A 57671-nucleotide genomic window follows, 5' to 3' on the forward strand; every position below is an offset into this window, starting at 1 on the left:
GTCCCCTTCAGGCAAGACCGATGGGGGACAAGTTGACGATAATCATATTTGAAAATGCCCGCGTGCTGAACGAGACGGCGGACGGTTATCGCGAGGATTGCCATGTGGTCGTCGAAAACGGCCGGATCGCGGCGGTCGATACCGGTCCGGCGCGCGCCGCCAATGCCGAGATCGTCGACGTGCGCGGCGGCGCCCTGATCCCGGGCCTGATCGACGTTCATATCCATGCCAGGCTTTCCAGCGCCAACGCGGCCCAGCTTCTCGATCATCCCTCCACCTATTCCTCGGCCCATGCCGCGCGGATGCTGCGGCACGCGCTCGATTGCGGATTTACCAGCCTGCGCGATGTCGGCGGCGGCGACCATGGCCTAGCGCAGGCGATCGAAGATGGTCTGATCCCCGGACCGCGCTTCTTCTATGCCGGCCGCACCCTTTCGATGACCGGCGGGCATGGCGACATGCGCCCCGCCCATGAGGATGTCGAGCCGTGCGGATGCAGCCGAATGAACATGATCGCGCATATCGTCGACGGCGCCGACGACGTGCGCCGCGCCGCGCGCGAGGAATTGCGCATGGGCGCGCACTGTATCAAGATCATGTTGTCGGGCGGTGTGCTTTCGCCCACCGATCCCATCTGGATGCAGCAGTTCACCGATGACGAAGTACAGGCCGCGGTCGAGGAGGCGGCACGATGGCGCCGCTATGTCGCGGCGCATGCCCACACGGCCGAGGCGGTGATGCGCGCCGCGCAACTGGGCGTGCGGACGGTCGAGCATGCGACGCTGATTTCATCCGAAGCCGCCGACGCGCTGCGCGATGCCGGCGGCTTTGCCGTGCCCACGCTGTCGGTCGTGATGGCGCTCAGCAAACGCGGCGATGCGCTCGGCCTGCCCGCGGCGGCGGCGGCGAAGGCAAAGGAGATCGCCCACCTCGCGATGCAGGGGTTCGAGACGGCGTGGCGCGCGGGCGTCCCCCTGGGTTTCGGCACCGATTTGCCCGGCGATGTGTTCGACATGCAGGCGCGCGAGTTTCTCTATCGACGCGAGATCCAACCCGCCGCCGCGATCTTGCGATCTGCAACCGTCACGGGCGCCGACATATTGGGGCGGCCCGACCTTGGCCGCATCGTCCCCGGAGCCACCGCCGACTTGCTCGTCGTCGACGGCGACCCGCTCGAAGATATTGCGCTGCTCGCCGAAGACGGCCGGCGCCTGCGCGCGATTATGAAGGCGGGACAGTTTCACAAGCGCGAGCCCCGGTCGGCATGACGGCGCACCTAGCGCCCGCCGCTTCGCCGACGTCCTTCGCTTCGACGCCGCCCGCCTCGACATGGGCCGCGATCTATCTGGGCGTCGCGGCGGCAACGCTGCCGGCGGTCCTGCCCGTCATGGTCGGCGTGTTCGCCGATCGTTTTGGCTATGGCGTCGCGGGGGCGGGAACGATTGCCGCGCTGAACATGGGCGGCATCCTCATCGGCAGCCTGCTATGTCCTCTGATTACCGCACGTTTCGGCTGGGCCGCGGTCATTCGCGCCGCGCTTGCGGTGATGATCGCCGGTAATTTGCTGACCATGCTCGACGGCCATTATGGCTATGTCGCCGCGACGCGCTTCCTCTCCGGGCTGGGTGAAGGCATCGTCGGCGGAATCTGTTATGCGGCGATGGGCCGGTCGGCACGTCCCGAGCGCAGCATCAGTATTTATTTCGCGGGCCAGTCGGTGGTCGGAATGGTCGGCATGGGCAGCTTTGGCTGGATCGCAGCCAGCCTGGGATGGCCATGGCTTTTCCTGATCCTGTCCGCGATAGCCCTTCCCGGCCTCTGGCTTGCCCCCGTCATCGGCAGAGCGCAGCCTGCGCCGGCGGGGCCGCGCTTGGGCCGCCTGTCCGCCAACCCGCTCGTCATCGGCGCGCTGGCGTGCATCCTCCTCTATTTCATCGGCATGGCCTCGCTATGGCCGTTTCTCGAGCGCATCGGCGTTGGCAAGGGCCTCTCGCCCGGAACGGTCGCCTTCGCGCTTTCGGTTTCAGCCTTCGGCGGCCTCGCGGGTTCACTTGTCGCGAGCGTGGTGGCGGGTCGCCTGCCGCGGACCATCGGCCTGTTGTCCGGGCTCTGCCTTCTCGTCGCCGGCGTGGGGGGGCTCGCCTTCCTGCCCGGTACGATGCCCTTCATCCTTTCGGTGAGCCTGTTCGCCTTTGCCTGGCCGTTTCAATATGCCTTTCAGTTCGGCCTGCTGGCATCGGTCGACCGCGGCGGACGGCTGATCGCGCTGACGCCGGCGGTGACCGGCGGCGGCCTCGCGCTCGGGCCAGCGATCGGCGGCCTGCTGCTCCAGAATCTGTCGCTGGGCGCCGTCAGCGCCTTTTGCCTGCTGTGCGTGGTCTTCGCCGTCGCCGGAACGATCAGCCTGCGCCTACCCTCGGCGGATTGAAACATTCACTTCCATCACATTTCGAGATGCTAACACAGAAATACTCTGCTGGCGGGCTGCATCATGCATGCGATTATCTCATGGAGCGGATTTCTTCCGACCGCCTTTGTCAGGAGCCTTCATGTCGATCGTCAACGCCACGCTATATCCCCTGTCCGATCCCGATCGCAGAGCCGCGATTGTTGGCAGGGCCGCCAGCCAGCTTGGAGAGGACGGCGCGGCCGCCTTTCCCGATTTCATCGCGCCCGACGCGCTGGCCGAAATGGTGGCCGAGGCTGCGGCGAAATTCCCGCTCGCCTATCGCCGCGATCAGCAGCTCGGCTTCAACCCGCAAGGGCCGATCGCGGCCATCGCCGACGAGGAGCTCCGCAGCCGCACCTCGCCCTATTCGATGTGGATATTGGGCTCCGACCTTCTCGATTCCACCGGCGCGCTGCGCCGTTTCTATGAATCGGAGGAGCTAATGTCGCTCGTCCGCGACGCGCTGGACATCGATAGCCTCCACACGATCGCCGATCCGCTGATCAACATCAATCTCACCTATATGGGCGTGGGCGATCAGCAGGGTTGGCATTTCGACGACAATGACTTCGTCGTCTCGCTGTTGCTCCAAGAGGCCGAGACCGGCGGCGCGTTCGAATATGCACCCGGCGTCGACGATGCGCCGCCCGAGGATATCCACGCCATTCTCGACGGCGCGTCGCCCCGAACCCGCCTCCAGAAGGTCGGGGCCGGCACCCTGCTTCTCTTCCGCGGACGCCGGGCGCTGCACCGGGTGACCGAGGTGGCCGGGGGCACGCAGCGGATCATCGCGCTGCTCAGCTACCACCGCGAACCCGGCTTCATTTACGCCGACTCGGTCAAGCAGAACGGGCTCGGCCGCACCGAAATACTCACGGCGCCGTAAAAGCGGCAGATCGACACCAGAACAAAAAATTCGAGAGGGATTGATATGTTGAAGCGGACCATGATGATTTCCTTGCTTTCGGGCTGCGTCTTCGCCCCGCAGGCCCATGCGCAGAGCGAGGCCAGCACCGAAAACGCATCGGGCGGTGATATCGTCGTCACCGCACAGCGGCGGGAAAGCCGGCTGCAGGACGTGCCGCAGGCGGTGACCGCCTTTGGCAGCGAAGCGCTGCAACGCTTGGCGATCCGCGATACCGAAAGCCTCGTCCGCAACACGCCCAGCCTGACCTTCACGCCGGTCGGTCCCGGCGAATCCAACGTCGGGCTTCGCGGGCTCACGACCGACCTCGGGCTCGCGCCGTCGGTCGCGGTCTATATCAACGACACGCCGTTCGATTTTCGGACCGATGCCTATAGCGGCACGCCCAACATCGATCTGTTCGACATGCAGCGCGTCGAGGTGCTGCGCGGGCCGCAGGGTACGCTATTCGGATCGAGTTCGACCGGCGGCACCATCCGCTATATCACCAACCAGCCCGACAGCTCGGGGTTCGACGCGCATGGCGAAGCCTTCGTCAATAGCGTCAAGGGCGGCGGCGAAGGCTATGGCGCGAAAGCCGCCATCAACCTGCCGATCTCGCCCAACGCCGCGCTGCGCCTGACCGGCACCTATGAGAAGATCGCAGGCTATATCGAGCGCTACGACGCCACGCTCGCCGGGCTGACGTCGCCGCAATCGGACGATGATATCGCCGAAAAAAACGCCAATGACGCGACGATCTTCAGCCTGCGCGGCGCGCTCCGGCTCGAGGCGGGCGATGACTTCACCATCACGCCGAGCCTGTTCTTCCAGCGCATCGATGCCGACAATCCAATCGCGACGCAGAGTAATCTTCCCGGGTTCGGCCGGGCGAGCGCGATCGGGCCCGAGCCGTCGCGCACCGACCTGCTGGTCGCGAACCTGACGCTCGAAAAGAGCTTCGGCAATGTCGAACTCGTCTCGTCGAGCTCCTATCTCCACAAGAAGTCCGATGCGACGCTCGACTATACCGCGCTTGGCTATAATATTCTCGGCGCGTTCGCGCCCTTCGCCAGCCTGACCCCGGCCAAGGCCGACACCTATGTCCAGGAATTGCGGCTAACCTCGTCGAACGACGGCCCGTTCAACTGGATCGCGGGTGTCTATTTCAGCCATACCGACCAGCAATTGGGGCAGATTTTCGTTGGCCAGGCGTTTACCGACCTGCTCGATGCCACCTTTGGCCCCGCACCGGGACCGGTCGGTCCAGTCTCCTATGACTATATCCAGAAGACGTCGGACCAACAGTTCGCCGGATTTGCCGAAGTCAATTTCGACGTCAGCGAAACCGTCGAGCTGATTGCGGGGCTGCGTGTCTACAAGCTCAAGAATACGCTCGAGGCCAGCTGCACCGAAGTCGTTCCCGGCATCCTGTGCGGCGCGGATACGCCGCGGGTTACCGCGAAAAAGACGAGCGCCAGCCCGCGCGTCACGGTCAATTTCCGCCCCAATAGCAACACCACCCTTTATGCGACCGTCTCGCGCGGCTTCCGCGCGGGCGGGGCCAATGCGGCGGTTCCCCCTGCCCTCGGCTGCTCGCTCGCGGAATCGGTCGGCGCGATCTTCAGCCCCGATTCGGTGTGGAATTATGAAGTCGGCGCAAAAGTCGAAACATCGGACCGGGTGCTGACCGTCAACGGCGCCGCCTATCGCATCGAACAAAAGGGCGTCCAGCTCGCCATCCCCGACCCCTGCGGGTCCACTTTCTTCGCCAACGCGGGCGACGCGCGCATCGACGGCGCCGAGCTGGAGGTCAGCCTGCGTCCGGCGCGCCATGTGACGGTCAGCGGGCAATTGAGCTATGCCGACGCCCGCTTTACCGATGTCCCTGACATATTCGGTGCCGCCGCCGGCTATGCCGAGGGCGATCGCACGCCCGAAACGCCGCGCTGGAAATTCGCGCTGTCGTCGGAACTACGCTATCCGATGAGCGACGCGTGGGAGCTCTATGCGCGCGGAAGCTGGCAGCATGTCGGCAGGACGCCCTTTGCCATCGATGGCGTAGTCAGTTCGGGGCGCTTCCGGCCAGCCTATGATATGGCAAACTTCGACATCGGGGGCGAGAGCGGTAAAGTCGATGTCAGCCTGTTCGTCCGCAACGCGTTCAACAAGCGGGGCATCCTCGCGGTCGGATCGGGCGCGGTAAGCACGATCGTAGGGGCGTATGAGAATGTCACCTACGCGGCGCCGCGCACCATCGGGCTCAGCGTGCGGGTCAAGGGCTGACCGGCCAATTTTGCTAGGAGGCCAAGCATGACCAGCAGCAATTATTTCCCGCGGGAAGAGTATGAAGCGCGCTGGAAACGCGTATGGGACGCCATGCGGGCCAAGGGCTATGACCATCTTCTCGTCTGGTCGCGCGGAGCGGGCTCTTACGACCGGCTCGGCAACGGTCTCTGGCTCACCAATTTCGCCAATAACGGCACGGGCCAGGATTGGGCGGACGACGTCCAGATGGGCGCCTGGACCTTTTCGGCGGTGCTGTTCCGCGACGGCCGCGCGCCCGAACTGCACAGCGCGCAGCCGCCGCAAGAAACCGAATATGCCAAGGTCGTTTGCGGCGAGTTGATCATCCACGAGCCCAGCCTGATCACGGGGCTTCCCGAATATTTCCGCAAGCACGGCATCGAGGGACGCGTTGCCGTGGTCGGCGACGACGTGCTGCCGGGGCTGTACGACCGGCGCCTGCGCAGCCTGACTCCGCAGATCGAATGGGTGACCGACGAATGGTTCTTGCTCGAGCCCCAGCGGGTGAAGTCAAAGCGCGAGCAGGAGGCATTTCGGACCGCAGGCGAAATCACCACCCATGCGCTCGCGGCCGGGATGGATGCGATGATCGCCGGCGAGACATCAGCCGAGGCCGCAGCGCGCACGGCTATGGAAATCATGCGGCGCGGCGGTGGCTTCTCGCGCATCGACATGCATCACGGCGCGCATGCCGAACGCTTCCTCCTCGGCGACATGCTGTACGGCTATGACACCAGCGCGCCGAAAAAGGGCGACATGGTACGCGGATGGATTCAGGGGCCGATCTTCCAGGGCTATTGGCTCGACCCTGGCCGTACCGCCGTTTGCGGAAGCCGCCCGACGAAAGAGCAGCGGCATATATTGGAGGGCGCCACCGAGGTGTGCAAGGCGATCATCGGGGCGATCCGCCCCGGCGTCACCCCCCGACAGCTAGGAATAATCGGCGAAAAAACGGCCCAGCGCTATGCCGGGGACGGGATCGACCTGAATCTGGGGATTTTCGGCCACCAGATGGGCACCTTCTACGGACCGCACATCATTCCGGCAGGCGATCCCGGCGAGTTGGAGGACGTCAAGGAAAAGCAAGGCACATCGGCGAATGAAATCATGTTCAAGGAATATGAAAAAATCGACGAACCCTATGAACCCGGGATGCTGATCGCCGTCGAAGCCTTTATGAAACAGGACGGCGTGGGCATGAGCGGTCTCGAGGATCATGTTCTGGTCACCAAGGACGGCTACGAACAGATAACGAATACACCCTTCTACATTTGAACCTGGCGTCGACCGGAAAATGCAGATCTTTCTTTCGGGAACCGAGGAATGCAGACGAACCGACGACAATTCATCTCGCGATCTGCGATCGGCGGACTCGGCCTTATTGCCGCGCCCTTGCTGCCATTGAGGTCGACGCACGCGCGCGAGCCACTTATAGAGCCGATCGTACGACCAATTGTCGCTTCGATGTCGCGCTATTATCGCCTTTCACCGGGCGATGGGGCGACGCGCGACGGCCATATCTGGATCCAGGTCGATCTGGGCTCCGCCAGACCGATCGACGCGATCCGATTGCGCCCGGCAGAAGCCGGCATGGCGTCTGGGCTCCGATCGCCGGTCCGTTTCTGCATCGACTGTTCGGACGATCCAGCTTTCGAACAAAGGACTCCGCTCGTCATTTGGCATGCGGAGCATGCTGGCGACCCGACGAATTTTCTCGCCCGCTTCCCGCAGGAAGCCGTAAATGCCCGCTACGTCCGGCTAGCCGCGAGCGCCGAAGCTCCCATGAGGAGCCCGATGTTGCTGCCCGGGCTTGCCTCGATAGAAATCCTGTCTGGCGGTACGACGATGGCAGCAATGGTTCGAAGCGGGAAAGTGAACCGCCGCCGCGGGATGCCTGCGGTCTGTTCAGTTTAGCGGCGGCGCCTGCCAGGACTCATGAAGAAGGCTGCAACGAGAGTAGACACGCGACTGCGAATGGCCGTTTGCCGTCAGACCGCTTGCGACGAGATGCTCCGAAAAACAGACGCGGGTGAGCTAGCGTAACGCAGCAGTTGGTCGCTAGCGATCGCGCCAATATCCTCACCTCCGAACCTGGTTTGCCAGCATGCGCGGGTGTTGCAGTGTCTTCCACGACGGGCCCGCGTTTCAGCAAAGCGACGCTGCGCGGGACCGGAAGCGGTCGATCAGAAGCGGACCGTTGCCGACGCACCGATCGTGCGGGGATCGCCGCGCAGCTTGCGGATCGCGGTGCTGCCCGCGAATATGCCGTTGTTGAGACCGAGCGCCCCGCCCAGCGTCTGATTGAAGCTGCCGGGCGAATAAACCTCGTTCGTCAGGTTGCTGCCGAACACCGAGACCGACCAGCGATCATCGCGCCCGTTGATCGTGAAACGCGCGCCCAGCAGGACATAGCCGTCCTCGATCGTCTGCGGATTGTTGTCGGTAACCGCGCTGCCCCGATAGTCCGACGTCAGCGAAGCATTGGTGTTGAAATCCCAGGTCATGCCGGTGCGACCGACATCGCCGTTGACGCTGACACCGAAAGCCCCGGTCCATGCGGGGGTGAAGTTGGCGCGCGTGCCGGTCAGATCCTGCACGGTTCCGGGCGGCAGCCCCGGCAAACCCGTGCCGCCGGGAAAGCTGGTGAACTCGCTGTCGAGATAGGCGAGCGAGGCATTGACCGAGAAGTTGCGGGTCGGCCGGATCACCGTATCGAACTCGAAACCCTGATGGCGCAGCGACCCGGCATTTTGCACGACGAAGCTGGTGCCGTCATAGCTGCGGTCCTGATAGCCGTCGATGTCCATCCGGTAGAGCGAGAGGTTTGCGGTGAGCGCCCGGTCGAGCCAGCTCGATTTAACCCCCAGCTCATAATTTTTGACCGTTTCCGCGCCGAACAGACGCTTGGTCGAAAGCACCGAACCGTCGGGCGCGAAGCTCGTCAGCGACGGCGTACCGCCGCCGCTGTTATAGCCGCCCGATTTGTAACCGGTCGAATAGCTGCCGAACAGCATCACATCCTCGCTCGGTTTGTAGTTCAGGCCAATGCGATAGGTGAAGCGATCATCCTTGATATCCGGCAGTTCCAGCACTTCGGCGGCGCGCAGAGCGAGCGCGAATGGCGTGTTGACGATTTGATCATAGCGGCCCTTCTTCCTGTCGCTGGTCCAGCGCCCGCCGAGGACAAGGGTCAGCGCGTCGGCGAGCTTGAAGTTGAACTGGCCATAGGCCGCGAAGCTGCGCGAGTTCTGGAACACGTCCTGTTCGGTTGCGCGCAACCCGCCGGTGGCGCTCAGATAGCTATTGCACACGGTGCGCGAGGCACCCGCCGGGACCAGCGCATTGCAATATTGCGACGCCAGGTTGAGGTCTTCGCCGATCCGATAATCTTCATTATAATAATAGAGTCCGGCCACCATATCGAGCCGGCCGCCAAGCCATTCGTCGGATGGCGAGATATATTGCAGCTCGTGATTCTCGCTTTGGGACCGGAAAGCGCTGGCCCGTGATCCGATCGGCAGCGGCAGGAAGGCGATATCGCCGTCCATCTGGCGGCTCTTCCAGTCGCGATAGCTGTTGATGAGCCGCACCGTCCCGCCGGCTGCGTCCATCGACAACTGGCTCGAAAAGCCGAACTGACGATCCTTCAGGCCGCCGGTGGCACGATGGTTCATGACCCGGTCGGACATGTTGGTGTCGGGCAATTGTCCACCGAGGCGCACCTGCAGCGCAGCAAGTTGAGCCGGCGAGACCGAGGCCGGATCGAAATCGAAATTGACGATGCCGTCGCCCTTGATCTTCGTGTAGTCGGCACGCACGATCCACTCGATCGCGCCAATGTCGGCCTTCATGCTGGTGCGAAAGGAATAGTCATCCTGCGCCCCATAGGTTTTTCCGTCGAACCGGTTCTTCCACATGCCGTCGAACCACTGGCCCTGCCCCGCCACCCGGAAGGCGAGATTTTCGCCGACGGGGACGTTGATATAGCCATCCAGCTTGTAACGGTCATAGCTTCCAACCTCGCCGGTGATCCGCGCGGAGAAGCTGTTTTTGGGGGCGGCCGTGTGCAGCGCAAGCGCGCCGACGCTGGCGTTGCGCCCGAACAGCGTGCCCTGCGGCCCGCGCAACACTTCGACGCCTTCGATATCCATGAAGCTGCTGACAATCGCGCCCGCGCGCGGCACATAGATCCCGTCGAGGAACATCGCGACGCTCGGTTCCGTGGCAGTGTTGCCAAAGGCCCCGATGCCGCGAATGCTGACGCGGAGCGCCGATGACACCGCGCCTTTCGTCGTCGAGAAGCTCGTGGCAACCTGCCCCAGATCCTGAATCGACATCACATTCGCCGACTGCAGGCTTTCTCCGCTGAAGGCGGCGATGGAAACCGGGACATCCTGCACATTTTCGGCGCGCTTCTGTGCCGTCACGACGATATCGCCGGCACCTGCGGCGGTTTCGTCCGGTGCCGTCGCGGCGTCCTGCGCCTGCGCCGGAGCGGCGATCGCGGCCAGCAGGATCAGCGTGGCCATTGCGGTCATGCCGTTGTTGAAGATATTCCTCATATGTCCTGAACCCTCTCTCTTTATCTAAATGAACCGGACGCGCGCCTGGCTCGCGCCGCCGTGGGGCGGCGCGTGTGGGCTAAGTTCGCGATCAAAAATGAGCCCCGGAGCCGCGCTTCGTCCGCTGACGGCGGGCGTGCCCCCGGGGCGAAATGTCCGGGGCTATTTCCCCTTGCCGGTTGCGGCCGGAAGCGGCGCCACGTCAACGGTTACGGAGCGGATGGCGCCCGTGAAGCGCGTGTCGGCGGTGCCATAATCCTCGGTGACCGGCGTCCCAAGGTCGGCCCCCACATCGGCGCGCGGATCGCCGGCAAAAATCATCGCCTGCGTCTTGTCGATGCGCCCGCTGGCGACCGCCTTTCCATTCAGCAGCAGTTGCCCCGTTCCACCCGCGCCCATTCGGCCGCCGTCATAAGCAAATTCGAAACGGAGCGTAGCCCGGCCGCTCGCCACGGGCGTGTCGGCGGCGACGGTGTAGCGTTGCAATCCCAGATAATTATAGGTGAAGGCGGGGCGTCCGTCCTTGAGGTAGAAGCTCCACCCGCCGAAACGTCCCCCCTGCGCCAGAAGCACCCCGTTGGCGCCGGCCGCCGGAATGTCGACATCGGCCGTCACGCTGAACGAGCGATTTTTCATGTTGATGAAGACATTTTCGTCGATGCCCGTCATGCCGGGATAAAGGGTCAGCGACGACCGGCCCGCCATCACGTCGGGGCGGCCGACCAATGCCGCGTTGAAACGTTCGATACGGCGGTCATCGATCGGCAGCACATGATTGGCGACCGCCTCGGTCTGGAATATGTCCTGAAGCTCCTTCAGCTTGGCGGGGTTTTGCGCCGCAAGATCATGGACCAGGCTGAAGTCCTTGCGCACATTATAGAGCGCCCATTTGTCTTCGGTCAGCGACGCGCGGGGCGCCGGGTCCCATGGTGCCATATGGATGGTGCCGGCGAACCAGCCGTCGTGATAGATGGCGCGATTGCCGAACATCTCGAAATACTGGGTCTTGTGACGCTCGGGCGCCTTCGCATCCGAAAAGCTGTACCCCATGCCGACACCGTCGAGCGGCATCTGTGCCGTTCCATTGACGCTGTCGGGAACGGGCAGCGTCGCCGCTTCCAATATCGTCGGCACCAGGTCGGTGACATGATGGAATTGCGACCGGACTTCGCCGGTCATTTTGATGTGCGACGGCCATGACACGACGAGGCCGTTGCGTGTCCCGCCGAAATCGGACGCGACCTGTTTCGTCCAGGTAAAGGGCGTGTCCCCCGCGACCGCCCAGCCCGCGGCATAATGATTGTTGCTCATCGGACCGCCGAGCGCGTCAATATTCTTGATCTGCAGATTGATGTCCTCGGGCACGCCGTTGAAATAGGTCGCTTCGTTGAACAGCCCGTTCATGCCGCCTTCGGCGCTGGCGCCATTGTCGCCGACGACATAGAGGATCAGCGTATTGTCGAGCTGGCCTATATCCTCGACCGCTTGCAGCAAGCGCCCGATTTCATGATCGGCCATTTCGCCAAAGCCGGCGAACACCTCCATCTGCCGCGCGAACAAGGTCTGCTCTGCCTGCGACAGGGTTTTCCAGTCCTTGATCGCTGCGGGCTTGGGGGCGAGTACGGTATTCGCGGGCACGACGCCCAGTCGCTTTTGCCGCGCCAGCGTTTCCTCGCGAAGGACGTCCCAGCCCTTGTCGAATTTCCCCTTATATTTGGAGATCCATTCCTTCGACACATGATGCGGCGCGTGCGTCGCACCCGGGGCGAAGTAGAGGAAGAAGGGCTTGTCCGGCGTGAAGGATTTGACGGTCCGCGTCCAATTGATGGCCTGATCGGCCATGTCGGTCATGAAATGATAGCCGGGCTTTTCGGGAAGCTCGATATGGGTCATGCCATCATAGACTTTGGGCGCCCATTGATTGGTTTCGCCGCCCATAAAGCCATAGAATTTGTCAAAGCCGGAGCGGGTCGGCCAGCGGTCGGTCGGCCCGGACTCGCTGACTTCGAAGGCCGGCGTTTCGTGCCATTTGCCAAAGGCGGCGGTCGCATAGCCGTTCAGCCGCAAGACTTCAGCGATATTCGCCGCGCTCGCGGGGCGAACGCTTGTGTTGCCCGGAAAGGAGGTGGCGGTTTCCATGATCGAGCCGGCGTTGACGCGATGATGATTCCGCCCGGTGAGCAGCGCCGCGCGCGTTGGCGAGCAGAGCGCGGTGGTGTGGAAATTATTGTAACGCAGTCCGTGTCCGGCCAAGCGGTCGAGCGTCGCCATCCGGATCGGCCCGCCAAAAGCGCTCGACTGACCAAATCCCATGTCGTCGAGCAGGATGATGATGATATTGGGCGCGCCCTTCGGCGCTTTCACATCAAAGCGTGGCGGCGGCACGGCATCGCGGATGTCGAGAACGCGGATCGGCGGTTGAATCGGCTCCGGTATCGGAAGGGTCGTGCGATCGGTCAACGGGACAGTCGCGGATTGGCCCGATGCCGCACCGGTTATCGACAGGCTGATGATTGCGACCGCAGCGAGCGGCACGCTTTTCCAGATGAGCGTCATATCCAGGCCCTCTCAATAAAACCGGTATTGCGCGTGTCGGCGCCGCGCGGGGCATCGACCGGGCACGGAGGTTCGAAAATCAAGATCTAACGGGAAGCGGGGCATGGCCCGTTCCTCTCCATCACGTCATTATTTGGATGGAGCCTAGGTGGAAGGGCTTGCAAAGTCTTTGCATTATCCGAACTTATCTTTGCATATTACGAATCGCATGCGCCTTGCGAAACATCAGCGGTGATTGCCCGTGCCACCGGCTGAATGCGCGCGTAAATGTCGTCTGATCGGCGTAGCCCAGCACCGCGGCGATATCGAAGATCGGCATGGCGGTGCTCGCCAGATAGGCGGCGGCCAGGCGCGAGCGCTCTTCATTGACGATGGTACGAAACTCGCACCCGCGGCGCGCCAGTTCGAGCTGCAGGATACGCGGGTGACGGTCGATATGCGCCGCCACCGTGGCGAGCGAACATAGTCCCAGCGGCAGCAACTCGACCACCAGCCGCCGCACCACAACGACCAGATCATCATGCCCTTTCGCTATCACTGATCGCAGGTAATTTGCGGCCAGACGATGCACTTGGGGATCGGGCGCAGAGAGGGGCTGAGACAGCATCTCCGCATCGAAAACATGCGCGCTGAAGGGCTGATGGTAGATGACGGGAGCGGCGAAATGATGCTCGGCTTTCTGCGTACCTTTGGGGGGAGGATCCGAAGCGATCCATATTTCCTTCGGACGATATGCCGAGCCGATCATGGCCTTGAACAGCGTCACACCCATCGCAACGCTGGCTTCGTTGACCTGGCGCAGAAAGGCGTGGCGGCGGTCATTGATCAGGAAAGACAGCGCGGCGTTGTCGCCCTCACAGGTCAGGCTGATCTGGGCACCGGGGCATTGGATGACCAGCAGGCGGGCGCCCGCCTCGAGCGCCTCTCCGACGGTGTTCGCCGAGCGCATCATGATCGCAATCGCCCCCAGAACATCGGCAGGTTGCGTCGCGACAAGCTCGAGCCCGAAATGGGGCGCGTCGAAGATATCCGCACAATATTCGAGCGCCTGGGCAACCGACCGATAGGTTACATATTGCTCGGGATCGTCCAGCCGGTCGATCGGGACGCCATAGGTCGACAGGATATGCGCGGGATTTCCGCCATATCGCGCGATCAGCCGGCGCAAACCGAACAACCCGCCGACGCGGACGAAATCGCCGGTGGGGACGATACCCGCGGTGGATTTCTTCTTGCTAGCAGCCATCGCCGGACGCCCAAGGCTTGCCAATGATCATTGGCCCGACACGCATCGCCGTCGCGCAACGCGTGAGCGCCCGTTCAAAACCACCCGGCATGTCTATCGGAATCTCCGCCTCGCCCGAAATCGTCCGCCTCTCTTGCCGCAACACCTCGTGCAGAGTCCACAAGCCGACGAGGAAATCGCCGATCTTGATCTTTACGAGACCGCAGCCGCGAAGTTTGCTGTCGAGCGGAGTGAACCCGGCCGCTTCGTCGGGCGGGAGTTTGCGGAGCGCGTCAAGATACCGACGTCTCCGCCGCGAGCCTGTCGCGGAACCTGGCGAGCTTTTCCACCGCTTCGCCCAGGATGGCGGGGTCCTTGGCGAAGCAAAGGCGCAGAATGTGCCTTGGCCCCTCACCTTCGAACAGCGCCGAAACGGGGATGGAAGCGACCCCGGCCTCCCGCACCGCGCGCTCGCTGAACTCACGGTCGTCGAGCGAGATTCCCGATGCCGCAAGATCGATGCAAAGGAACCAGGTCGCGGCACTCGGCAGAACGCAAAACCCGGCGCGCTCCAAGTCTGTCGCGAGCCGCGCCCGGGATGCGGCCCACGCATCGCGCCAGGAAGCAAACCAGCTATCGGGCCGGGCCAGCCCCTCGGCGACCGCCCATTGCAGCGCAGGCGGCGTGGTGAAGGTCAAAAACTGATGGGCCCGGCCGATCGCGACCGCCATTTCGGGCGTCGCACACAACCAGCCGACCTTCCACCCGGTCAATCCGAAAATCTTGCCCGCCGACCCGATCTTTACGGTCCGATGCTCCATGCCGGGGAAGGACATCAGCGAGCGGTGGGGAACACCGTCGAAGCGCACATCCTCCCAGACCTCATCGCATATGGTGATGAGGTCATGCCGAATGCATGCTGCGGCGATCATCGCGCGTTCGGCCTCGCTTGCGACCTTGCCCGCCGGGTTGAGCGGATCGTTGAACATCAGCGCGCGCGTCCGCGGCGTGATCGCCCTCGCGAGCGCCGCAGCATTGTAGTTCCAGGCGGGTGGAGCGAGGTGAACCGAGACCGGAACCCCGCCAGCGCGTCGCACCATCGGGGCATAGGCATCATAGGCCGGCTGGAAGAGAATGACTTCGTCGCCCGGCCTGACAAGCGCCAGCAGCGCTGCGGCGAGCGCTTCGGTCGCGCCCGACGTCACGATCACCTGATCGCGAGAGAGCGAAAGATTCTGCCGGCGCCGGTAGAAGTCGCAGACTGCATCGCGCAGTTCAGAAAGGCCGAACGCCGGAGGATATTGGTTCGATCGTTCGACCAGAGCGCGGGCCGCCGCGTCGATCATTTCGGGACGCGCCGGCTCGTCGGGAAAGCCCTGCCCCAGATTGATCGCGCCATGTTCGGTCGCCAGCCGGGACATATGCTCAAAGATGGTGGGCTCCATCGCGTCGTAAAGGGGATGTATCCGGCTCATGTCGCTGCCCTATCCTATCCCTGCGCGCCCGCCAACGCCCGCCCCCGAACGCCCCTCCCTAAAAGCCCGGAAAAGCTGGTACGGGATCGAACATCAACGCCAGCAATCCATACCCGCTCGCGGCGAGAAGGATAGCGCCGGCGGCCGTCACGATCAGTTCCGCGCGCAGTCGGCGGACCAGCCAGGCCCCGATCGGGGCACCGATGACGCCGCCGATCAGCAAGCCCACCGCGACCGCGCCGAAGGTCCGCCAACCCATCGCCCCGATGAAGCCTGCGGCGATGGTGACCGTCACGAAAAACTCGGCGGCATTGACCGTCCCGATAACCCGCCGCGGTTCGCCGCCCTGAGCCAGAAGATTGGCTGTAACGACAGGGCCCCACCCGCCGCCGCCCGATCCGTCGAGAATGCCGCCGACCAGACCGAGGGTGCCAACGAATTTGAGGTCGCGATAGGCCTGCGGCCGCCGCGCGCCACGCCAGAGAAGATAGATGCCCACCGCACCGAGATAGGTCAGCACTACGGGTCGGGCGACATCATCGGTCAGATTGGCGAGGATGAACACGCCGATCACACCCCCAGCGATGCCGGGAATGACAAGGCGGCGAAACAAGCGCCAATCGACATTTCGCTGCAGCGCATGGCTGATCCCCGATACACCGCTGGTAAAGCTCTCCGCCGCATGGATGGCGGCCGAGGCCGATGCGGGCGGCAGTCCGAGCATGAGAAGCAGCGCCGTTCCGACGACGCCAAAGGCCATGCCCAGTGCACTATCGATCAACTGGGCCGTGAAGCCGATGAGGATGAAGGGAAACAAGGTCCAGAGCGATAGTTCGGCCCATGGAATCATCACGCCATCCCTGACGGCCGGACACGGCCCTTCTTCTTTCGGTGCGTCAAAAGGAAAGCAGCCGGGAAACACAGCGCAATCAGCGACAAGGTGCCGGCGAACAAAGGCGTTCCACCAGCCAGCCACGGCAGGATGGCGGCCCAGATCGAAACCGCCAGCAGGGTCAGCAAAGCCTGTTCCTGTTCGATATCGGCGTCCGCCGTCAACGGCATCCCGCGTGCGTCGGCGCGCAGATGTTCCAGATGGCTCGCAACGACGCTATGCTTCTCGACACGATCAGAGGGAGCGAGCGAGGTGAACAGCGACGCCATGCCCGCGCCGACCAGTCGCACACCAACCGCCCGCGCAAACAGGCGCCGTTCGCCCAGCCGGTCGCTGATCGCGCGCAGGCGAAGACGCCCGCCGAAAACCAGATCGATCAGCGCGTCGCCCGTGACGGCCCTGATCGGTCGCTCCCGGGTTTCGTGGCTCGCTTCGATCCAGCCGAAGATCGCATTTGGCACATCGATGCCGCAGGCGCGCTCCAGCCCCTGAAATCCGGGGGCAGAGTTGGCTTCGCAAATCCTGTATCCCTCCTCGTCAAACAGGATGTCAATTCCGGCGATTTCGAGCCCCAGCGCGTCGGCGGCCCGGGCGGCCAGTTCGGCCATTTCTCCGGTCGGCGTATAGGGAACACCTACGCCGCCCAGCGACACATTGGATTTGAAATGACCCGGCGGCGCCCGCCGTTCCATGGCCGCGACCACGCGGCCGCCGATCACGAGCACGCGGACATCCCGTCCGTGGCTGGAGCGCACATAATGCTGGAACAGGAAATCGGCCTTCGCCTCGGCGCTCTCCAGCAGGCCCGCCAGATCCTCGAACTGGTTCCGGTCCTCGCACTTCAGCACCCCGGTGCCGCGCGTCCCGCGGAGCGTTTTCACGATCACTGGAAAGCCAAGCTCTTCCTCGATGATATCGGCATCAATCGGAAACTTTCCCAGCATCGTTGCCGGAATGGGCAGACCGGCGCGGGTCAGACGCTGCATCGTGTGAAGTTTATCGGCGACGAGATCGATCGTCTCGGGACCATTGACCAGACGCACGCCGCGCCGCTCGAAATGGCGGAGAACCGCGAGAGTGAAATAGTCCGTTTCCGCGCCGGTCCGGCACAAAATAAAGTCGGGACGATCCAGCGAATGGCCTTCATAATGAACCGCCCACTCTTCGAGCGGCGCCGCGACGATATCGAAATTATGCGGCTTGAGGATGAGAAGTTCCAGACCACGTTCGGCCGCACATTCCTGAAAACGCAGGATTTCCGGCACTTCGGGCAACGCCGGATCGAGGTCTCGATGGAAAAAGATCCAGCCGCGCAAAACTAATCTCCGTCAACAGGGGCCATATGCCATCAGGGAACGAGCGGGTCGAGATATCGTTCAACGCAAACGGGCGGCGGCTGGAGCCATCAAAGACCGATGCTCCGATCCCAGGACGATCGACCCGACCGCATATCTACCCTACCCGAACGCCCCGCTCCATGCCAACGCAGCAAATCACCCGGATCGTTCGGCGGTGGAATGAATTGTTGCGAGTGCGAGGTACTTTTTTCGCTCCTGGCATAGAAGAGGCACGGCGATGGATCGATTCCGCCAGTTTTTCCTCGCACCGCTTGTCGCGCTCGTGGGGCGGCCTCATCATGGCGATCATTGGTCTGGTCCTGCGACTCTACGGTCAGACCGCCTGGCGGACACCCTCCATCGCCTCGGCTACGGCCGCGAGCTCTATTCCCGGGCGTCTGCTGTCGCGATCCCGATCTTCGCGCGAAAGATTTTCGATCACGCGGATCAGCAGCCTGCGCAGTGTTTCGACTTCCTCATCCGAAAAATTGCAGGTTGCTTGCACTTGCACTTCCGCCGCAGCGGGAAGCAGAATGCTCTCCAAGGATCTGGCGTAGGGTGTAAGGAACACCAGTATCTCCCGGCGATCGCAACAATTCACCCGCCGATCGACCAACGCGGCCCGCTCCATTCCACGAAGCGTTACGACTGTTGTGGCATCGCGCATCGCCAGTCGCCGGCTCAATTCCCGCTGACTGATACCATCTTCGCGCCAAAGCTGCCGGAGGAAGGCCCATTGCCCGGCAGATACGCCGTGATCACGGGTGCGCTGTTCACGCAGCACTGAAAACGACCGGAAGACCAGCCGGGCGAGATAGCCAAGACTATCTTCGAACGCCCAATAGCGGACCCCATTCACCGTTTCATTTCCTTGAGCCTCGTCACTTTCCGCTTGGCAATTCCTTCCGCCACAGAGGCCCTAGCGCCGCGCGACCTCCACCACCGACTGGACGAGTTCGGCGAGAAGCCGCGCAAGAAAAGGGTCTGCGAGGTCGCCCGCCGCGTCAAATGCGCGATGAGCATGCGGAACGCTGAGTTGCTCGGGAACGACCAGCGCCTGCACCGTGGTCAATATGTGGCGGAGCTGGGAAAGCCCCCGCAAACCGCCAAAAGGACTGGACGACGCCGACACGAGGCCAAAGGCTTTCCGACGAAAAGCATGATAGGCTTGAGGCGCTTCGCCTTCGCTCGGGCAGGATATCCAGTCGATCGCATTTTTCAGCATCGCAGTGACCGATCCATTATGTTCGGGGCTGGCCAAAATCACCGCATCGTGGCGCGCAAATATCGCCTTGAGCGCCAGAGCCTCCGGCACGTCGCCAATCGACGAAGTGTCGGCCCCGAATAGCGGAAGCCGATAGTCCGAAAACGAAAGGCGCGTCGCTCCCAGACCATGACCCCGGACGGCACGCATCGCGCACCCGATAAGCTTTTCATTCAGCGAACCGCTGCGAGTGCCCCCGGCGAGCAGCAGCACCTCTGCCTGTGCCATGGCATCCTCCCTGGCGTCAGAAATCGAGCGACAGCTGCAGCGTTACCGTCCGCGGAGCCCCCACCAGCGCCATATGGCTGTTGCCGCCGAAGGTCGGCGTGTTGAACGCCTGGCTGATCGTCACCTTGTCGGTGAGGTTGCGGCCGACGACCGCGACTTCCCATTTGCCGTCCTCGCGCCCGAGCGCCAGCCGCGCGTCGAACTTGGTGAAGGCGGGCTGAGAATTGAGCGGGTTCATGTCGGGTTGGAAAAACGACCGCGACTGAGTGTTGGCCGACGCGCGCCCGACGATCTGGAGGCCATCCGAAACCGGATATTTCGCCTCGATGAAGCCGCTGGCCGTCCACTCCGGCGCGCGGACCAGCCTTGTTCCGGCGAGGTTGTTGGTCGCCGGTGTGCAAGTGACCGGCGCGTCATACAGGCAGGCACCGCCCGGATAGTCCTTATAATGGGCGTCGAGATAGCCCAGTGTCCCGCCGATCGTCCAATGGTCGCCCAGCCCGATGCTGGTGTCGACCTCTACCCCCTGCGAGATCGCCGAGGCGGCGTTGCCGGTGATGAAAGCGGTGCCATTATATTCGGACACCTGGAGGTCGGAAAAGCGCGTCCGGAACAGCGCGACATTCAACTGCCCCTTGCCCTCCATAAAGCGGAATTTTCCACCGATTTCCAGCGATCGCGCGCGTTCGGAATCATATTGGAAGGTCGCCGATCCATTGCGGATATTGAACAGCAGCAGCGCATCGTTCGACACGAAGCCTCCGCCCTTGGTTCCCGTCGCGTAGCTCAGATAGACATAGGCCGACGGGGAAAATTCGTAGCGCGCGCGCAGCGAATAATCCCACAAATTCTCGGTCCGCGTTTCGGTGAGATCATAGGGCAGATAGGTTGGCGGAAAGACCCCGACATTGAACGAACGCGCACGACCGGTGCGCTTTTCCTTCGAATAACGCAGACTGCCGCTGAGCATGATCCGGTCACTGACCGGCACCTCGAGCGACACGAAGGGCGACCAGGATTCGCCCTTCTGGTCGAATTGCCGCGTCGACAGTCCGTTGAGCGGCAACGGCACCCCGGCGCTCGCTGCGCCGAACAGCGATGCCTGCTGAATGTGCAAGTCGGTCTTGATATAGGTCAGCCCGCCGATGAAGGCGCCGCCATCGCCGATTTCGCGCTGGGCGCGCACTTCCTGAAAGATCGAATCCGACTTTTCAGTGATATCCGATTCGAGGAAGGTCAGCGGACCATCATAATCGGCGGTCACCCCGGCATCGAGTTTTCCATAGGCGCTGACCGATGTGAAGATCCAGTCGCCGACATCGAGGTTCATCGTCAGCTGCGCCGACGTCGTTTCGGTGTCGTCATATTCGGGATTGATCGTCTTCGCGGCGCGGCGGAACGATGGATATTCAGGCACTTCGAAACCCGAGTTGCGCACGGCGTTGCACAGCGCGCACGCCGGACCGCCGATATTGTTGAACACGGTCGCCCCACCGTCCATGCGGTTCGTCGCATGCTCAACCTTTAACAGCGCCTCGAAATCGTCGCTCGGTTCCCACAAAATCTGGCCGCGAATGCCGGTGAAGCGCGATCCGTTTTCCCTGCGGCCGGTGATCGTGTTGCGCATCGTTTCGCCGATTTCACCGATACGGCCGGTGAGGCGAACGCTGAGCGTGTCGGAGACCGGTCCCGAGACCGCACCCTCGAGATTCCAGCCGCCCTGTTCGACCTCGCCTCCGGCGCGCACAAAGCCTTCGAAGTCACGGGTCGGGCGACGGCTGACGACACTGATCGCGCCGGCGTTGGTATTCTTGCCGAACAGCGCACCCTGCGGGCCACGGACGACCTCGACGCGCTCGACGTCAAGCAGCGGATTCTGAAAGGATCGCGCGCGGCTGAGATAGACACCGTCCACGAACAGCCCGACCGACTGTTCAAAGGAAAGATTGCCCGTTCCCGCCCCCAGTCCGCGCATCGTGATCGCGAAATTGCCGTTGGTGCGATCGATCTGCAGATTGGGGACGGTGTCCTGCACATCGTCGAACAGCAGGATTCCCGATTTCTCGATCTGCTCGCCGCTGACCACCGCGACCGAAATTGGCACTTCCTGCAGCGTCTGTTCGCGGCGCGTTGCGGTCACGATGATCGTCTGGCCATCGTCGTCCGCCTTCGCACCGTCGGACGTGGCGTCCTGAGCAAAGGCGGGCGTCCCCAGGACCAGCGCGAGCGCGGTCCCCCAAAAAACTCTTCCGGTTTTCATAATACCTCTCCCAAGGTGTACGGATCAGGTCAGGCGCAATGTGCTGTATTGTGAGGCCGGACCCGGATATTCGGCGCCCTCGTCGGCACCAATTTCCGATGCAATCAGCGCGTTGGTCTGTTCATTCAGACGCTGGATGACCGCTTTGTGGGCGTCCGGTTTCCACGCGAGATTGTCGAGCTCGTCGGGGTCGGACACCGTGTCGTAAAGTTCGAGATCATTGTAGGTGACAAGGTCGTTCCAGCGCGTCGGGACATGATGCTGCGCGGGCGCGAAATAGCGTGCAAACTTGTAGCGCCCGTCATGGACCCCGCGATGCAGGCGGCGCAGCATCAGGTCGTTTTCGGGCAGCGGCCTGATTTCGGCGACCCCGGCCGGAACGTCGGGCGCGTTCCAGCCGTAGCGCACGGCATAGTTGAAAAAGACCCCCGCCTTGTCCCGGCCCGTTCGCACCTTCGGAGAGGCGAGCGCGGGGGACAAATCATGCCCGACCAGCCTGGGGTGGCGTTCGCGGCGTTCGGCGTCGCTGATCCCGGCCAGCGACAGCATGGTCGGGACCAGATCGACTGCGCTGCCCAGCGCCTGGGTGGAGGCTCCGCCGCGAAGGTCGGGATGGACGACGACCAGCGGCACACCGACATCCTCCTTGTAAATGGTGCCGCCTTTCTGCCGCATCCGGTGCGCCCCGGCGCGTTCGCCATGATCCGACGTGAACAGAATGATCGTGTTGTCGAGCTGCCCCGATGCAATCAGCCCGTCGATCACCGTCTTCATGTGGCGGTCGACGTCGCGGATGCAGTTGAAATAATAGTTCTGGTTGCGCAGCCACACCGCCTCATCCTCGTGGCGCATCCGGCCGTAGAAGGCCGCCGAACTGGCGGTGATCGCCTCATGCGCGCGCGGTTTGCGCGACAGATCGTCAAGGTAGTAGCTTTTGGGCAGCGGAAAGCCCCAGTCACGATCGTAGACCGGATCGCCCGGCGCCGCGAGCAGCGGCGCGATGAGATTGGGCCGCGCACGGGTCGTCTCCCCCTCCCCCGACGGATCGAAAAACATGATATCGTGCGGATTGACGAAGTTCACCGCCATAAACCACGGTGCGTCGTCGTCGTCCGTCGCAAAAGCCCGAAGCTGGCTGACGGCTTCGGCGGCCGTCACGCCATCATTCTTGAAACCCTCCCAGCTCAGCCCCTCGCGCTCACCATCGAAATTATAGCCTGAGAAACCATATGGCTCGAGTATGTCCGCCGTGTTGGGGAAAATTCCAGCCGCGACGCCGCGGAAATTCCGCCCTTCGTTGATGTTCGAAAGATGCCATTTTCCCTTGTAGGTCGTGCGATATCCGGCGCTACGCAGCATCGTCCCGATCGTCGGGATTTGCGGACTGAGCTGTGGGTGCGGCGGCGAATTGGGGTTGGCATAGACGCCGGTGTGCTGGGTATGGAGGCCGGTATAGATATTCGACCGCGATGGCCCGCACGGCGTCGTATTCACATGATAGCGGTCGAACGACATCCCCTTTTCGCGCAGCCAGTCATGCGCGGGGAGCGGGAGTCCCGCCGGAATGTCGGCGAACGCCCGTTGCTGATCGTTGACGATGAGAAGAATATTGGGGCGCTTGCCGCGTGGCTTGGCCACTCCCGGCGCGACGGGTGCCGCCTTTGCCCGGGTGCCGTTCGCCGCCACTATCGCCGCCGCCCCTGCCACAAGCAGAGTCCGCCGATCAATTCCCGTACCGTCACGCATCCCGAACCTCCCAAAAGCCGGTTGTGTCGTCTTTATAGTTAGTATCCTAAGATCATGCCGGAGTCGGGAATTTTGTCAAGTTAATTGCCAAAATATTTGCAACGCCCCGGACCGGACCGGCCCGTCAGAAGACCGGAGTGTTGGGCTCCAGCCCGATCAGCGCACGTCCATGGAGTTCGGTCGCGGCATCGAAATCATAGACGACGTGGCTCGCCATCACGTTGATGTCGCGCAGCGCGCGCTGCAACGGACTCGTCGTCATATGCGCGCTCGAGCCCGCGCCTTCGACGACCAGCCGGATAGCCTTGCGGCACATGTCCATAGCCAGCGCGACCTGCGCGCGCAGCGCAATCCGGTCCTCATTGCGGACCAGCCCTTCCTGCGACGCAAGCGCCACATTGCGGCGCCCGACCTCGCGCAGGATCATTTCCGCAGTCTCGGTCATCGCCGCTGCCTCGCCCAATCGCATATGAGCGGCAGGCTTTTCGATCTGTTTGGTCGTGGTGCCGAGCAGGGTGCGCACCCCGATCCGTTCCTTGAAATGATCGATGGCCGAGCGCGCGACGCCAACCGCCGCGATCGCTGCGGTGATCGCCAGAAACGGCGTCATCGGCATCCGGTAGATCGGGTTGTGGGCGTGAATCTTCGCGCCTGGCGCACAACCATTGCGCATTTCGCCCATGTCCATCACGCGATGTTCGGGGACGAAGATATCGCGGCAGCGAATATCGTTGCTGCCGGTGCCAGCCATTCCCGCGACATCCCAGGTATCGAGCACCTCGACATCGGCCGCCGGCAGGCCGAGGAACAGCTGGCGCGGCGGGCTTTCGCCCGGGACCATGCCGACGAGCAGCACCCAGTCGGCGTGCATGACGCCGGTGCCCCATTTCCAGACCCCCGACAGGCGATAGCCGCCCTCGACAGGCTCGGCGACGCCGGGAGGATTGGTGGCTCCCGGCGCGATGATATAGGGGAAGTCCCCGCCAAAGGTTTCGTCCTGGAACTTCTCGGGAAATTGAGCGAGCATCCAGTTATGCTCGACGCAAAAGGCGGTGACCCAGCCCGTCGATCCGCACCCCTCTGCGATCGGCAGCATCGCATCGATAAAGCTGTCGATATCGAACTCCAGCCCGCCATAACGCTTTGGCACGAAATGATAGAAGCAGCCCGTCTTGCGGATCGCGTTCCATACCGCATCGACCGGCCGGCGTAGCTCTTCGCATTCGAGCGCGTGCGCCGCGACCAGCGGCTTGAGCGCCATGGTCCGGCGCACCAATTCTTCGGGCGTCAGCGCGTCGAGCTCGGCACGGGACAGCCAATCGCCCCCCGCAGGGATGCGCCGATCGGCGAAAAGCTCTGTCTCGACCTGCTGTGCTTGTACGGCGATATTCATATCATCCTCTCTCCCAGGCGATGTATCGATCACATCGTCAAACTAGGATGAGGGATATTTTTGTCAAGAAACTTTACCAATTTGTCGACGCGTTACGACTTTGGCTGATCCGCCTCCAAAGCTTTCAATACGCTATCCGGCACTTTTGGCGGCTCACCCCAGTCCTTCATCATCGCGTCGCGCAGGCCGTGATAGGTCGGCAGTCCGAGCCGCTCGACCAGTGTGACCTCCAGATAGTGGAGAATCGCCGAAGCAGCCCGGCGGGTTTCGGTCGCCTGTTCGGGAAAGCGGACAATCCGGGCACGGCGATCGTCGGGATCGGGAACGACTTCCACGAGTCCCCGCGTTTCGAGTTCGGCGATCATCAGGCTGATCGCCTGGCGCGTGACGCCAAGGTTGCGCGCGATGCGGGTGGCGCGGCTTTCACCCGCCGAAATATTGGCGATCAGCATCGATTGCGCGCGCGTGACATTGGAAATTCCAGCTTCCTTGAGCGCAGCCTGCAGCGCCTCATCGAACCAATAGACGGCGCTGAGCAGGTTCATCATCAGGAAGGGGCTGGGCATTCATTGTCCTTCTACTCGCGCTAAACCGATCAGCATCGCGGATACTGGAGCCCGGCTCCAAGTTAAATAAGAAGTATCAGCGGGATAGATTGACAGCGTGGATTGTCGATGGATTCCGGGCTTGGCCGAAAATCACCGAGGATCAATGCGCCAACTGATACACCCGCTCGCTTCATGCGCGAGCCTGCCTGGCTTTGCCAAGCGATTTGACAGGTCGGCGTTGCATCGAGACCAGAGAAACCCGGCCACCGTCGGGAGCAAGGTGCAAGCCTGCAGACCGCGCACAACGGGAGAAAAGATGATCGTGGAAACAATCATTGCCATCGGCAAAGAGCTATTGCGAGTTATTCGCATACGCACTAAGGATGCCGCGCCCCGGTTTATCGGGACGGAATCGGAGCCATTGCGTGTCGGCGGTTGCAGTAAAAATCGACATCGGTACGCTCTATCTGTCCCACGGCGACTGGCTGCGCGAATGGCTGCGGCGAAAGACGCAGTGCACACATCGCGCGGCGGATCTGGCTCAGGACACCTTCTGCCGCCTGATCGAGGCCGATGACGCAGGCCCCGTCCGCGATGCCCGCAGCTATCTTTCGACCGTCGCCCGGCGCATATTGATCGACGATATACGCCGCCGCGAAGTCGAGCGCGCGTTCCTCGCTGCCTGCGAGGCGCACGGGCAGCATGTCGACAATCTCACCCCCGAGCGGATAGCCGAAGCGGTCGAGCTTCTTCGCGCCGTCCTCCACTTGCTCGAGACGCTGCCACACCGGGTGCGTCAGGCCTTCATCATGATCCGACTCGACGGGCTTCGCTACGCCGCCGCCGCCGAACGGCTGGGTGTGTCCGAGCGCATGGCCAAGCGATATGTCGCGCAAGCCTATGCGCATTGTTACGCGCTCGCCTATAGCGATTAAGTGACCGCCGAACGCCCCACTCCCGACATGATCGAGCAGGCGGCCTTCTGGTCGGCTCAATTTGCCACCGGCGAAGCCACGCCGGACGACCATCTGGCCTGTGAGGCCTGGTGCCGCGAGAATCCGCTGCACCGTCTGGCTATGGACCGGATGCGCGGGCTCGATGCCCGGTTCGACCACACCGATCATGCGAGCCGGGAAGCGGTGGACGCGCTGTTAAAAATCGGCCCTACGCGTGCGCGCCGGTGGGGACGCGCCGCGATGGGCCTGCTCCTGTTGGTCGGTGGCGGCTGGTTGACGGCGCAGTCGCTGACTATCCAGGCGTGGTTCCCCGATTATGAAACGGGTCGCGGCGCACAACGCCATGTCGCGCTCATCGACGGAAGCGCGCTCGACCTCGATACCGATGCCGCCCTCGATTTCGACCGTTCGGCCGGCTCCCGAACCGTAACCCTGTTCCATGGACGGATATTCGCGCGCGTCGTGAAAGACCCTGCCCGCCCCTTCGTGGTGAAAACGTCCGACGGCAAGGTGACGGCCCTCGGCACGGCGTTCATTGTCGAGCGGAACGCCAGCGAAACCTTGGTCACCGTTATTGAATCACATGTGCGCGCCTGTGCCGACGCGCGCGACTGTGCCGAGCTTGCGCCGGGCGATCGCGCCCGGATGAGCGGCGGAGAACTGCAAAAGCTGGGCAGCGTCGATCCGGAGACGGCGGCGCTGTGGGCCGAAGGCTGGCTTGCGGCCGACAATCGTCCGGTGACCGAAATATTGCGGGAACTCAATCGCTATCGCGCGCAGCCCGCGCGCTTCGACAGCGGCGATCTTGACGGCGTGCGGGTGTCCGGAAGCTTCCCGCTCGGCAATCCCGACCGCGCGCTTCAAGCCATCGCCGAGGCCACCGGCTTGCGCATCGAGCGGAGCCCCGAGGGCGCTGTCGAGGTTCGCCGCCCGAAATAATTCGCCCCGCCAGTTCCCGATTTCCAATCTCGCCCGTCCCCCTTGTGAAGCGATGACTTGAAAGGGATTTGAGATGACGGGGTTGAAATCGGCAGCGGCGATTATGCTGGCCGGGGCGGCATCATGGGCGGCGCCCGCTATGGCGCAACCCGCGCATCAGGCGAAGGCTGTCGATATTCCGGCGGGTCCGCTCGGCAATGCCGTTGCTCAACTCGGCCGCAAGATGGGCGTGATAATCGCTTTCGACCCCGCACTGACCCAAGGCCTGCAAACGCGGGGATTGCAGGGAAACCACACGCCGGCGACGGCGCTCGACCGCCTGCTCGCCGGCAGCGGCCTTCGAGCGCGCTCCGACGGCCGGGGCGGTTTCACCATCATACGCGCCTCCACGCCGCGTGCCAGAAAATCGCCGACACGCAGTCCGGCCCCCGCGCCCGCCATCCGCACGCGCGAAGCAGCACCGGTTGACGACGCCCAGGCGGCCGAATCCGAAGAGATTGTGGTCACCGGCTTTACCGCGAAAGAAGCGCAAAGCGGTCTGTTCGGTACGCAAGCCGTCCTCGACACACCCTTTTCCATCACATCCTACACCGATGATTTGTTCCGGGCGCAACAGGCGCGCACCGTCACCGACGTGATCGCGAATGACCCGTCGGTGCGCAGCAACCTGTCGGCGAGCAGCGAAAGCGAACAATATGTCCTGCGCGGCTTTCCGCTCTTCGCGTCCGAAGTCGCCGTCGAGGGTCTGTTCGGCATGCTGCCGATCCGCCGCATTCCGATTGAACCTTTCGCCAAGGTTGAAATTTTCCGGGGCCCCAACGCGCTGGTGAACGGCGTGGCGCCTTTCGGAAACATAGGCGGGATGATCAACCTCATTCCGAAGCGCGCAGAAGACCGGCGTACGCTCAGCGCCACCGCCTCCTATCTCTCGGCCGGGCAGTTCGGGGGGCATGTCGACGTCGGCGGACGCATTGGCGTGGATCGCGCGCTGGGCATCCGCCTGAACGCGGCGGGGTACAAGGGCGATCTCGACATGGATTTCACGAACCGGCGCGCCGGGATCGCGAGCCTCGCGCTCGATTACAAAACCGGAAATCTCCAGCTGACCGCCGATCTTCTGTATACGGCGGAACGTCTGATGGGACAGGATTATCATCTGACCGCGGCAGGCGGTTTCCAGATTCCCGACGCGCCCGATTCAAAGCTCAATTTTGGCCAGCCGTGGACGCGGACGACGAACGAAAGCAAACGGTTCATCCTTGGCGCGAAGTACGAGATCGTTCCCGGGACGACGGTCATGGCGAAATATGGCTATCTCGATTTCGACGAGCAATATCGCTATGTGCAGGGTCAGTTGACGGGGGCGAACGGCAATCTCACGGTGCGGTTCAGCCCTTTTGCCAGCCGGTCGATCGACCAGACAGGCGAGATCGCGCTGCGCTCGAACTTCGATACCGGCCCGGTTCGTCATCGCCTCGTCGCCTCGGCGACGCGGCTCTTTATCGAGAGCTTCGGCAATCCCGCCTTCCCCGCCACGGCGACCTTCACCAACAATATCTATGATCCGGTCCATGTCGCCCGCCCCGACAGCATGTTCAACGCGGCAGCCGCGGCGCGCTTCGACGATATGCGCCATACCTCGGACCGCAAGCTGTCGAGCATCGCGATCGCCGACACGCTATCGGCATTTGATGAGCGCGTTTTACTCACGGTAGGGCTGCGCCGCCAGAATGCCAAACTTACCAGCTTCGACCGCGTCACCGGCGCGGTGACGAGCACCTATAACAAGTCGAAGACGACCGCTGCCGTTGGTCTGGTGGTCAAGCCGCAGGACAATTTGTCGCTGTACGGCAGCTTCGCGCAAGGGCTGACACCCGGCCTGTTCGCGCCGGCCGGGTCTGCCAATACCGGATCGGTGTTTGCCCCGTCGGTCAGCACGCAGTATGAGATCGGTTCGAAGATCGACGTGGGGCCGTTTGATGCGAGCATCGCCCTGTTCCGCATCAACCAGCCTTTCGGCTATGTCCAACCCGCGACCAACCTGTTCGTTATCGATGGCGACGTCGTGAACCGCGGTGTCGAAATCAACCTGTCGGGCAAGCCGGTGCAGGGGCTGACGTTGCTCGGCGGCCTCCTCTACTCGGCTGCCGAACAACAAGGCACCGCGGGCGGATTGACCGACGGCGAACGGCCGATCGGTGTCCCGAAATGGCAGTTCAACATGTTCGCCGAATATGAACCCGCTTTCCTTCCCGGCTTTGCCGTCAACGGGCGCGTCATCCATACCGGTCGCCAATATTATGATGCGGCCAACCTGCGCCCCATCGATAGCTGGCGGCGTTTCGATCTGGGCGCGCGCTATGCCTTCGACGCCGGCAGCGGCCGCTACACGATCCGTGGCAGCGTCGAGAATGTCGGCGACAGCGCCTTCTGGCAGTCGGCGTCGCGCGGCTTCCTGACCCGTGGTTCGCCGCGGACCTTCCGCCTGTCGCTGGAAGCCGCGTTCTGATCGGCCGCGCCGGCCCCATGGGTCGGCGCGGCTCGTCCGTCACGTCATGACCCGCACGATCCTCTTTCAACTCCACTGGTTTCTCGGCATCACCGCCGGCCTTGTGCTGGCGGTGATGGGGGTGAGCGGCGCGCTCATCTCGTTCGAAGACGAACTACTGGCGGCAATCAATCCCGGCGTTGTCACGATCGAGCCGGCGGCCACTCCGCCGCTTTCGGCGCCGGAACTCGCGAAGCGCGCCGAAGCCCATCATCCCGGCATGCGCATGACGCGGATCATTGTGCACGACGACCCGTCCCGGTCGGCGTGGGTCAGCTTCAAAAAAGACGGGTCCAAGGAGCGCACGACCAATTATATCAACCCGGCAAGCGGGCGGCTGCTCGGACCCGGACGCGGACAGGAATTCTTTGACTTCACCATCCGCTTTCACCGCTGGCTCGCACTGCCCGACGGCGGCAACGGCCCTGGTCGGCAGATTACCGGCATCGCGGCGCTCGCGCTGATCTTCTTCGCCCTGTCCGGGCTTTATCTGCGCTGGCCGAGACGGCCGCTCGACTGGCGCGTCTGGCTGACGCTCGACTGGCGAAAGACCGGGCGCAATTTTCACCGGGCTCTGCATGCCACGATCGGCGGCTGGGTCGCGATCTTCTACCTGATCAGCGCGGGGACCGGGCTCTGCTGGTCCTACGCTTGGTATCGCGACGGGGTGAACCACCTCCTGTCGGCCGAAGCCGTCGACACCGGAATGAAAGGCGCGAGCAAAGCCAGCGGCGACCCGGCCGACTTCGCAGTCGCATGGACGGCATTCGTCGGTGCTACCGGGGGCCGGCCCTACGAGACAATCACCGTGACGCTGCGCGACAATGGCGAGGTGCAGATTCGCGCCAAACTGCCCGGAGCGCGGCACGACCGGGTGTCCGACGAACTGACGATCGACGGGACGAGCGGCGCGATTGTGTCGAAACTTGCCTATGCCGACCGGGCGCTCGGCGAAGATCTCGTTATCAGCCTCTTTGAAATCCATCGCGGGGCCTATTTCGGCATGGCGGGACGGATCGGAATCACTGCCGCCGCGCTTACTATGCCCCTGTTCACGGTGACCGGCTGGCTACTCTATCTTTCGCGCCGCCGCCGCAAGCACGCGCTCAAGGCCGTCCCGCAACCGGCCGCAGCTTCCGCTATCGCAACCGATCAAGCCAGCATGCTCATCGTCTTCGCGAGCCAAACGGGCACCGCCGAGCGGATCGCACGGTTGACCGCCGACGCTTTCCCCTCGGCCGCGACATTGCCGGTCGCACAGCTAGACGACGCAGCGCTCGCACGTGCCGACAAACTGCTGCTGATTGCGAGCAGCTATGGCGAGGGGGAACCACCCGACGCGGCGCGCGGCTTTGCGCGCCGGATGATGGCGCGCCCCCGCGATCTCGCCCATATCCGCTATGCGGTCCTCGCGCTGGGCGATAGCGAATATGACGACTTCTGCGCCTTCGGCCATCGCTTGGATCATTGGCTGCACGAAAGCGGCGCGGTGCGGATGTTCGACCTGATCGAGATGGATAGCGACGACGCGGGCGCGCAGCGGTCGTGGCAGCAGCAGCTGGCGGCGCTCGGCGCTCGCACCGACCAACCCGACTGGGCGCGCGTCCCGATGGCGGACTGGCGCCTCGTTGAACGCCGCCTCCTCAACCCGGGAAGCGCAGGAGAATCCGCCTATCATATTGCGCTCGAGCCCCTGCCCGGGGCGAGGGCAGACTGGCTCCCCGGCGACATCCTTGAGGTCGAGCCACGGCATGACCCGCGCCGCATCGACGCCTTTCTTGCGGCGTCAGGCAACACGGCCACCCCGGCGCTGCGGGATCTGCTGGCCCGATCCATTCTCCCCCGCGCCGACGCACCGTTGTTCGACGCGCGGGAACTCAAGCCGCTCGCCCACCGCGAATATTCCATCGCCTCCATCGCCGGGTCGGGGCAGATCGAACTTATTGTGCGCCAAAGGCAGGCCGGGGACGGCCTGCCCGGCCTCGGATCGGGATGGCTGACCGAGATCGCAAGCCCCGGCGCGATCATCAAGGCGCGGATCCGTTCCAATCCGGCCTTCTATCCCCCGTCCGATCCTTTCCGGCCGCTGATCCTGATCGGCAACGGCACCGGCCTTGCCGGACTGCTGGCGCATCTTCGCCATCGGGCCGTTAGCGGCGGGGGCCCGGCATGGCTCTTCTGGGGCGAAAGACATCCCGACTTCGACGATTTTTGTGGCGAAGAATTGCGGGGCCTGCAGCGGCTGGGCCACTTGGACCGGTTGACCTGTGCATGGTCCCGGCTCGCCGAAAGGCGATATGTCCAGGACGAGGTTGCACGCGCCGCTACCGATGTTCGCGCGCTGATCGATGACGGCGCAGCCATCTTCGTTTGCGGAAGCCTGCAAGGCATGGCGCCCGCGGTGGATGCCAGCCTGCGAGAAATAATGGGTGATGCAGCGGTCGAACAGCTGAGCGAAGAGAGACGATACAGCCGCGATATCTACTGACGAGATCAAAACCCGGGGGGAACGACGGCTCGGTCCCACGATCCGGCAGTTTCTCGCGCAATATTTCTCGTCTTTGGTTGCCCCCCAATCAAGGAGTCGCGGCAAATATTATGCGCTACCTGGATGGCGCGGAACCGGGTCGGGTTCATGTCGCAAGCAGCGACCGCATCCATTCACCGAAGCTCGCGCTGGCGCTATGATCCGACAGGAGCAACCAATAGGAGCGTCCGCGACGGACCGAAATGCGCGATACTTCGACCAGCTCGGCATCACCGAGATGCCTGGCGCAAACGAGGCGGGGTAACAGCCCGACGCCCTGCCCCGTCTCCACTGCGTTCAGGATCGCCGATGTCTCGCGGAACTGCACCGGATGATTGGCCAGTGGCCATGTCACACCTGCGGCCCGATGCCAGATGGACCAGGCTGTGCCCAGCAGCGGCACGGCCAAGTCCCGCTGCATTTCCAGACTGCCATTGATTTTCGCCGCCACGTCCGGGCGCGCGACAGCCACCAACTCTTCCTCGCCGAACCATTTCGCGCCATCGGGCGCGCGCTCTTCACTGGCAATCACCAGCGCAACGTCGCACGCGTCTGCGCCGTCGAAGTCGCGTCCCAGCCCGATAACCGACGTGGTAATCTGGGGATACCGGTCATGAAACGCCTCGAGATGTGGCATCAGCCAATAGTGAAGCAGGGAGCGTACGATTCCGACCACTAGCGGACGTTGCGGCGACGACAATTCGGTCCCCGCATCGCGAATCATCGACAATGCGCGCGCCACTGCACCCGCATAGGTTCGTGCCTCTTCCGTGGCGCGCAGGCCCGTCGGCGTCCGACGAAACAGCGTGACGCCAGCCCGTGCTTCGTATTGCCGGACGGCTTGGCTGATCGCTGACTGCGTCAGGTTCAATTCGCGCGCAGCAGCCGTGAAACTTTCGAGGCGCACCGCGGCCTCAACCGCGCGGAGCGCCGCCATAGGCGGATAAACAGCGTTCAAGTGCATCGCATATTAGTAATGCTTATGGAGGGTGAGAGAAAGCCGCGTTTTTCTTCGCCTCCGAAGATTGCCAAAACCCGCATCATGAACGGCACGGCGTTATCGCTTCTCTCATTTGCAGCACTCTGGCTGATGCAGGTCACGATTCCAGGTCCCAATTTCGCGCGCATCAGCGAAGCGACCTTCACCCATTCCCGCGCGCTGGGAATGAAGACGGCGACCGGAACGGCTGCCGCGAACGCTTCATGGTGCCTGATCGCCCTGGCTGGTGCGGCCGCCATCGCGCATGATCCGCTTTTCGGCCCGCTGCTGCGGATGGCCGGAGCGCTCTATTTTGCCGTCTACGGCTGCCAGCTTCTCTATCGATCCTTCCAGCCGCGTTCGGGCGCGCACTCATCGGTCAACAGCGTGACGGCCTTTCGGTCGGGTTATCTCACCGGGATCGTCAGCCCGCAGGCCGGCTTGTTCTTCGCGAGCGCGCTGACGAACATTCTGCCTCCCGTCCGCGACTGGACCATTGCGGTCGTCATTGTCGCGATTGCCGCCGGGACGACGTTGGCCTGGTACGCGATCGTAACGCTGTTGCTGGCAACGCCCCCGGCGCGGACATGGTACGAGCGGCGGCGGCCGGTCATCGAACGAGCACTGGGGTTAATCCTGCTCATCGCCGCGATCCGGTTGATGGTGGCAGCGACTGCCACAGGCCCGATCGCCAATCCTTGATCGCTTCGACGGGCGTCATTGGGGTGCCAGGCTGGGAAAACGGATAATGAGGTTCATCGCTCCTTCTTCGTCGCCCGCGCCGCCCGGACACCATCGAAGAACGGCTTCTCATTGACCTTCACCGCGAGCCCCTTCTTCGACAGGAAAAAGGCGGCGCGCGGCATGGTGATGTTGCCTTCACTTGTGGTCAGCACCGCCCCCTGCGGTGCCAACGTCTTGACCTTGCCAAGCACCGCCGTGCCATCGGCGCTGTACACCTCAGCCCCGGGCTTCAACGCTCCGTCGACCGCCGCGGCGTCAGCCTCGGCTTCCTTCAGTACCGCAAGAATTTTCTCTTTCGGAGCCTTCAGGGCTGGCCCTTTCCTGGTTTTCAGAAATGCATTCTTCGGTACCACCAACCCGTTGCCGTCGATCGCCACAGCGACCTTGTCGCCCATGACCTTGACAATCTGGCCGATCTCTTCGCCTTCCTGATCATAGACTTTGGTGCCAAGGGTCAACGACGCGGGAGGCGCCACCTCCTGCGCCTGCGTGGCAGGAACAACGGACAGCACCCCACCGGCAAGACATAGCGCAGCGAGCAGGCCGGAAAGCTTGGACATGAAAAGCTCCTGTCGAACAGCAATACCTGCCCGTGCAGCATCGCACGGCGTCGCTCCAAATGCCGTGTAGCCCGGCCGTGCACCGGACACGGCGAGCCGACCAAACGGCTTCAGGCAATCAAAACAAGGCCCCCAACCGCAGCAGCGCGATACGCCCGATCGATCGACGATGCACAGCGGCTGTGCTTTGGATAATCCTAGCCGCCTCGCGTCAGCTAGCACATGGCGTCGTGCCGTATCGACTTGGTCTGACCCAGCAAGGTCGCGCGGCCAATCTCTTCGGGCGAAATGCCCAAATGGCCCGCTGTTTCGGTGAGCACCGGTACTTGGCCTAGCGTGCTGATCGGCAAGGATGCAGCTATTCAGGCTTTCTGGTTGCAGGCAACGCCGGCGGAAGGCCGCGAAGTAATCCTGGTTTTCCGTGACGCCAGCACGATAGCGAGGCCACCGATCGCCATCACCGCGCCCGCAATCGATACCGCGGGATAGCCAAGGCCCAGCCCGATCACACCGCCGCCGGCCGCCGCGCCGATCGCATTGCCAAGGTTGAAGGCACCGATATTGACCGCCGACGCCAGATTGGGGGCATCGGATGCGGCCTCCATCACGCGCATCTGCAGCGGCGGGACGATGGCAAAGGTCGCAACGCCCCATGCAAAGATGGTGACCGCCGCGGCGATCGGCGAGAACATCGTCACTGCGAACAGAACAAGCAAGACAGCCAACCCGGCGAGCGAAACGATCAATGTACGATCGATCGAGCGGTCGGCAAAGACCCCGCCGAGCCAGTTGCCGACCGTGAGTCCGAGGCCATAGATTACCAGCATCGCTGTGATGTAAAGCGTCCCCGCCCCCGTCATTTCGGTCAGGATCGGCGCGATATAAGTGAAAACAGTGAACATCGCCGCGGATCCAATGGCGGTCAATGCAAGCGCGATCAGCACCTCGCGGCGCTTGAGCACCTTAAGCTCGGCAAGCATATTGCCGCCCTCGGCGCGCGGGATGTCGGGCAGCGCGAAACGAAGCGCCACCATCGTGATCAGACCCCAGATGGCGATCGCGCCGAAAGCCGTGCGCCAGCCGAATGTCTCGCCGATCCACGGCGCGAGAGGCACACCGATGACATTGGCGAGGGTCAGCCCCATGAACATCGCCGCGACCGCGCTTGCGCGCTTTTCGGGTGCGACAAGGCTCGCCGCGACGACCGACCCGACGCCAAAGAAGGCGCCATGGTTGAGCGAAGTGACCACTCGCGCGATCATCAGCGTCGCATAGTCGCTCGCGATCGCCGACAGGAAGTTGCCGAGCGTGAAGATCGCCATCAGCGCGATCAGCAATGTCCGCCGCTTCAGTCGCGCCGTGGTCAATGTCATCAGCGGTGCACCGACCAGTACGCCAAGCGCGTAGGCCGAAACGAGCAGTCCGGCGGCCGGGATAGAGACCCCCAGGCCCTCCGCCATATTGGGGAGCAGGCCCATCGGGGCGAATTCGGTGATGCCGATGCCAAAGGCGCCAGTGGCCAGCGCCAGCAGTGGAAAATTGATCTTCATATGCCTGATTCCTGCGAGGTGGCCGACCGCAAATACCGATTCAACCCTCATTTCACGTCCGGTGCACAGATGGCCTTCGTCGATCAATTGGTTTAGAGGGCAATTCGGTCAAACATTTGTGAGCTGAACGCAAAGATGAGTCGCGACCGCATCAACCGCGCCGCCGATATGGAGATATTCGCTACTGCGATCGAACGCGGCAGCTTTTCCGCGGCTGCGCGCATACTCGGGCTGTCGCCATCGGCCGTCAGCCGCGCCATATCGGGAATCGAGACCCGGTTTGGCGTTCGCCTGATCGTCCGTACGACGCGCGCGCTGGCGATGACCCCCGAGGGCGAGGCTTATTATCACGCGGCGCGGCGCATCCTCTCCGACCTCACCGAGGTCGAGCAGGCAATCGGCGAACAGGCCGCACCGCGCGGTCGGCTGCGGGTCAGCACCACCCTCTCCTACGGCCGGCTCCATGTCGTACCCTTGCTCGGCGAATTTCTGGACCTTTACCCGGGCATCATCGTCGATATCAGCCTGACAGATACGGTGATCGACCTGATCGAGGAGCGCGCCGACATCGCAATCCGCATAGGCCCGCTGCCCGACAGCCCGCTGATCGCGCGGCGACTGGGCGAAAGTGACCGGGTGGTTGTGGCATCCCCGGCCTATCTCGCACGCTACGGCGAACCGATAGTGCCCGAGGATCTTTCCACTCACCGCTGCCTCGGCTTCAACTTTCGCCGCCAGCAGCCTTGGTGGCCGTTCCGCCGCGAAGGACGCGATATCAGCCTGCCGATCAGCCCCGCGATAGAAGCCAATAATGGCGACACCGTCACCCAGCTCGCGTTGGGCGGCGTGGGCATCGCGCGTGTCGGGCGTTTCAACGTTGCCGACATGATCGCCGACGGGCGGCTCGTCGAACTGCTCACCGACTATAATCCGGGCGATGTCGAGCCTTTCCACGTACTTTTCCTCGGCGGTTCGACGCTGCCGGCACGGGTGCGGGTGTTCATCGACTTCCTCGCTGAACGGCTTGGCGGCGCGAAACATAGCGGGCAGGCGGAGGGCCAAGGTAATTCTCGGCCCTCCGCCTGCCCGTGATGGATTCTCGGGAAACCAGTCCGCCGTAAAGGGACGCGGACAGTCACTTGCCATTCCGGCCTTCGCGCCTAGCTCAACCAGACCTTTCCTCTCGGGGTATCGAGCACCAGGTTGATGCTCGCCTTGTTGCTCCGCAACACGGGTGTTTCCACACCGAGCCCACGATAGATGTCGGCGAGTTCAGCCACACGCGGATGCGCCACGGTGAAAGAGTCGATCGTCACGCCTTTTGGAGAGCTTTCAGACGGATGGGGCGTCGAACCCAGCCAGTCGATGAAGAAGGGCAGCGCGTCGTCGAACGGGGTGCCCGCGACGTTCAGCAACTCCCAGTTTACCGCGCCGCCATCGGGACGGACGCGGCCCATCGCGCGGGGACCGGTAAAGCTATAGTGCTGTGCGGTGATCGCCGGCTTCAACTTTGCAAAGCGGTCCTTCACCTGGAGCGCGTAGCTGACGATCCGCGGCTGTCCGTCCTCGATGAGCTTGCCCCAGCGTCCGCCGCCACCCGCGCGCGCCGGTGAAAATATCTCGAGATACGAACCGCCGCCAAGGCTGATCAGCGCGTTGTGGCTCTGTTCGCGCCCCGGCGCCTTGCCACCCGACACAGGCTCCACCCCGGTGAGGTCGGCGATCGTTCGAATGCCTTCGTCGAGGTCGGGCACCGCCCATACGATATGATCGAGCTGGAGGCCCGATGAAGAGCCTGCGGGCTTCGCCTTAGCCCGCGCCGCCCAGGCGGAAGCACCGCTGCCGAGCAGGCCGGCGCCGAGGCCCAGCCCTACGAAACGCGACACGTCACGGCGTGAATAATCACTCATCATCAATCTCCTTGTTTGTCGGTGTAATCGAGCGCCGGTTTGCGATCCCCCGCCAGCGACACGTAAGTGAAGCCCGCGCCGCGGCGGGCGTCGAACTCGGCCTTCGCCGCCGTGATCGCCTCGGGGCTCAGGAACAATTCGGCGGCGGTGAGCGCGAGCGTCTTCGCCGCGACCAGCGCGCCCTTCTCGCCGATCGGCGTGCCGCTGGTTGCCGCTGCCTGCCAACTGTGCGGCGACGTGCCGCGCACGAAAGTCGCGGTGGACAGCGATGCCGTCGGAGTTACCCAGCTCACATCGCCGACATCGGATGAGGCCGATCCCTTGCGCTCGGGGCCGAGGGGCTCGATCTGCGACGGGTCGCTCTCCTTGATCCCGCGATCGGGATAGGTCGCCAGAACGGCCTTCGCAAAGGCCGCATCATCTGGCGTATAGCTATAGCCGCCGACGCGCGTCAGATTGCGGTGAACGATGCGGTTCAGCGTGAGGTTCGGCAGCGTATCATAGGCGCCCGAGATCAGTTCGACCTCAACCTTGGTGCCCGTGGCGAGCGCCGCCCCCTCACCCGCCGCGACGACGCGTTGCCAGATGTCCTTCACCACCACGGCATCATGGTGCCGCACAAAGTAGAAACTCTCCGCCTTCGCCGGCACGATGTTCGGCTGTCCGCCGCCGTTGGTGATGACATATTGGATGCGCGCATCCTGCGGCACATGTTCGCGCAGGAAGTTCGCGGCGACGTTCATCACCTCCACCCCGTCAAGCGCCGAGCGACCCCGCTCGGGCGCCGCCGCGGCATGCGACGCAACGCCTTGGAAGCGGAACTTGCCCGAGATCATCGCCAGCGACCGCCCCGGCGTGGCGCCATTGCGGTCGCCCGGATGCCAACTCAGCGTCAGGTCGACATCCTTGAAGAAGCCGTCACGAACGAAATAGACCTTCGAAAAACCGCCTTCCTCGGCGGGAGTTCCGTACAACCGGACGGTTCCGGGCACGCCGTTCTTTTGCAGCCATTCTCTGAGCGCGATCGCGGCGGTCACCGAAGCCGCCCCCAGCAGATTATGACCGCAGGCATGGCCTGCGATCTGGCCGGCGATCGGGCTGACGTGCGGCACCGCCGCCTGCGCAAGTCCGGGTAGCGCATCATATTCGGCGAGGAGCGCGATGACCGGGCCGCCCGACCCCGCCTCGGCGATGAAGGCGGTCGGCATGCCACCCGCGCCCGGGGTGATCCTGAACCCCGCCGCCTTGAGTTCCTGCTGCAGGCGCGCGCTGCTCTTGACCTCCTTGAAGCCGATCTCGGACAGCGACCAGATATCGCGCGACAATTTATTGAGGCGCGGTTCTAGCGCCGCGGCGATGGGCAGGATTGTTGCGGCGCGCTGTTCGGCCTGTTCGTTTGTGGAGACCTGCGGCACGGTCGACGGCGTGGTTCCCTGAGCAAGGGCGGGGCTCGAAAGCCCCGCCAGCAACAACGCCCCGGATAGTCTGGATGTAAATTTCATCTTCGCCTCCCTCAGATACCGAGCTTCAGGTTGAGACCGACGGTCCGCGGCGTAATCGTCGTGATCTGCTCGATCGTGCCGCCCAGCACATTGCCCGCCGTCGTCCGGCCTTTGACGTCGAAGAGGTTGGTCACGAAAAGATACGCCCCCCAGACATCGTTGCCGATCCCGGCGCGCGCGCCGACGGTCGTGTAATCGCCGAGGCGGCGATACGCCGACGAAGTCGGACGGAAGTCGGCATAGGAGCGGCCGACATAGCTGAGGTCGCCGCGAACCAGTGCCTTCAGCCCGCCGACATCCCATTCATATTGCCCCGCAACCGAATAGCTGATGTTCGGAATCTGCGGCACGCGGTCGCCCTTGCGGCCGCTCGCGATGACAAGATCGTTGATCTGGTCGGTTGTCAGCTTGGCGGAGAGGAGGTTCACGTTCGCCGAGAACTGGACCCCGCGCGCAGGCAACGCGACAGCCTCGGCCTCGATACCCTTCACTCGCGCGTCGCCGGCATTGGTGAGGAAGGAGAAGGTACCGCTGGTACCGCTGACCTGAAGATTTTTCCAGTCGGTGACATAGCCGGTCAGGTTGAAGAGGAACTGACCGTTCAACAGCGTCGACTTGGCGCCAGCCTCATAGGTCCACAGCTTGTCGGACTCATAAGGCGTGAAGGAGCTCGGCAGGCCGAGCACCTGGTTCGCACCGCCGGGACGAAAACCCGACGCGGCCTGCGCATAGACGAGCAGCTTCGGCGAGACCTGATAGGCGACGTTCGCCTTGTAGAGCAGCCCATTTTCTTGTGTTTCGCGAACCGTCCACGGCTGGACCGCGAAATTGATGAGGTCGAAACCCTTCTGCGTGTCGCCGGCTACGATCCGCTTGTAGTCATAATAGCGGATGCCGCCGGTGACGGTCAGGCCATCGACCGGGCGCAGCGAAACCTCGCCGAAGCCCGCAACCTGTTGCAGGCGATCGCGAACCTGCCGCGTGTAAACGAGCGGTTCGTCCTCGCGCAGATTGCCCGACGCATCGACAAGCACGCCGTTCGAACCAACCCACGAACTGCGCCGCGACCAATAGGCGCCGACCGTCCAGCTCAGGAACCCCGCACCCTTCGACTGCAAACGCACTTCGCCCGTCGCATTCGTCATCGTCTGCGGCGAGACATAGGCGACCGGACTCACCGTGCCGACATAGGCGTTGAAGTCGGCCATGCCCTGCGGCGTCGCGCAAACTGCCGCGGTGAAATGGCGCCGGCAGAAGGTTTGGTTGTTGGGCGCCCCGCGCAGCAGATAATAGGGGTCGCGGATGAACAGGCTGTCGCGGTCCTGATAGGCACCGGTCACAACCAGATTGGCGAAACCAAGATCGGCGTTGGCGGTGCCGGTATAGAGCCGGTTCTCGTCATAGAAATCGAGGTTGACGCGGTTGGCGCCGACGAACTCGCCGAGCCCCGGCGCCCAGACCGGGTTCGCACCGCTCGCGTCATAATAGTGAAAACCGAGATCGAGGGTCAGCCAGTCGGTCGGCTTCGCGCGCAAAAGCAAACGAACGCCTTCGGTCTGCTCGCGGTTGACCTTTTCCTGCCCAAGCGCCGGATTGTCGATCCAGCCCGCATTTTCGCGACGAAAATAGACGGCACGCACCGCCAGCCGGTCGTCGATGACCGGCACATTGACCATCGCATTCACCTGATAATTTTCACCCGCATGGCTGGTCGTCGAGCCGACAAGATCGACCCCCGCCGCAAATTCATTACCGGGCTTACGGTAGATGGTGCGGATCGTGCCGCCCATCGAACTCGCGCCATAAAGCGTGCCCTGCGGACCGCGCAGCACCTCGATGCGTTCGACGTCGAACAATTGCAGGTCGCCCTGATTGCCCCCGGAATCGCTTGTAGTGCCGGGCGCGCCGGCGAGCGGCGCTTCGTCATAATAGATGGCGACCTGTGGCTCGCCCGACGAACGAATCCCGCGGAGCGAAATGCGGCGCTGGCCCGGACCCGCGTCGGTCACGACCAGACCCGGCGCAATCTTCGTCAGATCGTTGAGACCATAGATGGAGGCATTTTCGAGCGTCGTGCCGGTCACCGCCTGGATGCTCGCGGCGGTTTCCTGAAGCCGGGTTTCGCGCTTCTGCGCGGTGACGACGATATCGGTGTAGCCGCTTGTTTCTGCGGATGAACTCTCGTCCTCGATCTCCGCCGCCCACGCCGGTGACGCGGCGAGGACTGCAAGCGCGGAAACGGCGAGGCTGAGCCTCCCCGAGTATTTGGTGATGGTCATTCAACTTTCCTGTCGATTTTATTGGGGCCCCGCGCACAGGCGCGGGCTAGCTGGCTTGGACGCGCAAGATCGGCGCGCGAGCGCGCACAGGCCGACGCCCTGTCGAAGCGACCGGACGCAAGCCTGCGCGCGCGGGACCACGCGAGCGGATAGAAATTGGCGTTGTTGATATGGAGAACCGGCGGCTTGTCCGCCGCTCCGACGTCGCCGCCCGGCTACTCCCGGCGTTTACGCATATGCATCGCTATACCCCTTGTTGTGGAGGGGGAACGCAATGCCTGACGATGTCGCCCCAGCATCACGCGCTTTAGCCGTTGGTAACGCGGAGCAAGCTGCTTCCCGATCAAAAACCGCGGGTCGAGGGGAGAGCCGTCACCCGTCTCGACCAGCTCCGAGTGACAAACTCAACTTAATAGATTGATAATTGATTCGTCAAGCGATCTGACCCACCCGATAGCGAAATCGAACTACTATGAGGTATCAAGCCGGTGGGGAAGCGGCCACTCCGCTTTTGAGCGCACCCCACGGAGCGGACGATCAATGTAGACGCCTTCATCATTTTCCATCATCCTGAGCCCCGGCCGCATCTTTTTGCCACATGCCCAAAAATATGAAGGCAGAGGGTGTCGAGGCGGGGCGTGCCGCCATTGTTCAAATTGGAGGACGCAGATGAAAATCCTGATGAAGTTCGCGATGTCGCTTGGCCTTAGCCTGCCGCTGATAGTCATTCCGGCCCAAGGTATCGCGGCGCTCCAGCAGGGTGCGAAGGCGCCCGACTTCACCCTGAACGCCGCGCAAGGCGGCAAGCCCTTCAGCCTGTCCCTAAAGCAGACGCTGAGGAATGGGCCGGTCGTGCTCTATTTCTTCCCCGCCGCCTTTACGCCCGGCTGTACAATGGAAGCCCATCTTTTCGCCGAAGCGTCCAGCAGCTTCAACCGGCTGGGCGCGCGGGTCGTCGGTGTGACCGCCGGCAACATCGATCGCGTCGCAGAATTTTCGAAGTCGGAATGCCGCGACAAATTTGCGGTTGCGGCGGATCCGGGGGCGAGGATCGCAGCGAAATATGACACCGCGATACAAGGTCCGAACCAGACGATGATCTCGAACCGGACTTCGTTCGTCATCGCGCCGAACGGGACCATCCTGCTAAGCTACACCGATCGCAATCCGCAGGCGCATATCGAAAAGACGATGGCAGCGGTTCGCGCATGGAAAGCCAGGCAGCGCTAATCCGGGCCAATCGAACGATTGTTTTCGGGGCAACCCCATCGTCGGCGGCACACATCGTCAGTGCCGCAGATATTGGCTCGGCGGCACGCCAAAGGCCCGGCGGAACATTGCTGCAAAACCGCTCGGGCTGTCATAACCGACTTCATAAGTCACCTGAGTGATCGACGCGCCCGCGGCGAGTAGCGACAACGCCTCCATCAACCGCACCTGCTGTCGCCAGACGGCCAGCCCCATCCCCGTTTCCTGCTTGAAGCTGCGGGTAAAGGTTCGCCGCCCCATCGCCGCCACTCCCGCCCAATCGTCGATGTCGCGCGGATCGGCAGGATTGGCCAGAATCGCGTTGCACACGCGCAGCAGGCGCGGATCACCCGGCATCGACACCCGATAGGGAGCGTTGGGCATCAGTTCGATTTCGTCGAGCAACAGCCCGATGATCCGCCCCTCACGCCCCGCAACATCATAGAGCGGCGGAAAGTCTACGGCTTCGAGGATCAGCGCTTTGAGCAGGTTCGATACCTCGAACACCCGGCACGGCCTCTGCCCTTCGCCGGAACCGCCGGGCAAATAGAGGGTCCGCAGCGACACTGCCCCGCGACACGCGACCTCATGCTTCATCCCGGCGGGCAGCCAGACCGCACGCTGAGGCGGAATAACAAAGCTCACCTCCGGCGTTCGCACCGACATCACCCCCGCCGAAGCATAGAGAATTTGTACATGTTCATGGCTGTGCATGGGATCGACGAAACCCGCAGAATATTCGTCCCGCAAAGCAATAACGGGTCGATCATTCGAAATAACGTCGCGGCTGTGCTTCATGGCCCATTCTCCACAGGTTTCTGCATATCCAAGCTTACAGGCCGCAATCCATGATGACCAGCCGTGACACAGCCTCTGGCCTGGTGCGCGAGATGATTGGCCCAAACAGGCGATAGATTGGCGCGGACAAAAGCTATCAGGATGAAGACTACCCGTGATCAAAAGGAAATTTCATATGTCGAACGGCTCGAATGCGTTGCAGAATGATATGGCCGACCCCGATATTCGGCGCTTTATCAATGCGATCAACGCATCCTATGTCGCCCTGGCCGGGGCAGCAGGACCCGGCATGGAAGGCCGCCGTGCGGTCGCCGAACGGGTCCGCAAGCCATGGCGCGTGGGTGGCCCGATCATGGCTGAAACGGTCGATACGGATATAGACGGCATTCGCCTGCGCCTTCACCGACCGGTCGCTGACGCGCTCTTGCCGGTGATGCTCTACATCCATGGCGGCGGCTGGATGCTGTTCAGCATCGACACCCACGACCGGCTAATGCGCGAATATGCCGCGCGCGCCGGAATCGCGGTGATAGGCATCGACTACAGCCTGGCACCCGAGCATAAATTCCCCGTGGCGCTGGAGGAATGTTCGGCGGCGCTCGACTGGATCGTGGCCAATGCCAACGCGCTGGGCCTCGACGCCAGCCATATCTTGATCGGAGGCGATTCGGCGGGGGCCAATTTGTCAGTCGCGACCTGCCTCCTGCGGCGCGAGCAGCGCAAATCGCTACCGCAGGCGATGCTGCTCAACTATGGTGCCTTCGCACCCGAACGCACACCCAGCTACGACCGTTTCGGCAATGGTGACTATTCACTCGACGCCGATGAGATGGACAGCTTTTGGAAGGAGTATGTCTGCGACGCGGGCGATCTGACCAATCCACTGGTGGCGCCGCTGCACGCTGACCTCAGCAGCCTCCCGCCAACCTTTCTCGCTATCGCCGAATGCGACATTCTCGCTGACTGCAACCACGCCCTTGCGGTTCGCCTCACCGAAGCAGGCGTTGCGACGCGCGCGGTCACCTATCACGGCGCAGCGCACAGTTTCCTCGAAGCCATGTCGATCGCGCCGCTCGCGTCCGAAGCACTGGACGATCAGGCGGCATGGATCGGACAGGTAACCGGGAAAACGTCAGAGATAGCGCGACATCGCGACCAATAGCGGCGAGGTCGCTGCTGCACCGTGCCATGTTGCCCGAATGCGACAGCTTCCAACCCGCACGACGCGGTCGCAACAGACAAGATGTGTAACCTGACGCGCAGACGATCAATCGTCGGGAGGGATCAATTATGATGGAAAAAACCACACGCCCCTGGATGATGCGCAAACCCATCGACGCCGTGCGCGGCGATCTGGCAGCCAGCGGCATGCGCCGTACGCTGGGTCCCGTTCAGCTGATCATGATCGGCATCGGCTGCATCATCGGCGCGGGGGTTTATGTGATGACCGGCGCGGCGGCGGCGCATTATGCTGGGCCCGCGGTGATCCTTTCCTTCGCCATCGCCGCCCTCGCCTGCGGCTTCATCTGTCTTTGCTATGCCGAGCTGGCCTCGGCGCTTCCCGCCTCGGGCGCCTCTTACGCCTATGCCTATACTGCGCTGGGCGAGGTTTTTGCCTGGGGACTGGGCTGGATGCTCATGTTCGAATTCGGCCTCGCCGGGTCGGCGCTGGCAGTCGGGTTTTCAGGCTATCTCACCAGTCTGCTCGGCGATTTCGGACTTCACATCCCCTCAGCCCTTTCCACCTCGTGGATCCGCGCCGAAGTCGGACCGGATGGCATGCGCTTCGTCGCCGACGGCGGTATCAATCTGGTCGCGGTCGCCGCGCTTGCCGGCGTCACCATGATCCTGACGCGCGGCATCAGCCAGTCTGCAGCGGTCAATGCGACCCTTGTCATCATCAAAGTAGGTGTGCTCGTCGGCTTTGTCATCGTCGGGTTCGATCATATCGACACCGCCAACTGGGCGCCGTTCATCCCGCAGAATGAGGGCGGTTTCCGCTTCGGCACCGAGGGCATTTTCCGTGCCGCGTCGATCCTCTTCTTCGCCTATCTTGGGTTCGAGGCGGTTGCCACCGCCGCCGCCGAAGCAAAAAAGCCCCAGCGCGACGTGCCGCTCGGCATTCTGGGCGCGCTGGTGGCGAGCACCATCCTGTATGGCGCGGTCGCGATGGTGATGACCGGACTGGTGCCGTTCCGCGCGCTCGATGTGCCCGATCCGATCGCGGTCGCGGTCAGCGCGGTCGGCATGCCGGTGCTGGCGATCATTATCAAAGTGGGCGCTCTGACAGGCCTGGCGTCGGTATTGCTGATGAACACCTATGCCCAGTCACGCGTGTGTCACGCGATCTCCACCGACGGGCTGCTCCCCGCGCGCTTCGCAAAGCTCCATCCGCGCTATAGCACCCCGGTCACCGCGACGATGACGGTTGCGCTGATTTCCGCGATCGCCGCGGCGCTGCTGCCGATCTCGATGCTCGCCGACCTCGTCAGCCTCGGCACAGTCGGCGTGTTTACGGTGGTCGCGGTCGCGGTGATGTGGCTGCGCACGACCCATCCCGAAATCGAACGCCCGTTCAAGGTCCCGCTCGGCGGCATCCGGGTGCGCGGCATGTGGATCGGCACCGTGCCGGTACTCGCCCTCCTGTCCTGCCTGTTGATGGCGGGGCCGGTGCTGATCGATATCGTCGTCAAGGCGATCACGGGCGAATGGATCCCCGCCGCTATCCTTGTTGTCTATATCGGCAGCGGCGCGGCCATCTATCTCCTCTACGGCCTGCGTAACGCGCGGATTCGGGCCGTACCGGCGTAATCAAGAAGCAAGGCCGGTGCCGCACAGCGCCGGCCTTGTCTGGGGTCAGGCCAGCTTGCAGCGGATGAAGGCCGCGCCGTCGGCGATCGCCTGACGCGCAAGGTCAGACACCGACATTGCTTCCAGAAAGCTGTGGATCGCGCCGCGATAGATTTTGCTCTCGGTCTCCACCCCCGCCGCACGAAGCAAGCCGTCCATCGCGACCGAATGTTCGGTGACGATGTCGCATTCGGGAATGACGAGGAAGACCGGCGGAAAGCCCGTCAGGTCGGCGTTGATCGGGCAAGCGAAGGGGTCGGCAGCGTCGGCCGGAACGCGCAGGTAATTGGCATAATATTGCGCCGCCTCGGCGCGATCCATAATCGATCCCGGTCCACCGAAGCGCGCCTCGGCCTCGTCCGACAGATGCGCCGAAAAGCCACCATAGTTGGACAGGATCGCGCGGACGATGCCCATTTCGCCGCGTTCGCGAAGACGCAAGGTCGTCGTGAAGGACAGGTTCGCCCCCGCAGAATCGCCGCCCATCGCGATGCGTGCGGGATCCACGCCGAGCTCGCCGGCGTGACCCTTTAGCCAAAGCATGAACGCTTCGATCCGGTCGAGCGCGACGGGATATTTATGCTCGGGCGCCAGCGGATAATCGACCCCGATCACGACGAAACCGCCAGCCGCGGCATATTCGCGCATCAGCCGGTCGTGGGTGTCAATCGAGAACAGTGTGAAGCCGCCCCCGTGGAGATAGACCATCGCAGGTGCGGGCTCGCCCACCCCCTCTGGCCGATAGGCGCGGATGCGCAATGCGCCCGCCCCCGGATCAAATGTCCGCTCGGTCGTTTCCGCCATCACGGGACCGCCCTCGGCCCAGCGCGCACGCACCTTTTCGGCAACCACGCGCTGTTCGGGAAAGCTTAGCGTCTCGAACGGCGGGTATTTGCACCACTCGGCGCGCATCTCGTCCAGAAAATGACGAAGCCCGGGTTCCAGTTCAATCTCTTCGGCCAATTGTCCGCTCCTTGATGACAGAATGTCCTGGCGGCTCTCGTGGCGGTGCACGGCCGCGCTTTTGGCTACAAGCCCAAGGTCAGTAGCTTTAGGCAGCGCCCGAGGGGCCGCAGCACTTCACTCGTCCTTTTCTGACGGCAACCACTGCATCGCCTTCTCGCCGTCGGCGAACCAGGGCGCGGGCAGCTTGCGCGCGACCGGCCAGAGCTCGTCGAGTGTGTCGGCGTCGAACAATTGTCCACCGCGCATCACCAGCTTTACCGTCCGGCTGTTGCGGATATCCATCAGCGGATCGGCGTCGAACACGAGCATGTCGGCATATTTGCCGACTTCAAGCGTCCCCATATCGTCCATTCGCCCGATCGTCTCGGCCGCGCCCGCGGTCGCGGCGTGGAGTATCGCCAGCGGCTTCATGCCGCCAAGCGCATGCGCCTCCAGCTCATAATGATAGCCGATACCGGGTTCGTCGCCGTGCGACCCCATTCCGACCAGCCCGCCATTTGCCGCAAGCTTCGCGGCATCCGCCGCGAGCATCGGCATGCGCGATGCGTCGAGCGAGCCCCAGTCGCGATGACCGAGCTTGTGCGCGATCGCTGAAGGCGGCCAGAAGCGTCCGACCTTGGGATCAAGCGCGGGATCGTGCTTGGCGACATAATAGTGGCGACCCGAAGGGCCGCTGGTGTTGATCAGCAGCGTCGAAACATAGCTGGTGCGCGTCAGCTCATAGAGCTTCACCACATCCTCACCGAACGGCGCGATCGGCAGCGCATGTTCGTTGCCGGCATAGCCGTCGATAATCTGGGTCAGGATCAGCTTGGGATTATGGCTGCCCTCGGTCGTCGGCAAAATCCCGAGCTCGCGCGAAGCCATGGAGATCCATTGCCGCACCGTCCGGCTTTCGCCGCGATATTGTTTGATGTTGCGCAGGCCCCATGCGTCGCGATAGCGGCGCAGCACCGCGCGCACCTGATCGAGTGAGGTGAAACGCTCCTTCGAGAACAGCGCCGGGCCGGTCGAACGCAGCCGCGGTCCGACGATCATGCCCGCGTCGATCAAATCCTGATAGGCAATCTGGTCGATCCCGAGCGTCGAAGGATCGAAGGAGGTCGTGACCCCGTAAGCCAGCCGTGCGCGCAGCCCCCATTCCTCATAGCCGATGACGTTGCGGCGGACGCCTCCGATATGGTCATGGTCGTCGATGAAGCCCGGCGTGACGGTCTTGCCGCCCAGCTCGCGTTCGGGCGTTCCGGTCGGGATCGCGAAACTGCCGCGCGGGCCGATAGCGGCGATGCGGTCGCCGCTGATCAAAATGTCGGCATCCTCGATCACCCGGTCGCCGCCAGCCATCGTCAGGGCACGCGCACCGCGCAGAAGAATGCTCCCCGCCGGCCGCGCGCGCGGCAGCTCTGCGACCAGCTCGGCGTGCGTTTTCGGCACCGGCGCGCGGGCGTCGGACAGCGTCTGGACATAATTGCCGACAGACCAGAGCAAGCTGCCGTCGGCGCGCCAGTCGAAAAAGTCGGCGCCCATATCGGTGACCTTGCGCCCAGGATTGCCGGGCGCGGCGAGATGGACTGCCACCTTCGGCTCCGCCGGGGTCGGCAGCACATAAAGCTGTTCGCTCGTCTGGGCGGCAATCCAGCGGCCGTCGGGGCTAATCCGCATATCGTCGACGAGCGCCGGCACATCGGTGAAATAATAGTCCTGCGCGGTCACCTTCGCGACCGGGTGTGTCGCCCCGCCGGCAATCTCGACCGCAATCAGGCCATCGGCGCTCATCAAATAGGCGGTGCCCGGCTGGCCGGTGACGAAATGCGGGCGTTGCCCGAGCGGCCCACTCGTGATCACCCGCGCCGCACCGCCGTTCGCGGGGAGCGCGACCAGTTCGGCAGGGCGTATGGTGCCGAATTCGAAACTCGTCTGCTGACGCGCCGCCGACGACGACCGCACCGCGAGGATCGTCTTGCCGTCGGGGGTGAAAACCGGATGCGTGTAAAAAGCCGACAGATCGCTGACCTTCACCGGCGCGCCCGATCCGTCCGAGGCGATTGTCCACAGCCTACCGCCCGCGGCCTCGCTCCACGTCGTATAGACGATGCGCGACCCGTCAGGGCTCCAGCTTGGCAGCGAGGGCGGATCGCCCCGGACTGGCAGACGCCGCGATGCGCCGCCCGCCAGCGACTGCACATAGACGCTGCCCAATGCCGCATAGGCGACCCGCGCACCGTCGGGCGATGGCGTGGTCCCCTGCGGCAACTTCGCGCGCACCGGGCCCGCTTCTTCGCGAAACGCGATCCGCGTACTCGGGCCAGTCGCCAGCTTCAATCTTGCCGTGAAGGGAATCGGCGTCACCGTCGATCCGTCGACCGGTCGCCGCTCGATCTTGCCTTGATAGGCGATCAGAATCGCCTTGCCGTCGGGCGTAAAGCTGTAGCGCGGGATCAGGTCGAGCGACGCTGCGCCGTTCATCAGGTCGAGCGGCGCCGGACCAAGATCGCGGTCGACCCCGCTGGTCAGATCGCGCACACGCAACATCGTCCTGGCCATCCGCCGCGTCGCATAGGCCAGCAGCCTTCCGTCGGGCGATATTGCGGGACGGAAGAAAGTCTCACCCCCCGCTTCACGCCCGCCCGAGTTGGAGATCACTGCCTCTTCAGCGCCGGTCGCAAGGTTGCGGCGCACGATCGTCCACGGCACAGGCGCGTCGAAGGACAGGTCGCCCACGCGGCGCGCAAAATAGAGATATTTGCCATCACGCGACGCCGCCGCACCAAGGCTGCTCTGCCATTCCGAACGCGGCGCATCCTCGCTTGGCTTGGCGGGGGCGACCAATTCTCCGGGGCCGCCATCGACGGGGTGCCGCCACAGCTCATAGCGGTCGAGCCGGATGCGCAGGCGGCTGACATAGACGGATTTTCCATCGGCGCTCCATTCGGGCGAGGTACGGACCGCGCCGTCATCCTCGTCGCTGATCCGCCGTGCGCCGCTGCCGTCGGTGCGCGCGATCCAGACATTGTCGCCGCCCGAGCGATCGCTGACATAGGCAATCCATTTGCCGTCAGGCGAGAAGGTCGGCTGCACCTCGAACGCCATGCCCGTCGCAATCGGCACCGCGTGGCCGCCCTTCGCCGGCATGGCATAGATTTCGCCGAGGATGTCGAACAGGATCGTCTGGCCGTTCGGCGACACCGCGAGCGACATGAAGGTGCCGCTCGACACCTCATAGTCGAGTGTGCGCCCGGGCTTGAGGGGCAGTTCCTGTACGTCGCCAACTTGTGCCGCCACCGGCAAAGTCAACGCCATTGCCGACACCAGACCCAGTGCCGAAAAAACCGACCGGCTCATCATCTCACCCCTTCTTGTCACCCGACTCTTCAGTTCGGCTGCCACGTCTCCACGCGGAAGCTGTCCGGATGATAACGGCTAACCGGTTCGGCCCCGTCTTTGGCCGGAAATTCGGTGGAATCGGCATTGACCAGATAGAGCCGCCCGGTGCGATGATCGATGTCCATCATCCGCGCACCGGCCCGGGTCTGGACCGTCGCAACAAGGCGCAGGCTGTCGACGCCGTCGCGCTGAACGACGCTCATCGTGCCCTCATAATTGCTGCTTACGATCCGGCCGCTCTTCTCTTCGAATGCCAGCGCGTCCAGCCCCTTGCCGATCGTCACCCGCGCGGTGACCTTACCCGTCGCGGGGTCGAGCAGGAACACTGCGGGCTTGTCGCCGCCGCATGCCCCCAGTAGCCGGGCCGTATCGGGGAGATATTTCATCTTCGACACATTGCAGCCGACATCCCAGCGCGCCTGTTCCTTCAGCGTCAGGGAATCAAGCTTGAGCACGAGCCCGTCGAGACGCACCGGAGCATAGAGGCTCCCTTTCCCATCCGCCGCCGGGTCGTCCATTTTGCGGAACGGAAAACGCGTCGTACGGAGCAGCTTTCCGGTCGCGGCATTGATGCTGAACCAGGTCGATTCAGCCGGGCGCGTTCCGGTAATCATGTGAAGCTGCCCCGTCGCGGGATCGAGCGAGCCACTGTTGAGCCCACCGTCGCTCGCCAGCTTCATCCGCCCGATCGGCTTCAGGCTCTTGAGATGAAAGCTGAGCAACGTGCCATCGTTCATCGCGACATAGCCGCGGTCATATTGCGGCAGCAGCACAGGGCCATTCGCCCCGACCGAATCCGGCATCGTCATGACCGCGGCGGCGCGATCGACATCATAGACGGTCAGCCCGTCGTTCAGCCGCGCCATGAACAGCCGCGGGCTGCCGGGTTCGAACTTCACATAATCCCAGTCGGTATCGGTGCTGGAAAGCGTCACGCTGGCGGTCATTTCATAGGGCAGCGTTGGCGCGCTTTCCTGCGCGATGGCGGCACCTCCACAGAGCAGCGCAGCACCGGCAAGAAGGAAATAGGCTTTCATAAGGGAGGCTCCGTTTCTTGAATGGAAAACCGGGCGAGTGTTTTACCCGGCGAGTTCGCGCGACCGCGCGGCCGCAGCTTCGACGATTGCAACGGCCAGCCGGTCGATGGCATTGTCGGCATCCATCGCTGCCAATCCGGCCGCGGTCGTTCCGCCAGGGCTGGTCACCTGTCGCCGCAATTCGGCCAACTCGACCGGATCCACGTCAGCAAGCGTCGCCGCACCGATGAAGGTCGCGCGCGCGAGTTGCATCGCCAGCGCCGGGGGCAAACCCTCTGCGGCGCCCGCTGCCGCAAGTGCCTCGGTAAAGCGGAAGAAATAGGCGGGGCCGCTGCCCGACACGGCGGTCACCGCATCGATCTGCGCCTCGTCGTCCAGCCACACCAGCGCTCCAGTCGGTGTCAGCAACGCATCGACGTCATCGCGATCGCCATCGCGCAGCGCAGCGCCCGCAACCGCAACGCTGATCCCCTTGCCAATCGCTGCCGGGGTGTTCGGCATCGTCCGTACGACCCGCCCGCTACCACTAAGCGCTGCGCTCAATCCATCGAGGGTGATCCCCGCCATGATCGATACGAAAAGCGCGTCGCGTTCGGCGAGCGGCCGCAACGCTTCGCTGATCGAGGCGAACATCTGCGGCTTCACCGCCAGCACCACAGCCAGATCGCCTTCGACCGCAACATCGGTCAGCGCGTCCAGCCGCTGGGCACCTTCTGGCAAATTCGCGAGCATCGGATCGAACACCAGCACGCGGTGTGTGTCCTTCCAGCCGCGCGCCATCGCGCTGCCCATTCGGCCGCAGCCGATCAGCAAGACATTCATCAGCGGACACCCTTATAGCGTTCGGCAAGCTGGTCCTGCCGCGACCGGATCAAGGTTTCGCGCCCTTCGATGATGACGCTGAGCGCGTTGGTCGATGGCTCCAGCGGATCGCCATCCCATACGACCAGATCGGCATCGGCACCGGGAACCAGCGTCCCGCCGCCCCGGCCCCAGATCGCCAGCGGGTTGACTGTCACCGCGCGCAGAGCGTCGATATAGGGCAGCCCGTTGGAGACCGCGATCCCCGCACCTTCGCGTAGCCCCATACCGGCATTGTAGCTGGCATGGACGCCGCCACCGACCTGTCCGACCGCAATCCGCACCCCTGCCCTGGAAAGCAGCACCGCATTGTCCTGCCGCGCGCCAAGCTGGTCGAAATCGAACGGCAGATTGACCAACGGGTCGAGCACCACCGCGACCTTCGCCGCAGCGAGAACATCGGCGGCGCGCCACGCATCGATGCCGCCGACTATGATCACCCGAAGGCCAAATTCGGACGCCAGCGCCGCAGCCTCGCGAATATCGGATTCACGATGCGTCTGGATCGCCAGCGGCAGCTCGCCGCGCACGACGCGCCGGATCAGCGCATCGCCCCGATCATCGCCCTTGCCCGGCGGTGGACCATCATGCCGCGACTTCTTGCCCTTGCGTTCGCCGCCGGAAACCGCGCGCTTCGCATCCCCGATCGCCTTGCGCAGCACGGTCCATTGCACGGCACGCGACCCCAGCTTCTCCCACGCACCGCCGCCGATCACCGCATAAACACCGACGTCAGCGGCATCGAGAATGCCGACTCCGTCGCGCAGCCTCACAAACGACGCTTCGCCGCCAAAGGGCGCGAAACGCGACGGCGAAGGGTAAATCAAAGCCCGCGTTACCCCGTCGGCGCGCGCTAGGCTCACCAGCGTCGAATTGCCATTGAGTGCCCGACTGACGTCGAAACCCGCGTTGCGATCGTCGCGCGAGCTGGAATCGATCGTTTCCTCCGATCCGGCGAGTTCGATCAGCCCGAGTTGCGTCGCACCATTGACCAGCCCCGGCGTGACCGGCTTGCCACCCGCATCGATGATCTTCGCTCCGTCAGGGACGGCACCGGCAGCAGTGATCGAAACGATCCGGCCATTTTCGATCAAAATCGTGGCGTCACGCACGGGCGCATCGCCCTCCATCGTCCAGGCTTCGGCGTGGGTGACGGCCAGCGTCTGCGCCGAAACCGGCGCCGCAATTGCCAGCGCGATCAGGCTTGCAAACATCCGCATCACCGAACTCCCCCGCGTCCAAATTCGAAGTCGGAGACGGGTTCACTCGGCGGTTTCGCCCGGTCCCACGCCACCGCACCGTCGATCAGCACCAGATCGGCCTTGCTATAGATGCTGAACGGATCGCCCGACCACAGCACGACGTCGGCCTGAAAACCCGACGCAAGCGTCCCGACGCGCTTGTCGAGGCCCAGTAACTTTGCCGGGTTACTCGTCGTCCATTTGATCATCCGTTCGGGCGGGATGTCGATCCCGATCCGCCGCCCCGCCGCTGCCGCTTTCGCTGCAGCGATATTCAGCCGCTGTCCGTCGGCGGGGGAGTCGGAGTGCATCATAACGCACACGCCCGCCTGCTCCAGCAGCGGCGCGCCCGCGCGCACCGCATCCTGTGCCTCAAGCTTGAAGCCCCACCAGTCGGCCCACACGGCGGCACAGGTACCCGCTTCGCGCAGCAGGCCCGGCACCTTATAGGCCTCGGTTGCGTGATGGACGGCGCCGATCCGGAACCCAAATTCTTTTGCCACCGACAGAACCCCGGCGATGTCGCCAGCGCGATAGCAGTGGAGGTTCACGCGAATATCGCCCGCGAGGATGCCGGCCAGGGCCTCCAGCTTCAGATCGCGCGGCGGCGCGGTGCCATTGCCAGCCCGCGCCTGTTCGATCGCGCGCTTGTAACGCTGCGCATCGAAGAAGGATTGCCGCATATAGGAAATGACGCCCTGGCGGCTGGTCGGCCCGTCATTATCGTCGTCAGCGCCCCAGCTCTTGGGGTTTTCGCCGCACGCCATCTTGAAGCCCTGCGCGGCTCCAACGACTTTCATGCCCCAGACAGTCGGCGCGCGCAGCGGTTTCACCACGGCTGAGCGGCCCGCAAAAATCGGGGTCGATCCGGGCAAAATCTGGATGGTCGTCACGCCACTCGCCAACGCCCGGTCAAACGCCATATCCTGCGCATTCACCGCGGTTTCGATCCAGGTGTCGGCGACATTGGGTGCGCTCACTTCGGACACGTCCGACGCTTCACGGTCGATGGCCGTCAGTGGCAGGACGAAGGTGCCATCATGGCTATGGACGTCAATCACTCCCGGGGTGATCCAGCGCCCGCGTGCATCGATCTCGCGTACGCCCGGATTGTCGAGTCCCTTTCCTATCGCGACGATCTTGCCGCCGCGCAGCAACAGGTCACCGCCGTCGATCCGACCGCCCGCGCCGTCGAGAATCGTCGCTCCGCGGAGCAGCATATCGTCGGATGGCGCCGCGACGTAGCGGCTCGGGAAGGGATCCTCCTGCCAAGGCATCGGTGCCGCCGCGCGCTGCGCACCAGCCGGAACCGCGAGCACGAACGCCGCTGCCATCATCGACCCAAGCCGCATCGCCCTTGCCGTCATATCCACCCCCAATTTAGCGCCCCTTGTTGAACCGCCGCATCCAGTCCGCCATTTCGGTGTCGGGCAATGCGCCCAATATGTTGCTGAGCGTTTCGGCATCTTCGTCCTGCCCCAGTTTGAACTTGCCCGAGAGGCGGGTGACCGTCGCGCGAAAGCCGATGATGTGGTCCAGCATGCCGCGATAGCGCGCGCCCAGCTCCTCGACGCTCCACGGCGCGCGGCGCCCCCCCTCCATCGCACCGATCAACAGCTTAAGCGACATTTCGGTCAGCGCGTCGTCGAACCGAACCTCGGCGTCAATCTTCAACTGCCCATAGTTCCAGGTCGGCGCCCAGTTGCGCCGTCCAGCATGTTCGGGACTGACATAGGCATCCGGTCCGACAAACAGGATCGTCGCACGCAGATCATTCCGCAGCGCGGCATGAAGCGGGTTCGAGCGCATCAAATGCCCGATCAATTCGATCAGTCGGCCATCCTCGTCGAACACACCAATCAGCGGCAGCAGGCTCGCATCGAGCGCGCCTGCATCGCCGCCGCAAACCCAAGCCAGCGGAAACGCCTCGACCAGCGCCCGAACATCCGCATTTTCAAACTGGTCGAACAGCGCCACCATAATCCCCGTATTTTCCTACGCATCCGCCCTGGGGATGCGCTCGATGGCGCGGTTGTCCATCAGCCTTGGGTCCTGGACAAGCACCAAAACCAAAAAGCTTGGGGGTCCAGTATCGATTGCACAAGCCGATCCGCGCTGTTAGGCTTGGTACCCATCCACTTTCATTTTATCAAAAAGGATGGTCCAATGTTGCGCCCATGGCAGGTCAGTCTGGGGGATCGTATCGATCCCGCACGCGACGTTCCCATTTATATGCAGATCATCCAGGCGCTGATCCGCGACATCGAACGCGGCCGGCTCACCTCGGGCACTTACCTGCCCAGCAGCCGTGAACTGGCACAGGTTCTCGGTGTCAATCGCAAGACCGTTGTCCTCGCCTATGAGGATCTGATCGCGCAAGGCTGGCTCGATTCAGCGGGTACGCGCGGGACAATGGTCGCGACCTCGCTTCCTGACCCGGTCAAGCGCAACCAGGGCGAGGCCGAAGCAACGATGAGCAGCGCCGCGATCGACTATCGCTTTGCCGCACCGCCCGAGCGGCCGATCGCCCTGCCGCCTGGCCCCGGCTTGAAAATCGACGAAGGCGCGCCCGATGGCCGCCTGTTTCCGGCCGAACTTCTCGCCCGCGCCTATCGCGTCGCCGCGCATCGTGCGTCGCGTGACAATGGCTTCCAATATCGCGACCCCCGCGGCTCCCCCATGTTACGCGAAGCGGTCGCGACGATGCTCAAAAGCCAGCGCGGCCTGCCCGTCGCGGCGGAAAATATTTGCATCACCCGTGGTAGCCAAAATGGCATTTTTCTCGCTGCGCAGGTGCTGGTTCGGCCCGGCGATTCGGTGATTGTCGAGGCGCTGACCTACGAACCCGCGGTTGCAGCCTTCCGCGCGCTCGGCGCGAATATCGTCCCCGTCGGGCTCGACGAGGACGGGATGGATATCGACGCCGTAGAACATGCCTGTCGCCGCAATGCGGTACGCGCGGTCTTCGTCACCCCGCACCACCAATTCCCTACGACGGTGTCGCTGCGCCCCGAGCGCCGCCTGCGCCTTCTCGAACTCGCTCGCCAATTCGGTTTTGCGATCATCGAGGATGATTATGACCATGAATTCCACTTTGAATCGCAGCCGCTTCTGCCGATGGCAGGCTATGGTCCGGGCCTCGTTCTCTATGTCGGTTCGCTGTCCAAGCTGCTCCTGCCGGCGCTGCGCATCGGCTATGTCGCCGCGCCACCGCCGGTGATTGATGCGATCGCGCACCGGGTCTCGCTGACCGATGGAATGGGCAATACGCTGACCGAAGACGCCGCCGCCGAACTCATCGACAATGGCGAACTGCGCCGCCACGCCCGCAAGGTACGCCAGGTCTATGCAAAGCGCCGCGAAAGCTTCGCGGCCGAACTGGACCGATCACTCGGCAACATCGTCGACTATCGAATGCCCGATGGCGGGCTTGCCTTTTGGCTGCGGTTCAAGACCGACCTCGACCAGATAGAGGCACGCGCCGCCGCGATGGGATTGCGTTTTGCCGCATCGCGTTCGTTCATGACCCGCGACGATGCGCGGCGTGGGCTGCGTATCGGCTTCGCCAGCCTGAACGAGCATGAGGCACGCACCGCGCTTGCCGCGCTCCGGGAAGCAGCAGGCTGATCCAGCTTGGCCCCGTCGG

The 57671-nt window shown here is 63.4% G+C and carries 43 protein-coding genes; 16 read left to right on the forward strand and 27 right to left on the reverse strand.

Translation table 11 applies throughout. From position 1 onward, the window contains the following. Window positions 1-32: 32 nt before the first annotated feature. The 6 genes from AC1RRJ_RS08975 (at window position 33) to AC1RRJ_RS09000 (ending at window position 7574) form a co-directional block, all read left to right on the forward strand. Window positions 33-1268, forward strand: a complete 1236-nt coding sequence (locus AC1RRJ_RS08975; RefSeq protein WP_493121647.1) for a metal-dependent hydrolase family protein — start codon at window positions 33-35, stop codon at window positions 1266-1268. Next, complete coding sequence (locus tag AC1RRJ_RS08980) at window positions 1265-2428, forward strand: MFS transporter (protein ID WP_493121649.1); 1164 nt, start codon at window positions 1265-1267, stop codon at window positions 2426-2428. The genes AC1RRJ_RS08975 and AC1RRJ_RS08980 overlap by 4 nt, the downstream gene beginning before the upstream one ends. Window positions 2429-2549: 121 nt before the next feature. Then, entirely contained in the window at window positions 2550-3335 is a 786-nt protein-coding gene (locus AC1RRJ_RS08985) for a HalD/BesD family halogenase (RefSeq protein ID WP_493121651.1), read from the forward strand. 60 nt (window positions 3336-3395) lie between these two features. Next, window positions 3396-5639 (forward strand): TonB-dependent receptor, encoded by a 2244-nt coding sequence (locus AC1RRJ_RS08990; protein ID WP_493121654.1) that lies wholly within the window; start codon window positions 3396-3398, stop codon window positions 5637-5639. Between the two features lie 27 nt (window positions 5640-5666). Further along, entirely contained in the window at window positions 5667-6935 is a 1269-nt protein-coding gene (locus tag AC1RRJ_RS08995; protein ID WP_493121657.1) for a M24 family metallopeptidase, read from the forward strand. A gap of 48 nt (window positions 6936-6983) precedes the next feature. After that, complete coding sequence (locus AC1RRJ_RS09000) at window positions 6984-7574, forward strand: discoidin domain-containing protein (RefSeq protein ID WP_493121660.1); 591 nt, start codon at window positions 6984-6986, stop codon at window positions 7572-7574. Window positions 7575-7843: 269 nt separating this feature from the next. Here AC1RRJ_RS09000 and AC1RRJ_RS09005 read toward each other — a convergent pair whose 3' ends face one another. From AC1RRJ_RS09005 to AC1RRJ_RS09060, 12 genes are all read right to left on the reverse strand, one after another. After that, on the reverse strand, window positions 7844-10198 hold the full coding sequence (locus AC1RRJ_RS09005) for a TonB-dependent receptor (RefSeq protein ID WP_493121663.1): 2355 nt from the start codon (window positions 10196-10198) through the stop codon (window positions 7844-7846). Between the two features lie 186 nt (window positions 10199-10384). Then, window positions 10385-12778: an arylsulfatase gene (locus tag AC1RRJ_RS09010; RefSeq protein ID WP_493121665.1), complete on the reverse strand. Its 2394-nt coding sequence runs from the start codon at window positions 12776-12778 to the stop codon at window positions 10385-10387. Window positions 12779-12962: 184 nt separating this feature from the next. After that, window positions 12963-14024 carry an AraC family transcriptional regulator gene (locus tag AC1RRJ_RS09015; protein WP_493121667.1) on the reverse strand — a complete coding sequence of 354 codons (1062 nt, stop codon included), beginning with the start codon at window positions 14022-14024 and terminating at the stop codon, window positions 12963-12965. 272 nt (window positions 14025-14296) lie between these two features. Then, window positions 14297-15478 carry an aminotransferase gene (locus AC1RRJ_RS09020; RefSeq protein WP_493121670.1) on the reverse strand — a complete coding sequence of 394 codons (1182 nt, stop codon included), beginning with the start codon at window positions 15476-15478 and terminating at the stop codon, window positions 14297-14299. A gap of 58 nt (window positions 15479-15536) precedes the next feature. Further along, on the reverse strand, window positions 15537-16328 hold the full coding sequence (locus AC1RRJ_RS09025; RefSeq protein ID WP_493121673.1) for a sulfite exporter TauE/SafE family protein: 792 nt from the start codon (window positions 16326-16328) through the stop codon (window positions 15537-15539). Further along, window positions 16328-17686: an ATP-grasp domain-containing protein gene (locus AC1RRJ_RS09030; protein WP_493121675.1), complete on the reverse strand. Its 1359-nt coding sequence runs from the start codon at window positions 17684-17686 to the stop codon at window positions 16328-16330. The genes AC1RRJ_RS09025 and AC1RRJ_RS09030 overlap by 1 nt, the downstream gene beginning before the upstream one ends. A gap of 355 nt (window positions 17687-18041) precedes the next feature. After that, entirely contained in the window at window positions 18042-18566 is a 525-nt protein-coding gene (locus tag AC1RRJ_RS09035) for a MarR family winged helix-turn-helix transcriptional regulator (protein WP_493121678.1), read from the reverse strand. Between the two features lie 60 nt (window positions 18567-18626). Continuing rightward, the gene (locus AC1RRJ_RS09040) at window positions 18627-19199 is read right to left on the reverse strand and encodes an NADPH-dependent FMN reductase (protein WP_493121680.1); all 573 of its coding nucleotides are present in this window, start codon (window positions 19197-19199) and stop codon (window positions 18627-18629) included. 16 nt (window positions 19200-19215) lie between these two features. Beyond that, window positions 19216-21459 (reverse strand): TonB-dependent receptor, encoded by a 2244-nt coding sequence (locus AC1RRJ_RS09045; protein WP_493121683.1) that lies wholly within the window; start codon window positions 21457-21459, stop codon window positions 19216-19218. A gap of 24 nt (window positions 21460-21483) precedes the next feature. Then, on the reverse strand, window positions 21484-23205 hold the full coding sequence (locus AC1RRJ_RS09050; RefSeq protein ID WP_493121687.1) for a sulfatase family protein: 1722 nt from the start codon (window positions 23203-23205) through the stop codon (window positions 21484-21486). Window positions 23206-23329: 124 nt separating this feature from the next. Then, complete coding sequence (locus AC1RRJ_RS09055; protein WP_493121689.1) at window positions 23330-24598, reverse strand: acyl-CoA dehydrogenase family protein; 1269 nt, start codon at window positions 24596-24598, stop codon at window positions 23330-23332. A gap of 92 nt (window positions 24599-24690) precedes the next feature. Then, entirely contained in the window at window positions 24691-25164 is a 474-nt protein-coding gene (locus AC1RRJ_RS09060; RefSeq protein ID WP_493121692.1) for a MarR family winged helix-turn-helix transcriptional regulator, read from the reverse strand. 407 nt (window positions 25165-25571) lie between these two features. Here AC1RRJ_RS09060 and AC1RRJ_RS09065 point away from each other — a divergent pair, with 407 nt between their 5' ends. The 4 genes from AC1RRJ_RS09065 to AC1RRJ_RS09080 all read left to right on the forward strand — a co-directional run bounded on the left by AC1RRJ_RS09065 (window position 25572) and on the right by AC1RRJ_RS09080 (window position 32077). Then, the gene (locus tag AC1RRJ_RS09065) at window positions 25572-26081 is read left to right on the forward strand and encodes a sigma-70 family RNA polymerase sigma factor (RefSeq protein ID WP_493121695.1); all 510 of its coding nucleotides are present in this window, start codon (window positions 25572-25574) and stop codon (window positions 26079-26081) included. A gap of 27 nt (window positions 26082-26108) precedes the next feature. Continuing rightward, complete coding sequence (locus tag AC1RRJ_RS09070; protein ID WP_493121698.1) at window positions 26109-27041, forward strand: FecR family protein; 933 nt, start codon at window positions 26109-26111, stop codon at window positions 27039-27041. 73 nt (window positions 27042-27114) lie between these two features. Further along, the gene (locus AC1RRJ_RS09075) at window positions 27115-29550 is read left to right on the forward strand and encodes a TonB-dependent siderophore receptor (protein ID WP_493121701.1); all 2436 of its coding nucleotides are present in this window, start codon (window positions 27115-27117) and stop codon (window positions 29548-29550) included. Window positions 29551-29596: 46 nt separating this feature from the next. Further along, on the forward strand, window positions 29597-32077 hold the full coding sequence (locus tag AC1RRJ_RS09080) for a PepSY domain-containing protein (protein WP_493121704.1): 2481 nt from the start codon (window positions 29597-29599) through the stop codon (window positions 32075-32077). 145 nt (window positions 32078-32222) lie between these two features. Here AC1RRJ_RS09080 and AC1RRJ_RS09085 read toward each other — a convergent pair whose 3' ends face one another. After that, on the reverse strand, window positions 32223-33053 hold the full coding sequence (locus tag AC1RRJ_RS09085) for a LysR family transcriptional regulator (protein WP_493121707.1): 831 nt from the start codon (window positions 33051-33053) through the stop codon (window positions 32223-32225). Window positions 33054-33158: 105 nt separating this feature from the next. Between AC1RRJ_RS09085 and AC1RRJ_RS09090 the strand changes: the two genes are divergently transcribed. Further along, on the forward strand, window positions 33159-33797 hold the full coding sequence (locus AC1RRJ_RS09090; RefSeq protein ID WP_493121710.1) for a LysE family translocator: 639 nt from the start codon (window positions 33159-33161) through the stop codon (window positions 33795-33797). Between the two features lie 53 nt (window positions 33798-33850). On the opposite strand, the gene AC1RRJ_RS09095 is transcribed toward AC1RRJ_RS09090, so the two are convergent. From AC1RRJ_RS09095 to AC1RRJ_RS09105, 3 genes are all read right to left on the reverse strand, one after another. Continuing rightward, window positions 33851-34489 (reverse strand): hypothetical protein, encoded by a 639-nt coding sequence (locus tag AC1RRJ_RS09095; RefSeq protein ID WP_493121712.1) that lies wholly within the window; start codon window positions 34487-34489, stop codon window positions 33851-33853. Window positions 34490-34614: 125 nt separating this feature from the next. Then, on the reverse strand, window positions 34615-34749 hold the full coding sequence (locus AC1RRJ_RS09100; RefSeq protein WP_493121715.1) for a hypothetical protein: 135 nt from the start codon (window positions 34747-34749) through the stop codon (window positions 34615-34617). Between the two features lie 12 nt (window positions 34750-34761). Next, window positions 34762-35949: an MFS transporter gene (locus AC1RRJ_RS09105; RefSeq protein ID WP_493121718.1), complete on the reverse strand. Its 1188-nt coding sequence runs from the start codon at window positions 35947-35949 to the stop codon at window positions 34762-34764. A 135-nt stretch (window positions 35950-36084) separates the two neighbouring features. Between AC1RRJ_RS09105 and AC1RRJ_RS09110 the strand changes: the two genes are divergently transcribed. Further along, window positions 36085-37041, forward strand: coding sequence for a LysR family transcriptional regulator (locus tag AC1RRJ_RS09110; RefSeq protein ID WP_493121722.1), 957 nt, complete (start codon window positions 36085-36087; stop codon window positions 37039-37041). A 68-nt stretch (window positions 37042-37109) separates the two neighbouring features. Here AC1RRJ_RS09110 and AC1RRJ_RS09115 read toward each other — a convergent pair whose 3' ends face one another. Genes AC1RRJ_RS09115 through AC1RRJ_RS09125 form a run of 3 tightly spaced genes read right to left on the reverse strand, consistent with a single transcriptional unit; the run spans window position 37110 to window position 41640 of the window. Further along, window positions 37110-37862 carry a VOC family protein gene (locus AC1RRJ_RS09115; RefSeq protein ID WP_493121724.1) on the reverse strand — a complete coding sequence of 251 codons (753 nt, stop codon included), beginning with the start codon at window positions 37860-37862 and terminating at the stop codon, window positions 37110-37112. Further along, window positions 37862-39361 carry an amidohydrolase gene (locus tag AC1RRJ_RS09120; RefSeq protein WP_493121728.1) on the reverse strand — a complete coding sequence of 500 codons (1500 nt, stop codon included), beginning with the start codon at window positions 39359-39361 and terminating at the stop codon, window positions 37862-37864. Before AC1RRJ_RS09120 ends, AC1RRJ_RS09115 begins: the two co-directional genes overlap by 1 nt. Before the next feature lie 11 nt (window positions 39362-39372). Next, window positions 39373-41640, reverse strand: coding sequence for a TonB-dependent receptor (locus tag AC1RRJ_RS09125; RefSeq protein ID WP_493121731.1), 2268 nt, complete (start codon window positions 41638-41640; stop codon window positions 39373-39375). Between the two features lie 669 nt (window positions 41641-42309). Between AC1RRJ_RS09125 and AC1RRJ_RS09130 the strand changes: the two genes are divergently transcribed. Continuing rightward, window positions 42310-42870 (forward strand): peroxiredoxin, encoded by a 561-nt coding sequence (locus AC1RRJ_RS09130; RefSeq protein ID WP_493121733.1) that lies wholly within the window; start codon window positions 42310-42312, stop codon window positions 42868-42870. Window positions 42871-42927: 57 nt separating this feature from the next. Here the strand turns inward: AC1RRJ_RS09130 and AC1RRJ_RS09135 are convergent, their stop codons facing one another. Then, complete coding sequence (locus tag AC1RRJ_RS09135) at window positions 42928-43686, reverse strand: AraC family ligand binding domain-containing protein (RefSeq protein WP_493121735.1); 759 nt, start codon at window positions 43684-43686, stop codon at window positions 42928-42930. 175 nt (window positions 43687-43861) lie between these two features. On the opposite strand from AC1RRJ_RS09135, the gene AC1RRJ_RS09140 reads away from it, so the two are divergent. Both AC1RRJ_RS09140 and AC1RRJ_RS09145 read left to right on the forward strand, forming a co-directional pair. After that, window positions 43862-44848, forward strand: coding sequence for an alpha/beta hydrolase (locus AC1RRJ_RS09140; RefSeq protein WP_493121737.1), 987 nt, complete (start codon window positions 43862-43864; stop codon window positions 44846-44848). Between the two features lie 155 nt (window positions 44849-45003). Then, the gene (locus AC1RRJ_RS09145; RefSeq protein ID WP_493121740.1) at window positions 45004-46497 is read left to right on the forward strand and encodes an APC family permease; all 1494 of its coding nucleotides are present in this window, start codon (window positions 45004-45006) and stop codon (window positions 46495-46497) included. A 45-nt stretch (window positions 46498-46542) separates the two neighbouring features. Here the strand turns inward: AC1RRJ_RS09145 and AC1RRJ_RS09150 are convergent, their stop codons facing one another. The 7 genes from AC1RRJ_RS09150 to AC1RRJ_RS09180 form a co-directional block, all read right to left on the reverse strand. Next, on the reverse strand, window positions 46543-47499 hold the full coding sequence (locus AC1RRJ_RS09150) for an alpha/beta hydrolase fold domain-containing protein (RefSeq protein WP_493121743.1): 957 nt from the start codon (window positions 47497-47499) through the stop codon (window positions 46543-46545). Between the two features lie 117 nt (window positions 47500-47616). After that, entirely contained in the window at window positions 47617-50847 is a 3231-nt protein-coding gene (locus AC1RRJ_RS09155; protein ID WP_493121745.1) for an amidohydrolase family protein, read from the reverse strand. Window positions 50848-50873: 26 nt separating this feature from the next. Further along, window positions 50874-51923: a YncE family protein gene (locus AC1RRJ_RS09160; protein ID WP_493121748.1), complete on the reverse strand. Its 1050-nt coding sequence runs from the start codon at window positions 51921-51923 to the stop codon at window positions 50874-50876. A 42-nt stretch (window positions 51924-51965) separates the two neighbouring features. Further along, window positions 51966-52745 carry a pyrroline-5-carboxylate reductase gene (gene proC / locus AC1RRJ_RS09165; RefSeq protein WP_493121750.1) on the reverse strand — a complete coding sequence of 260 codons (780 nt, stop codon included), beginning with the start codon at window positions 52743-52745 and terminating at the stop codon, window positions 51966-51968. After that, window positions 52745-54004: an amidohydrolase family protein gene (locus tag AC1RRJ_RS09170; protein WP_493121752.1), complete on the reverse strand. Its 1260-nt coding sequence runs from the start codon at window positions 54002-54004 to the stop codon at window positions 52745-52747. Before AC1RRJ_RS09170 ends, proC begins: the two co-directional genes overlap by 1 nt. Beyond that, complete coding sequence (locus AC1RRJ_RS09175) at window positions 54004-55392, reverse strand: amidohydrolase family protein (RefSeq protein ID WP_493121755.1); 1389 nt, start codon at window positions 55390-55392, stop codon at window positions 54004-54006. Before AC1RRJ_RS09175 ends, AC1RRJ_RS09170 begins: the two co-directional genes overlap by 1 nt. Before the next feature lie 13 nt (window positions 55393-55405). Beyond that, window positions 55406-56005 (reverse strand): FMN-binding negative transcriptional regulator, encoded by a 600-nt coding sequence (locus AC1RRJ_RS09180; RefSeq protein ID WP_493121757.1) that lies wholly within the window; start codon window positions 56003-56005, stop codon window positions 55406-55408. Between the two features lie 186 nt (window positions 56006-56191). On the opposite strand from AC1RRJ_RS09180, the gene pdxR reads away from it, so the two are divergent. After that, on the forward strand, window positions 56192-57652 hold the full coding sequence (pdxR, locus tag AC1RRJ_RS09185) for a MocR-like pyridoxine biosynthesis transcription factor PdxR (protein ID WP_493121760.1): 1461 nt from the start codon (window positions 56192-56194) through the stop codon (window positions 57650-57652). The last annotated feature ends 19 nt before the right edge of the window (window positions 57653-57671 follow it).

This window comes from Sphingopyxis sp. GW821-FHT12C06, from assembly GCF_058807415.1.

Excerpts from the sequence above, each read along its gene's own strand:
- AC1RRJ_RS08980 (WP_493121649.1), top strand. The coding sequence starts at position 1,265 with ATGACGGCGCACCTAGCGCCCGCCGCTTCGCCGACGTCCTTCGCTTCG.
- AC1RRJ_RS08985 (WP_493121651.1), top strand. The coding sequence starts at position 2,550 with ATGTCGATCGTCAACGCCACGCTATATCCCCTGTCCGATCCCGATCGC.
- AC1RRJ_RS08990 (WP_493121654.1), top strand. The coding sequence starts at position 3,396 with ATGATGATTTCCTTGCTTTCGGGCTGCGTCTTCGCCCCGCAGGCCCAT.
- AC1RRJ_RS08995 (WP_493121657.1), top strand. The coding sequence starts at position 5,667 with ATGACCAGCAGCAATTATTTCCCGCGGGAAGAGTATGAAGCGCGCTGG.
- AC1RRJ_RS09000 (WP_493121660.1), top strand. The coding sequence starts at position 6,984 with ATGCAGACGAACCGACGACAATTCATCTCGCGATCTGCGATCGGCGGA.
- AC1RRJ_RS09005 (WP_493121663.1), bottom strand. The coding sequence starts at position 10,198 with ATGACCGCAATGGCCACGCTGATCCTGCTGGCCGCGATCGCCGCTCCG.
- AC1RRJ_RS09010 (WP_493121665.1), bottom strand. The coding sequence starts at position 12,778 with ATGACGCTCATCTGGAAAAGCGTGCCGCTCGCTGCGGTCGCAATCATC.
- AC1RRJ_RS09015 (WP_493121667.1), bottom strand. The coding sequence starts at position 14,024 with ATGGCTGCTAGCAAGAAGAAATCCACCGCGGGTATCGTCCCCACCGGC.
- AC1RRJ_RS09020 (WP_493121670.1), bottom strand. The coding sequence starts at position 15,478 with ATGAGCCGGATACATCCCCTTTACGACGCGATGGAGCCCACCATCTTT.
- AC1RRJ_RS09025 (WP_493121673.1), bottom strand. The coding sequence starts at position 16,328 with ATGATTCCATGGGCCGAACTATCGCTCTGGACCTTGTTTCCCTTCATC.
- AC1RRJ_RS09040 (WP_493121680.1), bottom strand. The coding sequence starts at position 19,199 with ATGGCACAGGCAGAGGTGCTGCTGCTCGCCGGGGGCACTCGCAGCGGT.
- AC1RRJ_RS09045 (WP_493121683.1), bottom strand. The coding sequence starts at position 21,459 with ATGAAAACCGGAAGAGTTTTTTGGGGGACCGCGCTCGCGCTGGTCCTG.
- AC1RRJ_RS09050 (WP_493121687.1), bottom strand. The coding sequence starts at position 23,205 with ATGCGTGACGGTACGGGAATTGATCGGCGGACTCTGCTTGTGGCAGGG.
- AC1RRJ_RS09055 (WP_493121689.1), bottom strand. The coding sequence starts at position 24,598 with ATGAATATCGCCGTACAAGCACAGCAGGTCGAGACAGAGCTTTTCGCC.
- AC1RRJ_RS09060 (WP_493121692.1), bottom strand. The coding sequence starts at position 25,164 with ATGCCCAGCCCCTTCCTGATGATGAACCTGCTCAGCGCCGTCTATTGG.
- AC1RRJ_RS09070 (WP_493121698.1), top strand. The coding sequence starts at position 26,109 with ATGATCGAGCAGGCGGCCTTCTGGTCGGCTCAATTTGCCACCGGCGAA.
- AC1RRJ_RS09075 (WP_493121701.1), top strand. The coding sequence starts at position 27,115 with ATGACGGGGTTGAAATCGGCAGCGGCGATTATGCTGGCCGGGGCGGCA.
- AC1RRJ_RS09080 (WP_493121704.1), top strand. The coding sequence starts at position 29,597 with ATGACCCGCACGATCCTCTTTCAACTCCACTGGTTTCTCGGCATCACC.
- AC1RRJ_RS09085 (WP_493121707.1), bottom strand. The coding sequence starts at position 33,053 with ATGGCGGCGCTCCGCGCGGTTGAGGCCGCGGTGCGCCTCGAAAGTTTC.
- AC1RRJ_RS09090 (WP_493121710.1), top strand. The coding sequence starts at position 33,159 with ATGAACGGCACGGCGTTATCGCTTCTCTCATTTGCAGCACTCTGGCTG.
- AC1RRJ_RS09105 (WP_493121718.1), bottom strand. The coding sequence starts at position 35,949 with ATGAAGATCAATTTTCCACTGCTGGCGCTGGCCACTGGCGCCTTTGGC.
- AC1RRJ_RS09110 (WP_493121722.1), top strand. The coding sequence starts at position 36,085 with ATGAGTCGCGACCGCATCAACCGCGCCGCCGATATGGAGATATTCGCT.
- AC1RRJ_RS09115 (WP_493121724.1), bottom strand. The coding sequence starts at position 37,862 with ATGATGAGTGATTATTCACGCCGTGACGTGTCGCGTTTCGTAGGGCTG.
- AC1RRJ_RS09120 (WP_493121728.1), bottom strand. The coding sequence starts at position 39,361 with ATGAAATTTACATCCAGACTATCCGGGGCGTTGTTGCTGGCGGGGCTT.
- AC1RRJ_RS09125 (WP_493121731.1), bottom strand. The coding sequence starts at position 41,640 with ATGACCATCACCAAATACTCGGGGAGGCTCAGCCTCGCCGTTTCCGCG.
- AC1RRJ_RS09130 (WP_493121733.1), top strand. The coding sequence starts at position 42,310 with ATGAAAATCCTGATGAAGTTCGCGATGTCGCTTGGCCTTAGCCTGCCG.
- AC1RRJ_RS09135 (WP_493121735.1), bottom strand. The coding sequence starts at position 43,686 with ATGAAGCACAGCCGCGACGTTATTTCGAATGATCGACCCGTTATTGCT.
- AC1RRJ_RS09140 (WP_493121737.1), top strand. The coding sequence starts at position 43,862 with ATGTCGAACGGCTCGAATGCGTTGCAGAATGATATGGCCGACCCCGAT.
- AC1RRJ_RS09145 (WP_493121740.1), top strand. The coding sequence starts at position 45,004 with ATGATGCGCAAACCCATCGACGCCGTGCGCGGCGATCTGGCAGCCAGC.
- AC1RRJ_RS09155 (WP_493121745.1), bottom strand. The coding sequence starts at position 50,847 with ATGATGAGCCGGTCGGTTTTTTCGGCACTGGGTCTGGTGTCGGCAATG.
- AC1RRJ_RS09160 (WP_493121748.1), bottom strand. The coding sequence starts at position 51,923 with ATGAAAGCCTATTTCCTTCTTGCCGGTGCTGCGCTGCTCTGTGGAGGT.
- proC (WP_493121750.1), bottom strand. The coding sequence starts at position 52,745 with ATGAATGTCTTGCTGATCGGCTGCGGCCGAATGGGCAGCGCGATGGCG.
- AC1RRJ_RS09170 (WP_493121752.1), bottom strand. The coding sequence starts at position 54,004 with ATGCGGATGTTTGCAAGCCTGATCGCGCTGGCAATTGCGGCGCCGGTT.
- AC1RRJ_RS09175 (WP_493121755.1), bottom strand. The coding sequence starts at position 55,392 with ATGACGGCAAGGGCGATGCGGCTTGGGTCGATGATGGCAGCGGCGTTC.
- AC1RRJ_RS09180 (WP_493121757.1), bottom strand. The coding sequence starts at position 56,005 with ATGGTGGCGCTGTTCGACCAGTTTGAAAATGCGGATGTTCGGGCGCTG.
- pdxR (WP_493121760.1), top strand. The coding sequence starts at position 56,192 with ATGTTGCGCCCATGGCAGGTCAGTCTGGGGGATCGTATCGATCCCGCA.